Here is a 57671-nt window from a genome sequence, read left to right on the forward strand (position 1 = left end):
CGCCAGCGTTCGTCCTGAGCCAGGATCAAACTCTCAATAAAAGTTATGATAACGTCTTGCGACGTTTAGCTCATTAATTAATTTAAAACTTGCTAGCGAATGTTATTCACTAAATATGGTTTGTTTTTACATTCGTAAAAACGCCCTACACATTTGGTTTGTCTTACTTTGTTCAGTTTTCAAAGATCTAACTTGTTGCCTTAACAACTTTTATATAATAGCATGTATTTCAAAGTGTGTCAACAACATTTTTATTTTTTATTTCTTGTAACGTTTGTTACAGGTTCGTTTCAATCAACTTTTATATAATAACAAATAAAAAATACTAAGTCAATACTGACTCAGCATTTTTTTTAACTTAAATATGGAACTCCGCTAATTTCAAAGTTTTTTAATATTTTTCTTAACGTAGATGGATTTTCCCAAGAAAAATTACTATCGTCTACATTCAAACTGTCTTTACTTTCATCTAAACCAAAAACAAAAAGTGGCATTTTTAAATCACCTAGATAGATACTTGTTAGTTCAACTAATTCCATATCACTTGTATTAAGATGAACTTCATCTCTAAACTCATTCAATATACATGCTAAACTTGTATAATCATTATCTACCTCTGTCATAACAAACTCAACTTGATTGCTCTCTTTTCTAACAAGAAACTTTTTATGTCCGTCTTCTTGATTAAGAATAACTGTTCCAGCAACTTTTACTTGTTCCAACATATTCCACCTCTTAAGTTTTAATGTTTAACTCGTTAATTTTCGACAGATTTAATTATACCATATTTTCTGAAAAAAATCAGTTACTTTACAATGTTTCTTTTAAAGCTTCCTTAACCCAGTCATCTAACTTCTCTTCTATCGTTGAGAAACCAATCTTTTTATTTTTATTTGTAAAGAATTTTTTCTTTCTATTTACTACAACAGGGGATGGTTGAAGCACTCTTAGAGAAAGGCTTATTTTTTGTGTATACTCATCAATATCAATTACTTTGACTGTGACTTTTTGACCTACTTCTAGTTCATCTGCAATATTTTTGATAAAGCCATGTTTAACTTCTGACACATGAATTAACCCTTGCTGATTATTATCTAATGAAACAAAGGCACCATATGGTTGAATACCAGTTATTTTTCCGTTAATGACCATTCCTATTTTATAATCCATATCATCATCTCCTATCAAATCATACATATTTTAACATAAAAAAAGATTAAGGGCAGATATTGCCCTTAATCTTTTCACTAATCGTTTATTTCTACACTATCAATTGTAATATCAAATAATGGACGATCTTGAGCGTCACGTTTTACAGAGCTCATTTCATCTACTACATCCATACCTTCAACAACATGACCGAAAACAGTATGTCTGAAGTCTAACCATGGTGTTCCACCTTTTTTATAAGCTTCAATAATTTCTTCAGGGAATCCAGCACCTTCTAATTGACCTAATATATTAGCTGGTACATTTTGATTTTGAACGATAAAGAATTGGCTGCCGTTAGTATTTGGTCCAGCATTTGCCATTGATAAAGCTCCTCTTAAGTTAAACACTTCTTGAGAGAACTCATCTTCAAATTTTTCACCGTAAATACTTTCGCCACCCATACCTGTTCCAGTTGGGTCTCCACCTTGAACCATAAAATCTGAAATAATACGGTGGAAGATAACTCCGTCATAATAACCTTTTTTACTTAATTCAAGAAAGTTTTTTACTGTTTTAGGTGCTTGTTCTGGGAATAGAGCTACTTTGATATCACCACGGTTTGTTTTGATTGTCGCTGTTACTGTTGCTGCTTCTAAATTTAATTGTGGGAATTGTGTCATGTTTGTTTCCTCCTATTATATATGTATATTTTTAGTCTTCTAAAATACTTCTTACTTTAGTAGTTAATAAATCAATAGCTACCTGATTTTTACCGCCTTCAGGTATAATAATATCTGCATATTTTTTTGTTGGTTCAATAAATTGCGTATGCATTGGCTTAACAACACCTAGATATTGCTCAATGACAGAATCAAGGGAACGACCGCGATCTTCCATGTCTCGCTTAATACGTCTAATGATACGGATATCATCTTCAGTATCTACGTAAACTTTAATATCCATTAAATCTCTAAGTCTTTCATCTTCTAGAATCAAAATACCTTCTAATATAATTACTTCTTTAGGTTCTTGATTAACCACTTCAGTACTACGAGTATGGGCTTCGTAATCATAGACAGGCTTTTCAATACTTTTATAATTCATTAAATCTTTCAAATGGCTTATTAATAAATCTGTGTCAAAAGCAAATGGATGGTCGTAGTTTGTACCTAATCGTTCTTCAAAAGATAAATGACTTTGATCTTTATAGTAAGAATCTTGTTCAAACAATAAGATAGAATGATTTGGTAAAGCATTTAAAATAGCACGACTAACACTAGTCTTACCACTTCCAGAACCACCAGTTACACCGATTACAATAGGACGCTCATTTTTTGTTTGCATGCGTATCCCTCACTTAATTCTTTTTAATCCTTCTTTGATATCCTACTCTATCAAGACCATACTTTCAACTTTTTCGGCATTTTTTCTTCATTTTTTAAAAAAAGATAACTTATTTGAAATTTTCCTCCGAATTTGATTATCATTATCAGTTAAGACTAATTCTAATTAAGAAATAAAAACTTATGGTAGATTGATATTAATAACCAAAGGAGGAGTATTATGAGCAACAACATTTTATCCATAAAACAATTAGGATTTAAGGTAGATGATAACACTATTTTATCTGAGATATCTTTTTCTATGAACAAAGGTGAACTTATGACAATAAGCGGACCTTCTGGTAGCGGAAAAAGTACTCTATTAAAATTAATTGCTAATATGCAAAAAAAAACAACTGGCGATATTTTCTTTAACGAAAAAAAATTAGAAGATTACGTACCGACTGAATACCGTAAAGAAGTCTCTTATCTATTTCAAAACCCTGTTCTCTTTGGAGAAACTGTAAAAGATAACTTAGTTTTTCCATATGAAATCAGACAAAAGGAATTTGATCAAACACGTGCTATTTCATTACTTAAAGATGTTCAACTTTCTGAAGAATTTTTAGATAAAAGAATTGACTCTTTATCAGGCGGAGAAAAACAACGAGTTGCATTTGTTAGAAATTTACTTTTCCCGCCGCAGATTTTATTATTAGATGAAGTAACAAGTGCTTTAGATGAAGAAAATAGTCGTATTATTAGAGAAATGATTTATCGACTAAATAAAGATGAACATTTAACTGTTCTTTGGATTACGCATAACAAAGAGGAGTTCCTCTCTTCTAAACGACGCTTATTTATTGAAGATGGTTTCATAAAGGAGAATACTCATGAATAGTTTAAATATTTCAAATTTATCTTTGTTATTTGCTAGCACTTTAGTTTTTATTGCTTTATTTATTGATTATAAAGAGAAACTTGGTTTAGGAAAAGATATTTTCATCGCTGCTATTAGAACAGTTCTCCAACTATTCATTATTGGATATGTCCTTAGCGCTATTTTTAAAGTTGATAATATTATTGTTACAAGTCTAATGGTCTTATTTATTATTTTTAATGCGGCTTACAACGCAGGTAAGAGAGCCAAACATTTACAAAACGGCTTTAAAATTTCTTTAATGGCTATTAGTATGGGTACTTTTTTATCTCTTGCTGTTCTCTTTTTCTCGGGGACGCTTAAATGGACACCTTCACAAATTGTCCCAATTACAGGGATGATTGCTAGTAATGCCATGACTGCTATTGGTGTTGGTTATCGTACGATGAATTCAAAATTCACAGATCAGAGACAACAAATTCAAGAAAAACTAGCTTTAGGTGCCACAAAAAAACAAGCGACATTACCTATTATTAAAGAAAGCATCAAAACCGCCATGTCACCAAGTATTGATAGTGCTAAAACAGTAGGACTAGTTAGTTTACCTGGTATGATGAGTGGTTTAATGTTTGCTGGAATTGACCCTACCACAGCTATTCGCTACCAAATTGTTGTTATGTTTATGTTAATTTCAACAACTGGATTTGCTACAATGATTGCTTCTTACTTAGCTTACAAACAATACTTTAATGAATTAGATCAATTAAATTAAAAAAGCTATGTCATAAGTTTTTATACTTATGACATAGCTTTTTAATTATCTTTCTTGTACGTATTTATAGGCTGTTCCTAAAGAGATGTTACATTCTTCAGCAATTTGACGTAATGTATAGCGGTTGTTGTTGTATAAGAATCTGATTTGTTCGATTGTTTCTTCAGAAATTTTTGGACGTCCACCAACACGGCCTTTACGGCGAGCTTCTTGTAAACCTTTAGTTGTTCTTTCACGGATAATCATTTTTTCCATTTCGGCAATTTTTAAAATCATTTCCACATAAGGAGCGTCATCAATATCACTATAAGCAGCGCCTTTTTTAACTACTACTAATTGAATTCCTTTTTCTTTTAACTCTGCTAAGAATTCAGCTAATTGAATAATTGATTTACCTAAACAACGTAATTCATAAACTACTAATTCATCTCCAGAATTTAATGTAGCAACAATTTCTTTTAATACGTCGTCGTTTTGAGTGATACCTTCATTCACTTCTTCTTCTACTGTTACAGACTCGATATTTACACTTTTTAATCCTTCGATTTGTTCTTTCACGTAGTTTTCTTCGCTAGATGCGTATACATATCCAATTGTTTTCATAATTTTTTCCCCCTACTTTTTTGTGTTCTTTATATTTTATTCATTTGCAATAATCATTTATCTCTTGCTATGTTCATAGTATATCTCTTTTTTAAAAAACCTGCCTTATCAAACTTTTCTCAAGGTTGTGAAAAATCTGATAAAAAAATAGACCTATTTATGAAACTTTGTTATTTATCCTCGAACATTCCTTTTAAAATATTGGCTTATTATCTACCTTTCTCTTTATTATATTTCAAATAATAAACATTTAATATTAAAAAGCTCACATTTTTATTATTTTTTTGAATCTGACCCCCATCTAGTATATACTATTTAAAAGGAGTGATTCATATGACTTATTCAATATTAGATGAGAAAATTAGAGAAATTCAACCTATTTTTTTTGATGGTTTAAAACGAATCATGCAAATCAATAGTGTAAAAGGAACACCCGAACCTAACGCCCCTTTTGGTAACGGTCCTAAAAAAGCATTATCAGAAACTCTAGAGCTAGCTAAGGAACTAGGTTTCAAAACTGGAATCGTTAGTAATGCTGTTGGTTACGCTCAACTTGGTGAGGATGATGAAAACTATATCGGTGTCATTGGTCATTTAGATGTAGTTCATGAAGGTACTGATTGGGATTATCCACCATTTGATTTAACACTAGATCACGATGTTTTTTACGGTCGTGGTGTTTTGGATAATAAAGGCCCTATCATCGCTAATCTATATGCCCTTTTTATTTTGAAAGAACTTAATTTACCATTAACTAAAACAATTCGTATTTTATTTGGCACCGATGAAGAAAGTGGTTCTGCTGATATTCCTATGTACTTAACTCAAGAACAACCTCCGATGTACGGTTATACGCCAGATTGTAAGTATCCTGCTGTTTACGGAGAGCGTGGTGTATTAGGTGTAAAAATAGTTACAACTATTTCAGATGAGTCCCTTTCTCCATTAACTACTTTTGAAGGTAATTTTGATAGAAGTGCTGTTCCTGATACTTTACATTACACTATTAACAATACTTCTATTTCTTTAACTGGAAAAAGAGCTCCTAGTAACGCCCCTGATATGGGACTAAATGTTATTACATTATTTGGTGAAAAGGAACAAACTAATCACAATCTTTCTGGTGAATTTCAAGATTATCTAAGTTGGCTAGCTAATAGTCTGCATAATCAACATGATGGTTCTGGTTTAGGAATAAACTTTTCTGATGAAGAATCAGGCTATTTAGCTTTAACACCTGTTGACCTAACATTTAATGATAATACTATATCACTTGATATTAGCATCAGATATCCTATTAGTATTCACAAAGAACAAATCATTAAACAACTAGAAAAAGCTATGCCTAACAACTCAATCATTCAAGTTACAAGAGATATGCCTTCTACCTATTTTGATAAAAATCATCCCATGATACATCAAATGAGTAAAGTATATGAATACGCAACAGGTTTAGATGGAACACCAGTTACAACTACTGGTGCAACTTATGCTAGAAGTATGCCCAACATTATTGCCTTTGGACCGTCATTCCCTGGTCAAAAAGGAATTGCACACAATAAAAATGAATATATGGATAAAAAAGATTTAATTAAAAATTTAGAGATTTATACCTATCTTTTATCTGAATTAGGGAAATAACTTGGTAAAATTGTGATCCTAGACTTTTCTATTTTCATGATATAATAACTATAAATGTGAAAGGAGTTCTTATGAAAAAAACAAATATCTTTGAATCAGTTGCTAAACAAATAAAAAATAAAATTGATGATGGTTCTTATAGCTATGAGCAGAAATTGCCCTCAGAATATGATTTAGCTAAAGAATATGATGTTAGTCGATTAACTATTAGAAAAGCAATTGATTTACTCATTTCGCAAAACATTTTAGTTAAACACCGTGGTAAAGGGTCTTATATCATGCGCCAAAATGATAAATTTCAAAGTGGACAAAATGGTTTGTTAAGTTTTACAGAAAGCGCGAAAGCCTTTGGTAAAACCTCTAAGTCAGATATTATTGAATTCCAAAAACTGGATGCTCCTACTAGCCAAATGAAGACAATATTGCAAATAAACGAAGAACCCGTCTATAAAATTAGACGATTACGTTATTTTGACAATGATCCAATGACTTTGGAAGAAATTATTATTCGCTCTTCCATGTTACCTAAAGATTTCACTGAAGTTGATATTCAGGGTTCTATTTTTGATTTAATCGAAAAACAAAGTGATATCTCCTATTCTCATCAAGAAATAGAAGCTACTTTAGTAACTAAGGAAATAAGCGAATACCTAAAAATTCCTGTTAATGAGCCACTACTTTTAGTTCATACGATTACTTTTTCAGCAGCTGGTATCCCTATTCTTTATGATAGTTCTTACTACCGAGCGGATAAATACACATTTAAAAATATTCTTCATCGTCCTATGACGTCATAAAAAATACCGATTATCGATTGTGATAATCAGTATTTTTTCGGTATAGACAAAACAGTATATACTACTGTATACTGAACACAATGATAAGTTTTATGAAAGGTGATGTTTAAAATGAGTTATGGAACAATCGCTACATGGAGAATGGCACATGATGGTATCGTTGCTGCAATGGATCAATTACAAGCTGGACAATCAGCAGGAGATGCACTTGAAACAACCATTAAAATGGTGGAAGATTATCCTTTTTATAAATCTGTTGGTTTTGGAGGTCTTCCTAATGCCAAAGGTATCTTAGAAATGGATGCTGCTTTTATGGATGGTGATACTTTTCAAATCGGAGCTGTAGCAGGAATCGTTGACATTAAAAATCCTATTTCAGTAGCCAGAAAACTTAGTAATGAAAAATTTAATAGTTTTTTAGTTGGTCAAGGTGCTACCGAATACGCTATAGAAGCAGAATTTGAACAAAAAGAAATGCTGACAGACCGTGCTAAAAAAATATGGATGAACCGTTTAGATGATATAAAAAAACATAATTTAAGTCCTTATGATGGCCATGATACAGTAGGTGTCGTAACTTTAGACAGCCAAGGTAGTATGAGCGCTGGTACTTCTAGTTCAGGTCTCTTTATGAAACGACCAGGACGTGTGGGAGACTCTCCTCTTTCTGGTTCTGGTTTTTACGTTGATAGCGAAGTTGGTGGGGCAGCTGCTACTGGATTAGGTGAAGATTTAATGAAGGGGATTTTATCTTACGAAATAGTTCGAAAAATGTCTGAAGGATTAAGCCCTCAAGAAGCATGTGATCAAACTGTTTATACATTCCATGATAAGCTAACAAAACGTTACGGAAAAGCAGGAGCTTTCTCTCTTGTTGCAATGAATAACGAAGGTGCTTGGGGAGTGGCAACTAATGTAGAATTCACTTTTTCTGTAGCAAACGATCACGAAGAAGCTGCTATTTATATTGCTAATATGGGCGAAAATCATACAACTATTATTGAGCCGATTACTCAAGAATGGCTAGATGCTTATGAAAAAAGAATTAAAGCTCCCATAGAATAACAAAAAGGCAGTCTCTATAAAGAGTCTGCCTTTTTGGTTTATTTAATAAGAGACAGTAGATGGGGGAATATCTACTGGTCTTTCTTATCCGAAAGTTTTTGTTGATACACAGCTACCTCGTCTTCACTACAATAAACTGAGTGACCGGGTGCAATTTCACGTAATTGGCGATCTGCACCATCATCTTCTTGAGGTGTAAAAAGAATTCTCTCACGCCCGCGTTCATAATCAGGATCAGGTAATGGAATAGCAGATAGTAAGCTTTCAGTATAAGGATGCAAGCCGTAATTATAAATTTCGGCTGCAGACCCTACCTCTACTAATTTTCCAAAATACATTACTCCAATACGATCACTAATGTATTTAACCATTGATAAATCATGAGCGATAAAGAGATACGTTAACTTTTCTTTTTCCTGTAGTTCTTGTAACAAGTTAACTACTTGGGCTTGAATTGACACGTCTAATGCTGAAATAGGCTCATCACAAATAATAAATTTAGGCTCAACAGCTAAAGCTCGTGCAATTCCAATACGTTGACGTTGACCTCCTGAAAACTCATGAGGATAACGCGTACCATGACTTGGATCTAATCCCACTGTTTTTAACAGCTCATTAACACGATTAGTTCTTTCTTCATCATTTTTAGCTAAACCGTGGACGTCAATACCTTCAGCAATGATGTCTTTAACTTTCATTCTTGGATTTAATGATGCATAAGGATCTTGATAAATCATCTGGACATCTCGTCTAAATTGACTCATATTTTGACGACCTTTTATTTTAGAGACATCCTCACCATCAAATTTAATTTCTCCACTAGTTGGGTTATACAAACGGATAATACTACGTCCAGTTGTTGATTTTCCACAACCAGACTCTCCTACTAACCCAAAAGTTTCCCCTTCATAAATTGAGAAACTAATATCATCAACTGCTTTAACTTCATCTGCTCTTCCAACATTAAAGTGTTGTTTTAAATTATTAACTTCTAATATTAATTTTTTTTCTTGCGTTGCTTCCATATTATCCACCTCTTTCCTATCCATTAAAACGTTCTTTATACTTCTCTCTTCTTCGAACAATTTCAGCTGGTGGAACTACTTCAGGGGCACCTGGAGCAAGTAACCACGTTGCAGCTTTATGAGTTGGTGACACTTCAAAGAAAGGCGGTGCTTCTTCTGTATCAATTTGCATAGCATATTCATTACGAGGATAAAACGCATCTCCTTTAGGTGGATCTAATAAATCAGGAGGCGATCCTGGAATCGCATATAATTTTTCCTCACTAGTTTCAAGAGTTGGCATTGAACTTAATAATCCCCATGTATAAGGATGTTGTGGGTTGTAAAAAATTTCATCGGATGTTCCGATTTCAATAATTCTACCACCATACATAACTGCTACACGATCTGCCACGTTTGCCACTACCCCAAGGTCATGCGTAATAAAGATAATTGATGTCTGAATTTTTTGTTGAATATCTTTCATCAAATCAATAATTTGAGCTTGAATAGTTACATCTAAAGCTGTTGTTGGCTCATCAGCAATTAATACTTCAGGATAACAAATCAAAGCAATCGCAATAACAATACGTTGACGTTGTCCACCTGAGAATTGGTGAGGGTAATTTTTCAAACGCTTTTCAGCATTAGGAATACCTACTAACTTTAATAAATCTAAGGCACGATCAAGAGCATCTTTTTTCGAAATCTTACGGTGTTTTCTAAGTGACTCTGCTACTTGGTTCCCAATATTCATCGTTGGGTCAAGTGAAGTCATTGGATCTTGGAAGATCATCGCAATGTCTTTCCCACGAATTGACTGCATTTGTTTTTCTGTTTTATGAACTAAATCCTCTCCTTTAAAGAGAATTTGTCCTTCATCTATATTCGCATTGTTAGCGAGTAATCTCATAATTGTACGAGTCGTTACTGATTTACCAGAACCAGACTCACCTACGATTGCTAATGTTTCACCTTTATGTAAGTCAAAGTTAACACCACGAATGGCGTGAACTCTACCAGCAAAAGTATCAAACGAGATATTCAAGTCTTTAACTTCTAATACTTTTTCCATTTGTCATCACCATCCTAATCATTCATTTTCGGGTCAAAAGCATCACGTAATCCGTCTGCAAGTAAGTTAAAACAAACCATAATTACAGATAAAGTAATAGCTGGTGCCCACATCAAGTGAGGTAAGAATCTAAACGTCTTATACCCCTCATTTAGTAACGTTCCTAAAGAAGCTGTTGGAGGTGTTAATCCTAATCCAATGAAACTTAAGAATGCTTCAAAGAAAATCGCTGATGGAATACTAAACATCATTTGAACGATGATAACACCTGAAATGTTCGGAAGCACATGTTTTATAGCAATCTTAGGTTTAGAAACTCCTAATGTAGTTGCTGCTAAAACATATTCTTGGTCTTTGATTTTTAAGGTTTGTGCCCTAACAATCCGAGCCATAGTAATCCACCCTGTAATAATCATCGCTAAAATAATCGACATCATACCAGGCTTAAAGACTGTTAACATTAAAATCATAACAACTAAGTTAGGGATTCCCGAAAGGATTTCAAGAATCCGCTGCATGACGTTATCTGTCCGCCCGCCTTTCATTCCTGATATCATTCCGTAAATAACCCCAAAAGTAAGGTCTAAAAAGGCTGCTACAAAAGCAATAATAAGAGACATTCTAGTTCCCATTAATAAACGAGATAGTAAATCACGACCTAATCCGTCTGTTCCTAAATAGAAATGAACATCATCTGGTACATTAGCTTGCTCATACTTGTCAACACGATTGCCACCTACTACAGCTGTTCCGTTAAATCCATCAATTGATACTCCTGGAATTTTCGGTGGTAAATTAATGTATTTAGGATTTTGTTTCGTTGGATCATGGGGTGACACCCAAATCGATCCAAAAGCCAAAATCGTTACAATAATCAGTAAGATTAAAGAGATAACAGCTCCCTTATTTTTTTTCAAACGACGCCAAGAGTCTTGTAAAAAGTTTAAAGAGGGCGCACTAATTTTTTCACGATCTAAATTATCATTAATTGAAATCGGCTCAAATTTTTCTTTTGGTATTTTATTTACATTTAAATTTTCCATTAGTTTTTGCCACCTCCTGATACACGGATTCTTGGATCTACGATACCGTATAATAAGTCAACGATTAAGATAACTACAACTAACATAGTTGAGAACATAATCGTTACTGCCATAATCGTTGGATAATCATTCGTCATAATCGATTTAACAAATTGCTCCCCAATTCCAGGGATAGCAAAAATATTTTCAACTACTAGAGAACCTGTCATTAAAGCTACAGCTAGTGGTCCTAATAAAGTAATCAATGGAATTAAACTATTTCTTAAACCATGACGGAAAACAACTTGTGTACGACTTAATCCTTTTGCTCTAGCTAATTCAATATAGTCACTACTTAGTACTTCTACCATCTCTGTTCTAATGAACCTTGCCGAGTCAGCTAATGGAGACATTGATAAAGCTAATGTTGGAAGGATTGTTGAAATAAACCCTTGATCCCATTTAGCAATTGGCAAGATACCTAATTTAATTGCAAAGACATATTGTAAAAGAACTGCGAATACGAAGTTGGGTATCGACCTACCTAATATAGCAACCAAGGTGGCCAGTGTATCAACCCATGTATTCTGTCTCATCGCAGCTATTGCTCCTAAAATAATACCAACTAAAGTACCAAAAATAATAGCTTGAATCCCTAACTGGACTGATGGTCCTATTCTTTCTTTTAATAATTTTGATACAGGTTGGTTTTTAAATTGGAAACTTGTTCCAAAATCACCCTGTACAATATTTCCCATATAGATTCCATATTGTTGAATAACTGGTTTATCAAGTCCAGCTTGTTCGTTTAATATTTGAATTTGCTCCGGAGATAATTTCTCTTGGTTGGCATAAGGCGAACCAGGAAGCAACTTCATTAAAAAGAATGTAATTGTCGTGATTAGCCATAATGTGATGAGCATAAACATGACACGTTTTAAGAAAAACTTTGCAAAATTTTTCATTTATTTTTCCCCCTTTTGAAATATTTTGACATCTATTAATAAATGAATTAGAGTTAGTTTATCAATCTAATAGAAAAGGAATTACCTTATGACTATCTATAAAAAAATCGGTGTTAGTTTAGGTGGATTAGTTATTTTCATCCCTCTATTTACCTTACTAACCAAAAAAGAATTAACGCTTGTTTCTCTTTCTGATAATTTCTTTATGTTTTCATTAGTATTTATTATTATTGGTGCAGGTATTGCTATATTATCTTCAGGCTTTTTTGATTTCTTTCAAAAAAACATGAAAAACTTAATACAAGCAAGAAAGAAAAACGAACCTAAAGAATACATTCCTCTATCAGAAATTTTCCAAAAGAAACCCATTTACTGGCTATCTATTGGTGGATTATTACTTCTAATAAGTTTTCTTTTAGCTCTCTTTTCTTGATAATAAAAAAAACCTATAACAAGTGTGTTATAGGATTTTTTATTTCCTCTAACCAACAATAAACTTTTCTAAAAATGATTTTCTCTAAATTTTGAAAAATTAAAAAGACTAAATAGCGTGTAAACTTTAATGTGAGAGTTCGTGATTGTTTTAGAAAACAAACAGTTGTTTGAAACCTTAATCATTGATATAACAAGTACCTCTTTTATAAAGAGGTACTTATTAATCAATCACGATATCTTTTCAACTAAGTCTATTCACTGTTAATCTTTTTTCGTCTTATTTAACTTTATATGCCCATTTATAGTCATACATTGCACCAGCCGGATGAGCTACCACACCTTTTACTTTTTCAGAGCGTAAGTGAGCTTCTGCTTCTTGCAATACGTTAATAATTCCAGTATCTTCAACGATGATTTTTTCTGCTGCTTGCATGTTTTCCCAACGTTTTTCTGGGTTATTAACATTTGTTGTACTTGCTTCTTTTACATTCTTATCAAACTCTGGGTTCGAATAGTGACCTCTATTATAAGAGTTACCTGTTTCAAATAAATCTAAGAAACTACTTGGATCTGGATAGTCAGCAATCCAACCACCATACACCATACTGAAATCACCTTTGTTAGAACGATCTAGACGAACACTAAATGGTACTGGACTAAGTTTCACTTTAAGTCCTGGTAATTCCTCTTCCAATGAACCTTGTAGAAACTCTAAAACTTTTTTAGTTGAGTCATTATCAGAAGCTAAAATTTCTACTTCGATTTTATCTTTTCCTAAATCTTTTTTAGCTTTTTCCCAATGCTCTTTAGCTTTTTTACTGTCATAACCAACATCTCCACCAGCTTCTTCAGAGAAGTCTTTTCCTCCGTTTGGAGAGTGTGATAAGTCAGTTGGTACTAACCCCTTAGCTGGTACAGAACCATCTGCTAAAATTTGATTAGCTAATGACTCTCTATCAATTGCATAAGAAATAGCTTTTCTTAAATCTTCATTATGGAATTGTGAGTCTTTTTCACGTTGATTTAGTTCTAAGTAACGAGCTGATGCTTTTAATTCAGTTACTAACTCAGGATCTCCTGCTTTTTGTTGAGCTAATTCTCCTGATAACTGTACATCTTCAACTTGTCCATCATCGTATAAGTTTAAGCTAGTAGAAGATTCTTTTACTACACTAACCTTGATTTCATCTAACTTAACAGTATCTTTGTCCCAATACTCAGGGTTCTTAACATATGACCACTCTGTATCTGTACCAGGTCCATCAAAGTTCGCTAAAGTAAATGGTCCATTATAGACAGCTTTCTCACTTGATGTTGTATATTCTTTACCATACTTTTCAACGATATCTTGACGTTGTGGCATGAATGTTGTGAATGCTAATAAATAATCAAAATATGGTGCTGCTTTTTCTAATGTGATTTCTAATTCATAATCACTAACAGCTTTGATTCCTAATTCATCAACTGGTTTCTCACCAGCTGTAATAGCTGCGCCATTTTTAACAATTTCATGTAGGTAAGCATATTCTGATGCAGTTTTTGGATCAACAGTTCGTTGCCATCCATAAACGTAGTCTTTCGCTTTAACAGGCTCGCCATCTGACCATTTAGCATCCTCACGAAGTTTAACTTTATACGTTAAACCATCTTCACTAACTTCAGCTTTTTCTACTGCTCCAGCTGGTTCCGGTTCTTGAGATTCACCTAAACGATAAATCCCTTCATAAACATTGTTTAGAGCAACTGATCCGATAACATCTGTATTTAATGATAAATCTGCTGATGGCATTTCTTGTAATACGTTTACTGTAAAGATCTGCTCATCTGCTAATTCTTCACTACCGCTTGCTTCTGAACTTGCTGCAGGTTTAGAATCAGTACCTTCTTTGCCGCCACCTTTACCTCCACAAGCTACTAAACCTAATGCCACTGTAGATAAAAGCCCCACATACACCATTTTTTTCATTTTCATTAGAATTCCCCCTTAATATTTACATTAAAATTAGAACTAAATTAAAATATACTCATAATAGTATATGAAAACTCATCATATTGCAACCATTTTTTCCTGCAAAATTAGGAAAAACCGAATGTTAAGATAAATAATCCCCGTATAGTAGCCTTTTAAGATTGTATTTATTAGAAAATTAAAATGAAATGAAAAAAAAGAAAACCATCTTAACCTAAGAATGGTTTTCTTTATTTTTTTTTCGTCATATTTTTTATTGAACGTTTGATTACTTGAGTGAAGCTTAATGATTTAACAATTTTATCAGCACCAATATATGTTCTCATTGTTCTTAAAACTTTTTTAGGGTCTTTAGCTGAAAAGGTGTAAGTACCATCTTTTTTGGTTTTAACAGCAAATCTTGGTATCCACTTTCCTTTAAACATCACAGAAGTAATAACACAATCAATTTCTTCCCATGGTATCTGAATGAAATTAGCTGCTTTTCGATCATCATAAAATTCAAAACCTTTATCTCCTATCATGATTTTACCATAGTCAGTGAAACCTAAAAAAGAGGTCGCTTTCTCAACTAAATCTACTTTTGTATTAATTGATTGAACCATAATATGCCTCCTACTGAGTTAATTAGATATATAAATTATAACATATTATCCTTTATCTCCAAAAAAAGTCTGAGCTAATTTATCACTAGCTCAGACTTAATTGATTTCTATTTATTACATAATTCCTAATAAATGTAAACCAATACCTGCTACGAATAGACCTAAAATAATAACAATTGGAGATACTTTTTTCTTCAATAACCACATACAGAAGAATGTTAATAATAATCCAGCTAATCCTGGGATTAAGCTATCTAAGTTATCTTGTAAAGTTGTTACTTTAGTATCTGTTAGAGATAAACCTTGACCTTGTTGTAATAAGGCTTGTTTAACTCCTTCAGCGCCTTCTGGTAAGCTATTCCAATCAATGAATGCTCCTTCAGATAATTTAACTTCAGATACAGTTGGGGCAAATCCAATAGATACCCATCTATTTACTAAGGCACCTAAGATAAACATACCTAAGATAGAAGCACCTTTTGTAATATCTTGTAAGATACCACCTGATAAGTCATCAGTAATTTTAGAACCAGCTTTATAACCTAATTCTTGTGTGTACCATGTAAATGCCATACGAATCGCATTCCAAGCTACAAAGTAAATGATTGGCCCTAAGATATTTCCAGCCATTGCAAGAGAAGCTGCTAAAGCTCCTAAAATTGGTTTAACTGTAAACCAGAATACAGGATCCCCGATACCAGCTAAAGGTCCCATCATACCAACTTTAACCCCTTGAATTGCTACATCATCAACTGGTGCACCATTAGCACGTTCTTCTTCAAGAGCTAATGTTACCCCGATAATTGGAGATGCCACATATGGATGGGTATTAAAGAATTCTAAATGACGAGTTAATGCTGCTGATTGCTCATCTTTTGTTTTGTATAAACGTTTAATAGCTGGGATCATTGTGTATGCCCAACCACCATTTTGCATACGCTCATAGTTCCAAGAACCTTGTAGGAATGTAGAACGTAACCAAATAGAAATTCTATCTTTTTTCGTTAATTCAATTCTATTTTCTGACATTTTTTTCGCTCCCTTCTTAATAGTTATCGATGATATCGCCTACAGGATCACCTGTATTTGAACCACCGCCGTTGCCTGATCCACCTTGTTTTGATAACGCTAAGTAGATTAACGCTAAGGCAAGACCAATTGCACCAAGACCCATTAATGTGATTTCTGAAACTGTTGCTAATACAAAACCAATAGCAAAGAATGGCCATACTTCTTTTGTAGCCATCATGTTAATAACCATTGCATAACCAACAGCTACTACCATTCCACCACCGATTGCTAATCCGTCTGTTAACCAAGCTGGCATTAAAGCTAAAACGCCACTTACTCGCTCAGCACCAATTGCTAAGATTAAACCAGCTGGAATTGCAATACGTAAACCTTGCATTACGATAGCTAATAAATGCCACATTTCAACTTTTCTAATATTTCCTTCTGCAGCTGCAGCATCCATCAAGTGAACAAATGCTGTTGCTAATGTACGACCAATAATAGTTAATAAAAGACCTGCTACAGCTAAAGGAATAGCTAAAGCAATCGCTGTCTGAACGCCAGCTTCTCCTTCTCCCCCTAAAACTAAAATAAGAGCAGATGCAACAGATGCTAAAGCAGCATCGGGAGCTACGGCAGCACCAATGTTAGCCCATCCAAGAGCGATCATTTGTAGGGTACCACCTAAAATAAGACAAGGGATTAGGTTTCCTGTTACTAAACCGATAAGTGTACATGCGATAACTGGTTGATGGAAATGAAATTGGTCTAAAATACCTTCAACACCAGCTAAAAATGCCACGATAATCACTAAGATTATTTGAATAAAATTTAAATCCATGGTAATAATTCCTCCATTCCTTTTATAATAATAAATTATTGCTTATTAATTTCTTCTTGTGCTTTTTTAAGAATTTCTTCCATGTTTCCTTTTGAGTCATTTGGAACTTTACGAACGTCAAAAGAAACACCAGCTTCTTTTAAAGCTTTAAATGTATCAATATCATCTTGATTAAAAGCTAACACTTTATTTGGTTGTACTTTACCAGTTGAGTGAGCCATTGAACCAACGTTAATTGTCCCTAACTCTACGCCACCTTTAATCGTACGCAAAACATCTTGTGGCGTTTCAAAAAGTAATAATGCTTTTTGGCCACCAAAGTGCTCATCGTCTTGTGCTAATTTAATCATGTGGTCAATCGGCACAACGTGTGCTTTTACTCCTGGAGGAGCAGCTTGTTCGATTAATTTTTTACGTAATTCATCTTTAGCCACAGCATCAGAAACAACAATAATACGTGTTGGTCCAGTTGTTTTTGTCCAAGCAGTTGCTACTTGTCCATGTAAAAGACGAGAATCAATACGTGCTAAAACATAATCCATTTTTCCAGGACGTCCTGCATTAACACTTTCTTCATTAGAAGTAGATACCTCAGCTGGTTCTAACTCTTCTGGCATTACTTTAACGCCTTCTTTAGCTGTTGCTAATACATGTTTAGCAATATCTTGTGCACTTTCCATTGAAAAACGAGATGCATAAGCTTCAATGATCATCGGTAAATTCATACCTGCCACAATTGCCCATTTGTCTTGATGTCCTTCAAGTAAACTACTTGCTTGATTAAAAGGTGTACCACCCCATAAATCAACTAAGAATAATACTTCGTCTTGATTGTCAAAGCTGTTAATTGCTTCTTGCATTTTTCTTTTCACATCTTCAGGACCTTCTGAGGGCATTAATGTAACTGCTGCTACATTTTCTTGCTCGCCAAAAATCATTGATGCTGATTGTAAAACGCCAGTCGCAAATTCACCATGACTTGCTAGGATAATTCCTACCATTCTTTTACCTCCTACCTTTTTTTTATTTCTCTATAAAGACCACTTACTTCTATTATATATAGAAGATAAATGCTTGATAGCTATAAGAAGTTTTGTTTTTTTAAGCTCTCCATTAAATTTACTTTGTGATCTGCAGGCACTTTTCTAATTTCAAGTTCGATTCCCTGTTCATCTAGATAAACAAAAGCTTCAATGTCTCTATCATCCACAGAAACAAAATTAGTTAACATTTTTTTCCCTGAAGAAAAACTCATACCACCTATATTAACCGTTGATAACTTTAATCCATTACGAACGAGAGTTTCGACATCAACTGGGCTTGTAAATAATAAGGCAACTTTTTCTCCATGAAGAATATAACTATTAGATACTTCCATCATTCTAGTTACACTCACCACATTAACATTTATTCCTGAAGGTGCTGCTTGCTTTAGTAAAATTTTTCTAAGTGGATTATTGGCTGCTTCATCACTGATTACCAAAATACGATTAATATCGATTTGCTTAGACCAAGCAGTTGTTACTTGCCCATGAATTAAACGATCATCGATTCTTGCTAACCGAATGTCAATACTCATACTACACACTCCAAATCTTAGAAATTAAATGGAAGACATGACAAAAAACAACTTTTTCTCCCTATACAACTATATAAGCAATTATCGTGCCAAAAAATATTAACAACGTTTTTCTTAATGAATTCCTTATAAATCAATGTTTCAATACACAACACACTAAATAATACACAAATAAATACAGTAACAATACACTAAACTTTAAGCCATTGTGTATTGTTACTGTATTAAATATCGTTATTTATCTTTTTCATTTTCGATTATCTTTACAATAAAGAATTTTTCACTTTCTGAAAAATCAATCTGTAAAATTTGATTCAACAAATCGAATGCTGGTTTAATTCTGATATAAATGTCATTTTGTTGCATTAATTCTAATTCATCAGAATCCGTTGATAAGGTGTCTTTTCTAAGTTCACGTTCAACTGCTCCTGCTGTATGCATACAAAGATTAATATAGAAAGATTCATTAGCGTTCAATGTTTCTAACTCATTAATTTTATCAACAAATAGCCACAAAGGATCCAGTAATTTATCCGGATTAATAAAAGTAAAACTTTCCTTTAAATACTCATAACACATCTCTTTAGCGCTATCTAATGATAATTCAGATTGTTGTTCAATAAAACTATTGCTGATTACATCTTCTATAACTTGAGAACCTTGATTTGAAAAAAGAATATCCATTGAAATAAATGGCGCTTGAATTTTAGGATCTTTAATTCCCGTTGTTGCTAATATATGGTAGCTTTTCTCAATTTCTTTTATTCGTTCATTCATCTCAACAACTGAAATGGGGAAAACAACAATATTTGTTTCTAAATTGTTTAACAAATAGCGCTCGATTAATTCCTTCATTCTCTGGGCTGTGCCTTTTCCAGAAGCACAAATAGCAATAATGGCCTTCTCTTTCAAATGATTATCTTCTATTCTTGCTTCAGCTAACAATTCTTTTTCACCCATTGTATACCCATGAAAATGACTAATTGATTCATAAATATCATTTAGATTCGTATCAAGCAAGCTTGATTTTCTAGCGGCCTCAAGAACAATCGAAGTCGTTACCATATCAATCGTTTTAACTTCAATTCCAGTTTTTACTTTGATGTCTTCTGAAAAAGTACTAAGTGAGCCCATATCAACTAAGAGCATAACACCACTGCCCTCATCTACTTCAATAACTTCTTCAACAATTTTTTCAAAGGCTTCTTTTGGTTTCATCTCTAAGGGCATATCCACTGCTCTTAAGTTATCTACTTTTAATAATTGAGTAACCACTTGTACCATACTAGTTGCGGTACTATTCCCATGCGCTGCAACAACAATACCAATTCTGCCATCTTCTTTGTTTTCTTTTAAGGAGACTAATAAAATCGTTAAATAGTGTACTTCTGAAGTAGGGACATCTACATGATAATCTTCTTCAATCATTTCTTTAAAAACTTTTGCAACTTTCATTTCTTCTGGATAATGAGCTACCATATTTTGAATGTTTTCATTATTACCACGAAGAGTCTCTTCATTGTTTTTCAATCTATTTAAAAAAGAACTAATATGAAATCCCATGGCATATAAAAAGTTAGTTTGAAATTCATACTCTAGGGCTTCCTTGGCGTATTCATAAATACGTCTTGTTGTATTCAATATTCGCTCATCTATAATCTCAGTTAATTTGCTTTCCGTATCAAAAGTAAAACCGTGATTGCGATAAAATGATTTTAAGTGAACATTGATATCTGTTGAAATAAAATGATTAATCGCATCCTGCGTTAAGCCATCTTCTTTCAAAACAGCCGCTTTATCACCGATAATCTCGTACAAATTGTACGGAAGTTCATATGAGTCTTCCTCAAAAATATCCAGTGGTGTATTTGGAGAAATCGATGTTTGTGGTGAAAGTAAAGAAGTTAATTCTGACATTGCTGATCGGTCATGAGCTAACGTCATCAACCCTTCTTTTATCCCTTCATTTAATTCTTCTAGAGTAATATGAATTTCATCTTTTTCCATATGATTTAAAAATGCTTGAGCAGTAACTAATTGAACATTTGATTTTAACTGTCCTACGTTTCCATAAGATACACTACCAATTAATGCCTTAATAACGTCTTCACTTAGAATTATTTTTCTTTGAATCCTCTTAGCTTCCATAGCCATCATCATTTTAACCAAATCAATTTTTTCTTTAGCAGATCGGTCCTTAAAATTAGGTAGCTGAATCGTAATTGGAATCCTGCGGACAAACGTATTTAATAAGGCCGAGTTTGGGTCTTCTGTCGTCGCACAAATAATTCGAACATTTGCTTTACGGTTTTTTTGAGTTTCACCTAATTTGGCGTACGTGCCATTATCCATAAAATAAAAGACCATTTCTTGCCCTTCTGGTGGCAAACGGTGAATCTCATCTAAAAATAAATAACTGTCATTTGCTAAACTAATTAAGCCTTCTTTCTCTTGATCTGCTCCAGTAAAAGCTCCTTTAACATGACCAAATAAATGACTCATTAATAATTCTGGATTACTGGCATAATCGGCACAATTAAAAACAACCATTTCTTTTTTAGAAGAAACCACTTGATTTTGCTTCGCAAATTGAAACATCGTATGAGCAAAAAAAGTTTTACCAGAACCTGTTGGACCAATAATTAAACAATTTAATCCTTTCGGCGGATATAGAATAGCCGCTTTTGCTTGCTCTGTGGAGTTTTTCATACTACCATACGCGCCTACAACCCGTTTAAAAATATCTTCTGTAGAGTATTTAATTTCTTTGGGTTCTTTTTTTACAGGCTCAGATTCTAAATAACTCTCAACATATTTTGAAAGAGGCTTATGACGAAAAACTGATTTACACACATATCGAACTGGCCTACCGTCCAACTTATCAACTAATCCTTCACGGACCAAGCTATTTAAATCCTTACTGGCATTACTTCGCTGAATCTCACAATTTTCAGCAACTTCTTTTGTTGTGACACCTATAATTTTATTAGTATCTGATGGATCTACTTCTTTTGAGATTTCTTTAACATATTGATACACTCGATCGATTCGTTTCATCCTCATCCTCCTAACAAATACACTAACTCAACTGTATTAATAGTGTATCAAAAAAAAAAAGAAATGACACTTTATTTTATTTTCCCTTTTTCTTTCGCGTATTCAATATACTCTTCAATTTTACGAATTTTCTTTTCTTTAATAATATCTTTCATATCTTCAGATAAATCAGTGATGATATTCTCTTTGATTAACTTCTCAAATACCATTTGCAATTGATACATCTCAACTAATATATCTTGCTCGTTTGTCTCATTAGGCCTATCAGGATGGCAATCATCTAATCCAAATCTTAAAGCCTTTGCTGCTCCTTGAGTAATTTCAGCACATTCTTCCATTAAAGAAACTAACAAATATTCTTCTAAATTCATGTAATCCACTCCTTTTACTAAATAATAGCCTTTTTATTACCAAATGAGAATAGAAAAAGAGAATGACTTATTAGGTCATTCTCTTTCAATTCATAAAAAATTATTTAACAAATGCTGCTGATTGTTTACCTGATTCACGACCAAAAACAATAATATCTCCTACTGAGTTACCACCGATTCTGTTTTCACCATGTAAACCACCAGTTACTTCACCTGCTGCAAATAAGCCAGGAATCGCTTTACCATCTTTGTCTAATACTTCTGTCTTAGCGTTAATTTTCACACCACCCATTGTATAATGAATACCTGGTGCAATCTTAATCGCGTAGAATTCTTTACCTTCTAAAGCATTATCCATACCTGTTTCACGCTTAAATTCAGTATCTTTTTTATTAGCTACTGCATCATTCCATGTTTTTACTGTTTCAGCTAATGCTTTTTCATCTATTTTTAGCTCTTTAGCTAATCCTTCAACAGATTCAGCTTTTGTTACGAAACCTTGTTTTTCATAAAAATCAATTGCTTTCACACGTTCTTTAACACCTGAATCAAATACTAAGTAAGATGATTTTTCTTTTAAAGCATTTTCTGCAGCTGATACATTGTCACGTGTATCCATTTCATTGACGAAACGTTTTCCTTCTTGAGAAACTAAAATAGCCCCTTCACCACGAACAGCTTCACCAATTAAAATACCATTGTCTTGTTGAACAGTTGGGTGAATTTGGATTTGGTCCATATCAACTGTTTGTCCACCCATTTTTTCAATCATCTTAATACCGTCACCTGTACTACCTTCAGAGTTAGTTGTTACATAACCTTTTAAGTCAGGATTTCCAGCTTCTAGCATTTCAGGATTAGCTCCGTATCCACCAGTTGTCACAACAACTGCTTGGCTTTTAACTTCTTTTTCAGTTCCTTCAACGTTTACTTTAACACCAGTCACTTTACCATCTTTTTCAGTTATTTCAGCTACATCAGCGTTAACAAATAAAGGTATTTCTTTTTCAAATACATTTTTAGTTAAACCATCTACTAAATAACCACCTACAGCTGAACCATCTTCTGGACGGTGAGTTCTTTTTTCACTCATACCACCAGTAATAGTTAAGTTATTTAATTTGATTCCCATTGAATCTAACCAATCAATGGCATCAGCTGAATTATCTACGTAAAAACGTAATAATTCTTTATCATTAGTTCCATGTCCACCTTTTAAGGTTTCTTCAAAGAACTTATCGTTACTATCTTCAATTCCTTCTTCTTTTTGAAATTTAGTTTCTGAAGCGTTCATTCCACTTGAAGATTTCAGTGTGTTACCACCAGCTACAGGCATTTTTTCAAAAATTACTGGATTTTTTCCTGCATCTTTTGCCTCTATTGCAGCAGCCATCCCTGCTCCACCAGCACCAACAATAATCATGTCATACTCATCCTTCATTTCTTTTGGATCAGTATAACCTTTCTCAGACGCACCAGTTGTCACTTCTGTACTTGTTTCTTCTGTCTTTTTACTACTTTCTTTTGTACTAGCATTTTTGTTACTGCCACATCCAGCTAATAAAAACATAACAGCTAGACTTGTTGTCACAGTTTTTAATACTTTGTTTTTCATTGGTTTCCCTCCAAAGATTGTGATTTACATAACTTATTTACACATAGAGTGTACAATGACTCACAATCTTTTTCAACCCTTTTTAATAATTTTTTCACATTTGAAAATAAAAAAGTGATGAGAAAACCCATCACTTTTCAAGATTTATTTGATTCAAATATAACTTACTTAACTCTTTACACCTTTCGACAGAACTGGTTAACTCACCACCAACACTTATCGCAACAGCCCCTGCTTCTAGCCAGTCATTAGCATTGTTTCCATTTATACCACCACTAGGCATAATATTAACTTGAGGTATTGGTCCTTTGATATCTTTTATGATTCTCGGTGAAAACTGAGATGCTGGAAACAGTTTTATTATATCAATTCCTTCCATCAGTGCATTTTTCATTTCATTAACTGTCATACAACCAGGAATATATGGAATTTGGTAATAATTACATACCTGTGCTATCTCTTTATCAAATACTGGACTCACAATAAACTCTGCTCCTGCCTGAATTGCCAGTAAGGCCATTTCTTTTTCAACAACAGTTCCTGCTCCAATAAATGATTGTACTTGATTCTCATTATTTTCTGTCAATTCTTTTATTAATTCCAAAGCATTTGGTGTCGTTAAGGTTATTTCAATAGTAGTAATCCCAGCTTCAATCAATGTTTCAGTTATTTTTTTCGCTTCTTCTTTACTATCTTTCCGTATAACAGCAACAATTCTTGCCTCTTTTAATTTAAGTAGTCTTTCAACTTTTTTCATATACGTTACTCCACATTCACATGACTATTATAGGCATCTTCATTTGAAGTATTGTCTCGATTAGCTAACATTAAAGTTATCATATCTAATGTGATATGAACCGTTTGATCAAATAAAGAAGACAATAGTTGTTGAGAAGCAATTCCTGATCCTGTTTTAGTCGCTCCAGGTACAATAACAGCACAATCAGCAAGTTTAGCTAAAGGCGAATTTTCCTCGCTTGTCACCGCGATAACTTTTAATCCTTTTTGTTTAGCAATTTCAGTATCAGCAACTATTCCTTTGGTTGTTCCTGATCCTGAAATAGCAACCCAAACATCATCTTTTTGAATTGCCGGTGTAATTGTTTCGCCCATGACAAAAACTTGATAACCAATATGCATCAGTCTCATGGCAAAACCTTTTCCTTGGAATCCACTTCTTCCTGCGCCTGTAATAAAAATACGTTTGTCTTTTGTGATAAATTTAAGAACATTACTTACTTGTTCTTCATCAACTAAATCCATTACTTGATTAATCTCTGATAGTATTACTTCTTTAAAGGTCATTTGTTTTTCTCTCCATAAATTTTTTAGCCTCAGCCACAATGTTTTCTGCTTTAATAATATTAGAGCCCACTACAACTTGTTCTATTTTCGTTTTTTGTTTTAACTCTTCTAAATTGTTTAATGTAATCCCACCAGCAATTGCCGTATGAGTTAAACTTGGAAATTTTTTCTCAAATTCTAAAACACTATCAACTACTTGCCATTTACCAAGCTTATCCACCGAATGATGCAAACAAAAGATAGCTTCTTCAAACTCTAAGAGTTTTTCAATTTTCTCATTCGATACTTCAAGTAAATCAATCATCATTTGTTTACCGAATAATTGACTTGTTTGATAACAAACTCTTATTGTTTCTATAGATGAAGCCCCCATAACAGTCAATATATCAGCCCCTTGAGTGAATCCTTGTTTAAATTCATATTCACCTTCATCTATTGTTTTAATGTCGATTAACAGCTCACTCTTAGTCGCTGCTTTTCTTAACTCCTTCATTCCCACAATTCCGTAATCTTTCACTAAAGAAGTACCCATTTCAATAACATCTACTACACCGTCTAATTGAGTGACCAGTCGAGTAGCTTCTTCTAAGCTGACGCGATCAATTGCTACTTGTAATTTCATCATAATGCTCCTGATTCTCTTTTATAAATTGTTTATATTCTTCTAAAGTTGGATAACCATCACTATCCCCTGGACTCTGTACTGCTAACGCGCCTGTTGCACTTGCTCGAATCACAGCTTCTTTTAATTCTTCTCCATCTAATAAAGCACTAATTAATCCAGCTGCAAACCCATCTCCTGCTCCTACTGTATCGACTACTTTTTCTACTGGAAAACCAGGAACTACAAATGTTTCACCTGATTTTTCTTTTACATAAGCCCCTTCTTCTCCTAGTTTAACAATCACTGTATGAGTGTTAGCCCCATTTGCCAAATAAAAATCGGCAATTTCTTCTGGATTTCGACTGCCCATTAAGATATCAGCTTCATTAATTCCTGGTAAAATAATATTGGCATGAGAAGCTAATTCATTAATCGTTTCAACCATTATTTCTTGGCTCTCCCAAAGTTGTGGTCTAAGATTCGGATCAAAACTGGTTTGAATGTTATTTTCTTCTACTAAATTAACTAAATATCTAAAGCTTTCTAAAGCTGTTTGAGAGATTGCTGGAAAAATACCAGAAAGATGAACAAATTTAACCTTTGAAAAATCGATATTATCTAATACGTTCTTTTCAAAATGTGCTGCGGCTGATCCTTCTCTAAAGTAATGAATACTTGGATCCCCCTGACTTACTCGGTCTTTTAATTGAAAGGCTGTCCAATAATCACTTGTTTCTGAAATATAATCTGTCCCAATATCATTTTTTGAAAGTTCCTCTTTGATAAATTCACCAAAAGGATCTTTGCCAAGAGCTGTAATATATTGTGTGCTATGTCCAAATCTTGAAACACCTACTGCAACGTTTACTTCAGCTCCTGCTAAAAACTTTTGAAAATACTTTGATTCAACTAAACTTTTGTCTACTTCTTCAGACCCAAATAATGTAATTGGTTCTCCAATTGTTAAAAATTCACTCATGTTAATTTCCTCCATCTATTTTTTTATAATAAGTAATAAACTGCTACTAAATTAATAACCGTCGCTAACCAAGCCCATGGTAGACCAGTTACTAAGAATGTTTTAGTTTCTAACTCTGCATATTGAACTGACCATAAATTCCATGATTGAGTGATACAAGATGAGATTCCCATCATGGATGGTACAACTAACAAACCGTATAAGAAATATTGATCAAACATTCCTGTACCAACCAATATTGCTGCTGTTGCAGCTCCTGCTCCATATAACATCAAAGGTCCTCTAAAGTAAGATAAAGGAGCAAGTATGGCGATAATCACAATTAAAACTAATTTGCTACTTGGTAAAATCGTTTGGAAAATTTCTGTAAAACCACTCATGGCATGAATCGCAGCTGATTGAAACATAGTTAAGACAAATAACATAATCAGTAAACCTGCAATATCGCTGATAGCATGCTTTGCACTATCATTCATCATTTTGACAAACTTGCCGTAATTCTTCATGTATCCGGTTGCAAAGAAAGCTAATAAAATCGAAATTAGTAAAGCTGGAACGGCATCCCATTTGGCAAATATACTCAGAAGAACTGGAAGTATTGGTAAAATATAGGTGAATTTAGAAACTTCTTTTGTACTAGATTCTGCCCCCTCAACTAAAATTGGTTTGCCATTTTTTATTTTTTTAGCATTAAAAAGAATAAAAAGGATAACAATGACAACTTGAACTAACATTGCAACAAAACCAAATTTTTGATAACGAGCTCCCCACTCGACTTCAGGGAAAAAAACTTGAAACTGAACAAATAAAACGTTATTAACATACATCGCTGCACCAATTGATAAAGTGAATATTGTTACAGCAATATTTTTAGGAACTCCGATAGAAAACATAATTGGTAAAAGAATAACGCCAACTGCAATGGCTGACCCAACACCATAAGAACTTGTAAAAATAAGAACGATAACTAAGGAAATAAGAATTGTTGCTAGTACTGGACTTTTCTTTCCAACAATCTCCGTTTTGCGACTAATACTCCCAGCAATTCCTGTATCTACTAGAACCCGTCCAAACCAAGAACCAAAAATAATATAAGCTGCTGTTTTACCATAATTTAAAACAGGATCAGTAAATATTTCTTTAATGGCTGTGTTAAATGGAACTTGTCCGATAATCGTCCACAAAACTGCCATGACGAAAAAGCCAACTGTTAGATTGCCACCCTTCATTGCATAAACCACGAAGAAAACAAATGTGATGATTAAAAGTATCCCTGTCACTAAACTTGTCATTACTAACCCTCCTTTTAATATTGATTCAGTTCACTTAATATTCTTTGATAAATAGAGCCATGCTCTTTTGATTCGCTAAAAAATTCATTTTCTAATTTATTAAATTTTTCTGCTATGTAGTAAGCAGTTAAATAGGCTGCTAATGCTTCTTTAGCTAAATCTTCCATCTCATTTTCAACTAAATCTTTATGATTCAATTGATTCATAAATTGATAAGCAAATTTTTCAGGATTGATTGTTAATCTTTCTTCCATTTAGAAACACTCCTCTAATAATTTCTTAGCTTCTATAATCTCTTCACTAGTTTCAGTAGGGTACTCTATTGCTACTGGTACATCATTAGGTAACATTTCCAGTACACTACGCCATTTAATTTCCCCAGAATCTAATTTAACGGCTCTTTTTTGATGATTGACTTCTTCAACATCTTTTACATGAACGTATGTGACAAATGGTGCTAATAACTTGGCTGCTTCTTCTTCATGCTCTCCAACAAAACGCCAATTTCCTAAGTCATAGACATAACCTATTGCTACCTCTTCTTTTTGTACCGCTTTCATAAATTCGTGAATCGCTTTCATTTTGCCTGATACTTGTGTTTGATCATTTTCAATATTTATCTCAATCCCTTTATTGGTTAATTGATTAAGAGTTGATAGATTTCCCTTAAAGTTAGCAAAATCACCAATGTTCCATTTAATGTGTTTAACACCTAATATTTTGGCTTCTTCTAAATAATCAACTAATTTAGGATTGATTTCTCCATTAACAAAAACTTCATCAGGTACACTATAAAATAACTCCAAATGATGATCATCCACTAATTTTTTAATCTCTGCAGCTTCTTTTTGAATATCTTTAAAGTATTCTCTGCGAATTTCTAAAGCCTTGAAGCCTAAATTCATTCCTTTTTCTATTAACTCTTTTTGTAATTTTCCTTCTGTAACATCCTGATTAAAGACTAATAAATTAAGCACTAAATTATCCATTTTTTCCCGTCCTTTCAATTAGTTAACCGGTTTCCTTAATTAGATAGTAAACCGGTTTCCTAATTAAGTCAACACATAAAATATTAAAGAACATCTTCTTATAAAAATAAAAAACCGTTTCCCTTTCAAAAGGAAAACGGTTTCTATTATCTTATGATTTCAAATTAATTATTAAATAACACTTTTACAAAGAGCCTCTATTAGTTATTTTAGATTTTATAATGTCAATTTCTATTTTTACTTCATTATTTTCTAAAAGAGAAAGGATTCTTTTCGCTGACTTCTCTCCGATTATTTTAGTTTGTTGTTCAATACTCGTAATTCCAGGGCCAACTAAAGCAGACATTTGCCAATCATCAAATCCTACAACTCCTATATCTTCTGGGATTTTTATCTCTTCTTCAATAAGAATCGTTAAGCAGTCCATTAACACACGACCATTAGAAGCAAAGATTGCTTCTTTTTGAGGGCTAGCGGCTATTTTTTTTAGCTCATCTCTTAATGACATCTTTTTAGTTAATTCAATTAATTTAACTTCTTTTTCTGCAGCTAAAATGACTTCTCTTACAGATTGATATCTCACTTCTCTTGTAATAATATCTGAGAGTGGCTCACTAATAACAGTAACACAATCATAGTTTTTTTCTAAAATGAGTTGACTCAACTGTTTCGTAGAATCACTGTTGTCTGCTGTAACAAGAGGAAACAATAGTGGCTCTATTTCTCTATCTACTAACAGGACAGGAATTCCTGTTTTTTGAAGAAACTGATACTTAGCACCATTCCAAGAAGATGCTTGTAGAATAATCCCTTCTACTTGTTGATCTAATAATTTATTTAATAAATCTTGTTCCTGTTCAATAGAATTAGCAGCATCCATAATAATCATTTGATAGCCTGCTTCACCTAAAACTTCGCCAATTCCCTTTAATAATAATGATGAATACATATTAGAAATATCGGCTACAATCACACCAATTAAGTAACTTTTCTTTGATTTAAGAGCTTGTGCTTGCTTATTGGGACGATAATCTAATTCCGCAATAACTTCTTCAATTCTTTTTTTAGTTTCCTTTGACATTTTCCCGTAGTTACCATTTAAATAGCGAGAAATTGTTGCTTTAGAAACACCAACTTGTTCAGCAACATCTGAAATAGTGATATTTTTTTTCATGTTCTTCACCTCAAATTAAATCTTCATTTCCTATTATCCTTAATAACTAAAAGGATAGCAACTAGAATATAAAAAACAATTGCCTACGGAGTCTTATAACTCTTTTAAGCAATTGTTTTTTATTTTTTAAACGTTACTTTCTTTTATCACTTCAATAATTGTTTTAGTAGCAGTTTCCATAGCTTCTAAAGTAATAAATTCGTATTGACCATGGAAGTTTTCTCCACCTGTAAAAATATTAGGTGTGGGAAGTCCCATAAATGAAATCTTAGAACCATCCGTTCCACCTCTAAAAGGCGTGATAATAGGTTCAATTCCTAATTTTTTCATGGCACGAACAGCGATATCAACAGAACGCATATCTTTTTCAATGATTTCTTTCATATTATAGTATTGATCTTTAAGCTCTATTGTAATACGTGGTCGATCTAATTCTAAGTTTAACTTCTCAACAAGGGCAACAAGATTAGCTTTTCTACCTTCAAACAATTCTTTATCATGATCACGAATAATATAAACCATCTCAGCTGATTCAATGCTACCATTAAAATCATGTAACAAATAGAAACCTTCTCTGTCTCTTGTTTTTTCTGGTACTTCATCTTGAGGCAAACGTTGATCAATTAAATTTCCTACTTTAATGGCATTAACCATCATGCCGTAAGCTGTTCCAGGATGGACACTTGTTCCGTCAATTTTAATGACAGCTTGGGCTGCGTTAAATGTTTCATATTCAAAATGTCCTACGCGTCCACTATCTATGGTATAAGCAAAATCAGCAGGGAATTTACTCACATCAAAATGATCTGCTCCTTGGCCAATCTCTTCGTCTGGTCCAAAAGCCACCCAAATATCACCGTGTTTTTCATCTGGATTAGCAAGAAAATAGTCAATTGCTCCTAATATTTCTACAATTCCAGCCTTATCATCTGCTCCTAAAAGTGTGGTACCATCTGTTGTAATTAATGTTTCTCCCACATAATCTTTAAGATTAGGAAACTCATCAACTTTCATCACAATATTTTGTTCTTCATTCAAAAGAACATCCTCACCATTATAATTATGATGAACTTTAGGAGTAATATTTTCTGCATTAAAATCAGCTGTATCTAAGTGGGCAATTAAGCCAATACTAGGATAGCCTTCTTCATTTTTAGGTAAAACAGCCGTTAGAAAACCATTTTTAAAGTTGTAATCAATTTTTGATAAACCTATTTTTTCTAATTCATCTTTTAACACAAATGCAAACTCTTCTTGAGATTTAGTAGTGGGGATAGTTGGATTACTTGCATCTGATCTCGTATTTATTTTGACATAAGTTAAAAAGCGTTCTAATAATGTTTCCTTCATTTAATACTCTCCTTTTATTCTGCTACTTCAGCATTTCTTAGGAAGAAATAACCTCCATATAAAGGATATTCAACCTTTTTAATGTTTGGATTTACTAAGTAATTTGAAGCACTTTGGTACACTGGAATGTGAGCTGCATCTTTTTCTAAAAGAATCGTTTCAGCTTTTTTATAGTCTTCAAATTGTTTGTTGCTATCATTGGCGTTTTTAGTTTTAGCATCTACTACTAATTCAGTATACTCTTTATTGTTGTAGTTACCATAATTATAAGATGAGTCGTTCACATACAAGTTAAAATAAGAATCTATTTCGCTACTACCTGCAATCCATCCTGATAAAGAAATTTCATAGTCTTTGTCTCTTCTTGATTGGTTAACATTGTTTGAAGGTTGTAAATTAACAGCTATTTTTAAGCCTTCTAAATTTTCTTCTAGTTGAGACTGAATATACTCAGATACTTTTTTACCTTGATCTGTGTCCGCTGCTAATAAATTAACTTCTACTTTGTTTCCAATTTCTTTTTGAGCTTCTTTCCAAAATGTTTGAGCTGCTTTTAAGTCATAAGTTAAGTAATCTCCTGAAAACTCACGGTAGTCTTGTTTTGTTTCTGGATTAGAGTAAAGTCCAGCTGGAACAAGTCCATTTAATGGTTTTGAACCATCTGCTAAGACACTTTCTGTTAATGCTTCTTTATCGATTGATAAAGCAATTGCTTTTCTTAAATTAAGGTTGGCTAATGGGGAGCCTTCTTTTTTATTGAAATCTAAAAAGCTATTAGCAACATCATTAAATGTCACGTAACCAGGTAAGTTACTATATTGTGCGACATTTTGACCACTGATACGAACTAAATCTAATTCTTCACTTTCAAATAAATTGATTCCTGTATTTTCTTCTTTTAAAGTTTGTACCGCAATTTCTTCTAGTTTAACTTCTTTTGCATCGTAGTATTCTTCATTTTTTTCAAGTTTCCATGTATCACTTGTTCCGTCCCACTCACTTAATACAAATGGACCATTGTAAAGAATTGAGTCACTATTTGTGCCATACGCTGCTCCTGTTTTTTCAACATAGGCTTGTTGTTGTGGGGCTAACCAACCAATAGCGATCACTGATAAGAATGATGGTTGTGGATTTTCTAAAGTCACCTTAAATTCATTATCTGAAACAGCTTTAAAACCAACCTCGTCAATCTTTTTCTCGCCATTTCTCACAGCTAATCCATTTACGACATTATCTAATAAATAAGCATTTGGTCCTTGGGTTTCTGGATTTAATAGACGTTTCCAGCTGTACTCAAAGTCTTGTGCTGTAATGGTATCGCCATTACTCCATTTCGCATCTTCCCTTAGTTTAAACGTGTATTCTTTTCCATCTTCACTAATATCTATTGTCTCAGCAATACCTGGAACAGGTGTTGTTTTTTCATCAAAACGTGTTAACCCTTCAAACAGATGTTGGACCATTGTAAAGGTGTTTTTATCAGTTGTTTGAGTGGTATCCAAAGTTGAAATTGGAGCTGGTGTACTTATTGAAATACTTTGAGCAATTTCTGTTGTTTCTTTTGATTTTGACGATTGATTGGTTTCAGTACTCCCGTTACCACAAGCGCCTAAGATTAGAGAAAGTGTGACAATACTGCCTAACAAAATATTTTTTTTCATTGTAAAATCTCCTTTTTCGGTCAGTAAAGTCTCAAAAAGAGTATAAAAAAAGAATCCTTGCCCTGTTAAAGGACAAAGATTCTCTCTTTGCTACCACCTTTTCATCAAAAAGCGCCTGCTTTTTCCGGTACTATCATACCATTGTGCGTTAACAGGCACCCCCGTATAGGTTTAAATTAGTCAACCTATCTGTTCAAAGGCCATTTTCACCGTTAATTCAGCTATCTCTTTTCACCAACCGAGACTCTCTTGGAACTTCCTTAACAGTTACTTTCCTTTTCAATACATTTACTCAGACCATTATTTTATTTGTTAAGAGATACAATAACAAATATTATTTAGGTCGTCAACTATTAATTTTTTATTCTTTCATCTCTAAGAATTTGTACTCATAGGATGCTCCTGCACTATGACTGATGTAACCTGACATCTTAGGATTTCTTAAATGAGCTTCAACTACTTGGTAAATTGGGATAATTGCTGCGTCGTCTTCTAAAAGAATTTTCTCAGCATCTAAATAATTTTGCCAACGTTCTTTCTCTTTAACAGCATTTGTTGTTCTAGCTGAATCGATTAATTTGTCATAGCTTTCACTTGAATATAATCCTCGGTTGTAAGCATTTCCTGTTACAAATAAATCTAAGAATGAACTCACATCTGTGTAGTCAGCGCCCCATGCTGTTACTACTAAATCGTAGTCACCTTTTTCAATACTAGTACGATCCAAACGAATTGGCTTAGTTACTGCTGTTACAGTTGTTTCAATGCCTAGAATCTCTTTATAAGCACCTTGCAGATATTCAGCTAATTTCTTAGTTGAATCATTATCATCTGTTAAAATATCAAAAGTAAACTTATCTTTACCAGTTTCTTTTTTAGCTTTTTCAAGGTACTCTTTTGCTTTTTTCTCATCAAATGATTTATAAGCACCAGACTCTTCTACGAAGTCTTTTCCTGTTTCAGCATTCACTGATAGGCTGCTTGGCACAATGCCGTTAACTGCTTGTGATCCATCACCTAACACAGTATTAACAATTGTTTCATTGTCCACTGCATAAAAGAGTGCTTTTCTAAAATTTAAGTTATCAAAAGGAACTGTTTTACTCTCTTTGTTCATGTCTAGATAAACAACTCGACCATCTTTATCCCCTACAAAACCAGGATCTTCAGCATATTGCTTAGCTAATTCTCCAGAGATAATAACATCATCCAACTGACCATCTTCATACAAGTTAAGAGCTGTAGAAGCTTCTTTCACAACCGTTGCATGAATTTCATTAATTTTTACGGCATCTTTATCCCAGTATTCTTCATTTTTTAAGTATTTCCATTCAACGTCTGAACCTGGTCCATCAAATTCAGCCAGTGTAAACGGACCATTATAAACAGCCGCTTCACTTGTATTTGAAAAATCTTTTCCAAATTCTTCAACAGCTTTTTGATTTAATGGGAAAAATGTTGGAAAGGCTAATAAGGAATCCATATATGGAATCGCATTGTCTAACGTAATTTTAACTTCATAATCACCAACTGCCTCAATCCCCAACTCTTCAGGTTTTTTATCACCTTTCATAATAGCTGCACCATTTTTAACGTTTTCAATTAAAAAGGCATACTCAGATGCTGTTTCAGGATCAATTACTCGTTGCCAAGCATATACATAATCTTTTGCTAATACAGGATCTCCATTTGTCCATTTTGATTCTTCTCTTAATTTTAATGTGTAGGTTAACCCATCTTCACTTACTTCAGCTAGCTCTTTGGCTCCTGCTGGTTCTGGTTTGTTATCAGCATTCATACGGTAAAATCCTTCATAAATCTGGTTTAAAGCCCCAAAACTTACTTTATCCGTTGCTCGAGCTGAATCTAAGCTGGCAATTTCTTGAGGAATACCAAATTTTGCCACTTGCTCAACTTTCGCATCACCCTTACCTGAACTTGAATTATCTTGTGCCTTCTTATCTCCGCCTCCTGAACAAGCTGCTAATAAAATAGCTGAGCTCATTAAGAAAACACTCCCCAATACTTTTTTATATGTCATACAATCAAACCCCTTTTTTGTTATATAACGACTAGTTTATTATATAAATTAGAATAAAGCAACTTATTTTTAATCTTACTCTAATTATTTATTAATAATACTACTATAAAAAAGAAGAGATCAACAATCTGTTGTCTCTTCTTTTCAAGATAATTAATCTTAGTTAGTCACCTTTTTATTCCGATACTGTTAATGTTTTGTAAGTCATTGTTGAACCAAATAAGTGACGTGTGATTCCTGATAGATTTTCATTCACCATTTGACCACGATATTGTTGGAATAAAGGAACAATCGCTGCATCTTCTTCAACCATTAATTTCTCAGCTTCCATCAATGTTTGCCAACGTTTAACAGGATCATTCCCGTATTTATTAGCTGCATCATCCATTAAAGCGTCGTACTTAGGATTTGTGTAACCACTGTTATTACCTGTAGTTAAGTTACCTAAAAATGAAGTTGGATCTTGGTAATCAGGTGCCCAAGTTCCCATTGCAATTTCATAGTCACCTTTTTTAGTTAATTCAATCGTATTTTGTTGTGGAACTGTTTTAATTTCTAGTTTTAATCCAGGTAGTGATTCTTCTAACTGACCTTGAATATACTCAGCAATTCGTTTGTCGCTGTCTCCATCTTTAGATAAGAATTCAACTGTTACGTCTCCGTCCAATTCTTTTTTAGCCTTATCTAAATACTCTTGAGCTTTTTTCGTATCCGTTTTAGCTACATCTCCAGCTTCCTCACGGTAATCAACACCAGTATCAGGATTAGAAACAAAACCATATGGTACATAACCATACACAGGTTTAGATCCATCAGCAACAATACTTTCTGTTAATGTTTCTTTATCTAAACCATAAGCAATTGCTTTTCTAACATTTTCATTAGCAAAAATAGATGGTTTACCATTTCTAACTTGATTTAGTTTTAAATAATAAATTTTTGACGTTTGAACTGCTTGGAAATTTGGATTTTCTTTATTATTTACTGCTAAATCACCACTAATTGTGGCAATATCTAACTCACCTGACTCAAATAAATTATAAGCTGTATTAGCATCTTTAATTACTTCAAAGTGTAATTTATCATTTTTAACGTCTGACACATCATGATAATCAGGATTTTTTTCTAAATCCCAACTCATTGATGCTTGGTTCCAGTCCTTAATGGTATAGGCACCATTTGAAACAATAGCGTCACTTGACGTTCCATATTCTTTTCCTTTTTCCTCAACATATTTTTGATTTTGAGGGAAAAATGGTGTGAATGTTAGCATCGAAGTAAAATAAGTAACTGGTTTTTCTAATCGAACTTCTAATGTATAATCATCTTTGGCTTCAATTCCTAGTTCTTCTGGTTTTTTATCCCCATTAATAATGGCTGTTCCATTCTCAACAGTTCCGTCTAATAAGAAAAAATAATTGGCTTGATTAGCTGGATCTGCCATTTTTTGCCAAGCAAATACAAAATCATGAGCAGTAACTGGGTCTCCATTCGTCCACTTACTATCTTCTCTTAATTTGATTGTATATGTTTTTCCGTCTTCTGAAATTTCTGGTAAATCTTTTGCAACTGCTGGTAAAATATTATCTTTATCATCCAATTGGTATAGTCCTTCAAACACATTTGCTTGCAGATTTACACTTGCCTCGTCTTGTGTAAAAATAGTATCTAGTGAACCAATTTCAGTTTGTTCCATCAGATTAATTGTTCGACTAGCACTAGATGTCTCTTCTTTTTTAGCTCCCTCTTTTTTAGGAGCTTCCTTACTCCCACAACTAGCTAATAATAAACTCCCCATAATAACAATACCTAACTTCATATATTGTTTTTTCTTCATACTTAACACACCCCTTAATTTCTTAGTCTAATTCCTTCATCTCCACTAATTCTTGATTCACATCTAAGTAAGCATAAGGTAATCCCTGTCCCTCATACTCAAATTCTCCCCGTTGATTATCAATTGGGTCAGCTCGTAACTCTTGTTTTGGTGGGTTAAAATCTTGTTGAATAGCTGAATTAGCAACCATTCTAAAGATGTCTAAATTACCAAAATAATAATTCCAACGATCTAATTTTTTGTTACGATAAGCGCCACCTGCAAATGATAAATCTGCATGTACCCAACCATATGGTGCAACATAAAATTGCGCCCAGTCATGACAACCTGTGTAATGACTTGATACGTATAGACCCGATTGCCATTTTGCAGGAATCTTACTCATACGGCATAAGGTAATGAAAAGAATCGCTTGAACACCACAATCTCCTTTGAGATTAATAGCGGCATATTCTGAAATATTATCAATAGTAAAATATTCTCTCATGAAAGAATAGTTCACTTTTGTCGTCACAAAATCGAATATCTTTCGAGCTTGAATAATAGGATTCGTTTCTCCCTCTAGTATTTCAGTTAACAACGCTTTTAAATAAGGCGTAAAAGCCATATGTGGCAACACTTCTTCTAAATCCGTATCAATATCACAAGCTTCAACTTTACTTGGATCCAACTCTCGGTAAGGCATTGTATGAACATAACTATAAGTTACCTCAAAAGATTGATTTTCTTCTAGAATCGTTTCAAAGTAAACTGTTCGCTGAGTTGAATCAGCTGGTGCTATAAAAGTAGCTTCTGGAGAAGTTTTTAATATTTTAATATCTGAATTTTGGTCACAGGCTTGTGGAATAGGTAAATAAACTTTTACCTTTTCACCAACGCGCTCAAATTCTTTTTTTACTTTTATCGATCCCTTAATCGTAATTTCTACTTGGCGTCCACCTTTTTCTTTCATTAACACAACATTTTCATCTAATTCTTGTTGTCTTAAAACTTCGACTGCGTTATCTTCTGAAGAAATACGACGAGCGCTGTAATTAGCTTGGGTTTTAAATAAATTGTCTAAGAATCGACGTTGGAATTTAACTTCTCCATCTACATAAATCCAATCGACTTTACCTGTATTTCTTAAAGTAGTCAGCTCATCTTTGGAAAAATCTTTGATATCGGCTTTCATCATAGCTATGGCTTCATCAAATGAATAAGGATACTCATTAATGCCCATCATCTTTAAAATATCTTTTTCTATTTCCAACCTTTTCCTTAAAGCAAAAGGCGTTGAGTCTCTCTCTATTAAAAAATCAATTAAAGCATTGGCTCCCTTAAAATCACCATAATGTTTTAATTTTAAAACATCTTCTGGCAAGGGAGTGCTCATATAGGATAAATCATATTTCATTGTTTAACCTCCTATTCCTAAACCAATTGAATGACTCACAGTAATATCTTTGTTTGCTTCTAATGAGACCCCACCTGGTAATACGACTTCTGTTAAACCAAATGTCGCGTCTAAATCACATCTTGTAATATTTTTTAAACCACTAGCTAAATGGGCTGCGGCTGTGACAGCAATATTGGTTTCTTCAGCCATACAACCAATCATACATTCAATTCCAGCTACCTCACAGATTGAACTTATCTTAGCTGCTTCATATAAGCCACCACATTTCATTAACTTGATGTTAACAAAATCAACTGCTTCCATTCTAACTAGTCGTAAAGCATCTTTTGCTGTAAAACAACTTTCATCAGCCATAATAGCTACTTTAGAATGATCTCTAACAAATTTTAATCCTTCTAAATTATGAGCTTTAACTGGCTGTTCTACTAACTCAATGTCATATTCGCTTAAACGGTCAATCATTTGAACTGCTTGTTTCGGATTCCACGCTTGATTAGCATCTAATCGTAATTTAGTGCTTGTTCCAACTGCCTCACGAATTTGTTTAATACGTTCCACATCAAGTTGCTCATCGACACCAACTTTAATTTTTAAGGTATTAAAACCATCTGCTACATGTGATTTTGCTTTAGCTGCCATAACTCCAGCTTCATCAATACTAAGTGTCATATCTGTTTCAATTGATTCACGGTACCCACCAAATAGTTGTGCGATAGATTGGTTAGTCACCTTACCAATAATGTCATGAATCGCAATATCAATAGCCGTTTTAGCAGAGGGCGCATGAGCTGCAACACTATTCATTAAAAAATAAATCTTTTCAAAATCTAAAGGATTGCAACCAATTATCACTTTTCCAATTTCACGAATACATTCTGCTGTTCCTTCTAAGGTTTCTCCTGTAATTAAAATACCTGGAGCCCCTTCACCAATTCCAACAATCCCTTCATCTGTTTCAATCTTAACAACAGCACTCATCGCATACTCAATCTTACCTAATGAGATAATTAACGGTGATTTTAACTTAATCGCTTTTGAAGAAACACTGACTTTTGTGATTTTCATAAAAACACTCCTTGTTAACAAATGGTTAAATTTGCATTATTTTTTAACTAATTGTTAACAATACTAATCTGATTAAGAGAACAAGTCAATAGTTTTATTAAAAATAAATTAAAATAAAGTTAACGTATTTTAATTTGTTGTAATTAAAAAGACTTTACGTCATAATACGATATGAAAAGAAAAATATAAATTCGAAAAGGATGTCTATTATGGACTTTAAACATCTGAAAGAAATCAGGAAATCAAAACACATGACCTTAGCAACTTTAGGTGAAAAAACCGGTTATACAGCAAGTTTTTTATCTCAAATCGAACGTGGACTTAACCGTCCCTCTATTGAAGCTCTTAGAAAAATATGTGATGTCTTAGAAATAGAGGTGGCTTCTCTTTTAGCTAGTCATGATGATGTGAATCATTCAAGTGGCATTGAAACCTACAATGGTTATAAAATTTTTAGAGAACCTAAAGAAACCTTGTATCAACCATGGCAATCTAGTGCGACTTATTACCACACTCTTTTTAATATGCCGATTCACTCTGAAAATATGATTGTTTCTAAAATTATTATTGACGCTCATTCATCCTCAAGTGGCCAACTTATTTCTCATAATTTAAGTGAGATTAACTATGTAATTAGTGGTGAAGCGACGATTGACTTAACAGGGGAACAACAATTATTACACGAGGGAGATGCTATTTATCTAGAGCCTTTCACGAATCATAACGTAAAAAACGACACCGACCTTCCTTTAGTTTTATTTACCCTACAATTCTAAAAAAAAGAGTGTTGTAAGTTTATCAACTTACAACACTCTTTTGGTTATTAATTACTTAAATCTTCCCCATTTGTAGAGATTACTTTTTTATACCAGTTAAATGATTTTTTAGGTGTACGTTTTAATGTTCCGTTCCCTTCATTATCCCGGTCTACGTAAATAAATCCGTAACGTTTTTTCATTTCACCTGTTCCAGCACTTACTAAGTCAATACATCCCCAAGTCGTATAGCCAAGTAAATCAACACCATCTAATTCAACTGCGTCTTTCATAGCTTGAATATGTTCAGCTAAGTAAGAGATACGGTAATCATCTTCCACATAGCCATTCTCATCAGGTGTATCCACTGCTCCTAAACCATTTTCTACAATAAATAATGGTTTTTGGTAGCGGTCATATAAATCATTCATTGTCACTCGTAAACCAAGTGGGTCAATTTGCCAGCCCCATTCACTTGCTTCTAAGTATGGGTTTTTAACTGAAGCAAAAATATTTCCAGCTGTTTGTTCTAATAATTCTGCATCAGTTGTTTGAACACGTGATGAATAATAAGAGAATGAAATAAAATCAACAGTATGAGTTTTTAATAACTCTTTGTCTCCTTCTTCCATTTTAATATTGATTCCGTTACGTTCCATTTCTTTTAAAGCGTACGCTGGATATTCTCCGCGTGATTGAACATCAATAAAGAAGTAGTTTTCACGGTCAGATTTTTTAGCTGCCCATACATCATCTGGTTTTGGTGTATATGGATAGTTAGTTCCTGCTGCAAGCATACATCCTACTTGGTTTTCAGGGTCAACTTCATGAGCTATTTTAGTGGCAATCGCACTAGCTACTAATTCGTGGTGAGCTGCTTGATATTTCACTTGCTCTTTGTTTTCGCCTTCTTCAAAATAAAGTCCAGCTCCCATAAATGGTGCATGTAAAATCATGTTAATTTCGTTAAACGTTAACCAGTATTTAACTAATCCTTTGTAACGATTAAAAATTACGCGACATAGATTTTCATAGAATCCTACTAATTCACGACTTCTCCAAGCACCGTATTTTTCAACTAAGTGCATTGGGCAATCAAAGTGAGTAATCGTTACTAATGGTTCAATCCCATATTTACGACATTCTTTGAATAAATCTTCGTAAAATTTCAGACCTTCTTCATTTGGTTCTGTCTCATCACCCTTAGGGAAAATACGACTCCATGCAATAGATAAACGGTATGTTTTGAATCCCATTTCTCCAAACAATGCAATATCTTCTTTGAAGTGTGTATACATATCAATTGCTTCTTTAGCTGGGTAAAAATGATCCTCATCAAAGTTAAACATTTTCATTTCCCCTGTAATAACTGGGAAGCGATCTTTACCAGTTGGAGCTAAATCCACGTTTGCTAAACCACGGCCACCTTTATCATAGCCACCTTCACATTGATTCGCAGCAGTAGCGCCGCCCCATAAAAAGTCTTTTCTAAAGCCCATTAATATTACCTCCGTCTTTCTTAAAATAAGTCATTGTAAGGTTATTTGGATAAAAAGAAAAACCTAACCTTTCCAAAAAAGAGTACAAAAAGTCCTTCTCTTTAGAAAAATTAGGTTTAGCCAACTTAATGTCACTATCCATTTTGTTAGTCGCTTACAAAAATAATACTAACAAGATATTAACAAAAAGTCAATGATTCTCTAGATTAAGACTTTTGACATAAAAAAACTGATGACCATCTAATCATCAGTTTTTTCGTTTATATCATTTCTAATTGTTTGATAGCATCCATAATAATAGTTGTCGATATGTTCTGAGGAAGTAATAACATACACTCATCTGTCTCAGAAAAATTAGCTACTATTTCCATCTCTTTTTCTGCTACTCCAAAATCTTTGTATTTAGATGGTAAACCTAATTCTTGATAAAATGGCAATAGTTTATTTATTTCTTCCCATTTTTCTTCAATGGCTAATTGAACTAAGATACCATAAGCTACTTTGTTGCCATGTAGGTATTTATCTGTTCCTGGAATTAGCGTTAAGCCATCATGAATACTATGAGCACCAGATGTTCTTCCATAATGGTCACCAAATCCCCCGACCATACCCGCTAATAAAATATTGGTTTCAATAATTTGAGTTAATTCATATGACAAAATCCCCTCTTCTAAGTCTTTTAAACCTTTTCTACTATTAGCTAGTAAATTATCTAAACAAGATTTAGCTGCAAATTGAGCTACTTGAAGTTCAACACTTGGATTTTTAATAGCTGATAATACAGGATCAGACTCATACCATTTAGCTAACGTATCTCCAATTCCTGCTACTAAGTATTCCTTAGGCGAGTTAACAATAACTTCTGGTGCTACTAACGTTAAACTAATTGCTTGTTCCAGAATTTTAAAATCAATCATTTCATGTTGTTCATTATAGACAATACTAACTGGCGTATACGCCGCGCAAGTAGAAGCTAAAGTTGGTAAACAAATGCTTTTTATCTTTAATTCATTGGCAATTAACTTACCTAAATCTAATACTTTACCTCCACCAACAGCAACAATTCCATCTATTTTTTCTTCTATAATAAATGACTTAAATGTTTCTGCTATATCAAAACGGCATTCGTTCTGGTAATGCTTGAAAGTCGTTTTTACTTTCTTTAATTCTGGGAAAAAAGAGTTAGCTACCTCCCAAGATTGTTTCCCGTGCAGAACTAAACAATGGGTTATTCCTCTTTTTATTAGGTGCTCTTCTAATTTATCCCAAGCACCAACTTCACATATATATTCTTCTGGCGCTCCTCTTACTATCAATGTTTCCATATCTCTTATCCAGCTCCTTTATTATTAGCTACTCATACAATAAACGTTTTATGCATATTTTTCAATAAATATACACAAAAATATGCAATTATTCATTTTTTTCTTGTGTATTATTCATGAAAGTTGTATAATTCAATCATCGACAAATTAAAGGAGAACATTATATGCTTAATAAACTAAAAAAACACGTTACATTAGCACTTATTTTTATATTCGCATTTTTAGGGCAAGGCTTATCTCATGCAGAAAGCACGGACCCAACCTTAAAAAAAGTGCAAGACAAAGGAGTCTTAACAGTTGGTCTTTCAGCTGACTATGCTCCTTATGAATTCCATGCAACAGTTGATGGAAAAGATAAAATTGTAGGAATGGACATTGATATCGCTCAAAAAATTGCTGACGATATGGGTGTTAAATTAAAAGTGGAAGAATATGGATTTGACGCTTTAATCGGTGCTTTAAAAACTGGAAAAATAGATATGATTATTTCTGGTATGTCGCCAACCCCTGAAAGATTAAAAGAAGTAGATTTTTCAGACCCTTATATGACAGTCGAACAACGTGTTGTCGTTCGTAAGAGTGATGCTGGTAAATACGATGATATTAACAGCTTACAAGGATTAAAGGTTGGAGCTCAAAAACAAAGTACACAAGAAGAACTTTCAATCAACGAATTACAAGCTGATACTGTTTCATTACAACGTTTACCTGATATTATGATGCAATTACAAAATAATAAAATTGAGGGAGCTGTTATTGAAGGCCCTGTTGCTGAAGCTTATATCTCTCAAAACTCTGCCTTAGCTTTTTCAGATATTAAATTTGAAGATGGAACAAAACAAACAGCCGTTGCGATTCCAAAAGATTCAACTGAATTTGCTGATTCAATTAACCAATCAATTAAAGAAGTCTTAGATGAAGACTTAATGAGTGGTTATAAAGAAGAAGCTTACGCTTTAATGTTCAATGAAGAATCATTCTTAAAAAAATATTTACCTTACTATGTTAAAGGGACTGCTTACACTGTATTCTTAGCTTTTGTTGGTGTATTTTTCGGAGCTATCTTAGGAGCTATCCTTGCTTTAATGAAACTATCAACAAACAAATTACTTAAAGGCATTGCATTTGTTTATATTGAGTATGTTCGTGGAACACCTCTACTCGTTCAAATCTTTTTAGTGTTCTTTGGTTCAAATGTTATCGGTTTAGAATTAAGTGCTTTAACAGCTAGTTGTTTAGCTTTAATCTTAAACAGTGGTGCTTATGTAGCTGAAATTGTTCGTGCCGGTATTAACGCAGTGAACAAAGGACAAACAGAAGCGGCTAGATCTCTTGGTATGAATCAAGCTCAAGCAATGCGTCACATTGTTTTACCACAAGCAATTAAAAATATTTTACCTGCACTAGGTAACGAATTTGTAACAGTAATTAAAGAATCTTCTGTTGTATCAGTTATTGGTGTATCTGAATTAATGTTCCAATCAGGTGTGGTTCAAGGAGCAAGCTTTAAGCCATTCTTACCTATTATGATTACGTCATTAATCTACTTTGTTTTAACATTTACATTATCTAGAATTTTAGGTGTAGCTGAAAGGAGAATGGCTAATGATTAACATTAAAGGCTTAACAAAAACATTTGATAAAAATGAAGTATTAAAAGGAATTGATTTAACGATTAATCAAGGTGAAGTGGTTGTCGTTATTGGCCCTTCTGGAAGTGGTAAAAGTACCTTTTTAAGATGTTTAAATCTTTTGGAGCAACCAACAACAGGAACCATTGATTTTGAAGGAACTGATTTAACAAATGCCAAAACAGACATCAACCAGCTTCGTCAAAAAATGGGTATGGTGTTCCAAGGATTTAACTTGTTTCCTCATAAATCAGTCCTAGAAAACTTAACCATAAGTCCGATTAAAGTTAAGGGTGAATCTCCTGCTGATGCAGAGAAAAAAGCATTAGAGCTTTTAGAACGCGTTGGCTTAAAGGATAAAGCTGAAAGCTATCCTTCTTCTCTTTCAGGTGGACAACAGCAACGTGTGGCCATCGCGCGCGCCTTAGCTATGAATCCTGATGTTATGCTATTTGATGAACCGACTTCGGCTCTTGATCCTGAGATGGTTGGTGAAGTTCTTTCTGTTATGAAGGACTTAGCAAAAGAAGGGATGACAATGGTTGTAGTAACTCATGAAATGGGCTTTGCTCGTGAAGTAGCAGATCGTGTCATTTTTATGGCAGAAGGCATTGTTCAAGAAGATGGGAAACCAGAAGAAATTTTTACTAATCCACAAAATAGCAGAACACAAGACTTTTTAAGTAAAGTACTATAAAATAAAACAAAGGTATTGCTACCTTTGTTTTTTATTGTTAGATAAAAGGAGGAACATTATGGATTCAAGATACTTATCTCATTTTTACCAACATCCAGAAGAAAATATTCTAATGGATTTCACTACTATGGCTAGCCAAATGGATAATTTATTAAATTTATCAATTGGAGATCCTGATTTAAACACTCATTTAACTATTACAGAAGCAGCCTTTGCTGATGTTAAAGCAGGTCATACTCATTATACTGCTTCAGATGGCAGTAAAGATTTTATTGAAAGTGTTCTTAACTTTTATCAATCTCATTACAAGTTAACTTTCAAACCAAATCAAGTTAGAGCAACAGTTGGAGCTCTTCAAGGCATGTATTTAACCTTACAAGTCCTTTTAAATAAAGGAGATGAAGTCATTATTCATGAACCCTTCTTCTCTCCTTATAGAACTCAAGTAATTGAAGCTGGTGGAACACCAGTCATCATTCCTACTTATGAAAAAGATGAATTTCAAATTAATATTGATATCTTAAAAGAAGCGATTACGCCTCAAACAAAAGCCATCATTATTAATTCACCAAATAACCCTACTGGTGCTGTGTTCTCTAAAGAAACTTTTAAAGCCATCGCTGATTTAGCTATTAAACATGACTTTTTCATTCTTTCTGATGAAGTTTATGAGGCATTTAGTTTTAATGATGACTTTACACCAATGGCTACATTTGCTCCAGATCATACCATTACCTATAGTAGTTTTTCTAAAGCTTTCGCCATGACTGGTTGGCGAATTGGCTATATGATTGCACCTGATTATATTAATGCTGCTTGTAAATTATTAAATGAAGACATTACTTTTAGTGCTCCTACTCCTTCTCAGCGAGCTGGAATTTATGCTTTAAACAACTACGATGATCTTGTTCCTTCTGTTGTTGAAGTCTTTAAGGAACGTCTTAAGTATGTAGAAAAACGTGTGGCTGATATTCCTTTCTTAAGTTTACATCCTGTTAAGGGAAGTATGTATGCTTTCATCAATATTTCAGGTTCTGGACTAACATCTATGGATTTTGCGACTAAATTACTACAGGAACAACAAGTACTAGTAATCCCTGGTAAAGCCTTTGGACAATCAGGTGATAATTATATTAGACTGGCAGCTACTCAGGACATAAACATTTTAAAAGAAGCTTTTGACAAAATAGAACAACTAACTTTCTAACAGTTAAAATAACATTTTTTGTTTAATAAACTATTATTTAAACCTCCTTTTTTACTTTTTATCCGTAAAAAAATATGATAAACTATTTCTAAGGAGTGATGAATAATGCCTAGAAAAAAATTATCCGTAGTAGAAACTACCAATCAACTATTAATGTCTGCTCTTTATTTAGAAAAAGGAACTCTTATTGTTGTTTATAACAATACAAAGAGATCCGTCTTCTCAGATATTGATTTTTTTGAGTTAGTTTATCAAGGTGAAGATTTGTACCTTAATTTTTCAATTGTTGGAACAGATTCTTCATATGATAAACGTATTGATTTATCCGCTGTTAACAATATTAATGGTGTATCAATTCATGCTAAAAGCTAAAAGATCGACTTTATTGTCGGTCTTTTTTTGTGTCACCCTAGAGAATTTTTAGGAGAGCTTAATTATATTTTTCCACCTTTTCTAAAAGTACTTTCGTCTGTTATACTTTCATTCAGTTATAAAAAAGGAGTCGACCTAATATGTCAAAAAGAAGTGCAGAATTAAAACAAGCTGAAAAAGGAGCGATTGTCAGTATTATTGCTTACGTTATTTTAGCCGTATTAAAACTAGGAATCGGGAGCTATGCTAACTCAAAAGCCCTTTATGCAGATGGTTTAAATAACTTCACTGACACCATCGCATCAGTTGCCATTTTAATTGGTTTACGTTTATCTAGAAAACCCGCTGATAACGAGCATCGTTATGGCCATTGGAAAGCCGAAAACGTAGCAAGTTTATTAACCTCTCTTGTTATGTTTGTAGTAGGATTTGAAGTGTTAAAAAATGCCGTTGAATCTTTGATTCATAAAAATATTCAGCAACCAGAACCTATTGCAGCGTTTGTAGGAATTTTTTCAGCGATTGTGATGTATGGCGTTTATCTATACAATAAAAAATTAGGTGAAAAATACAACAGTAGCTCTCTTATTGCCGTTTCAAAAGATAATTTTAGTGATATGCTGACAAGTTTAGGTGCAGCCATCGCAGTCTTTACAGCTGCCTTTCAATTAGCTTGGTTAGATACCGTTACTGCCCTTATTATTGCCCTAATCATTTTAAAAACAGCTTTTGATATTTTTAAAGAAAGTACATTTTACCTATCGGATGGTTTTGATAAAGAGAAACTTGTTTTATATAAACAAGAAATATTAAAAAACCCAGACATTCGTGTCGTTCCTGTTCTTAGAGCTAGAACTTTAGGAGCTAATATTTTTCTTGATGTAACCGTGAAAGTTAATCCTAATTTGACCGTTAGAGAAAGTCATGAAATAGTAGACAATATGGAAAAACACCTAAAAGAAACTTTTAATATTTTTGATATCGACGTTCATGTTGAACCATATGAAGATGTTTATCCACCCAAAGAAAACTAGAGAGCCTTGGTGCCTTCTAGTTTTTTTGCTATACTAAAACTACTTAATAAATAAAAGAGGTCTTTATATGACAAAACATATTGGAATTATTGGTGGCGGAATTGTAGGAGCTACCGCTGCCTATTACTTAACAAAAGAAAATCAGCAAGTAACCGTTTTTGATGAAGGAACAGGTCAAGCTACGTCTGCTGCTGCAGGTATCATCTCTCCTTGGTTGTCACAGCGTAGAAATAAAGAATGGTATTTTTTAGCTAAAGAAGGTGCTAAATTTTACCAAACTCTTATATCTGATTTAGCCACTCATGGAGAGACAAGTCATATTTACCAACAAACGGGAACAATTCTTTATAAAAAAACACCTACTCTTCTTGAAAAATTAGAAAAACTAGCAACCACTAGACTTGAAGATGCGCCTGAAATTGGAACGATTCAACGTTTATCGGCAGAAGAAACAAAACAAAAAATCCCTGCTATTGCACTAGAAGATGAGACTCTTTTTATCACAGGTGGAGCAAAAGTTGATGGTTCATCTCTGGTTGAAGCTCTTCTATCAGAAGTAACTAATTCAGGAAATAATGTCCTTTCTGATAAAATAAGTAACATTTCTTATGAGAATAGTAAGTGGCAAGTAACTAGTTCCTCAACTACTTATAGCTTTGATACTTTAATTTTAGCCTGTGGGGCTTGGGTGGGTGATTTACTCAGACCATTAGATTATTTTGTTGATATTAGACCACAAAAGGGACAACTAATCGAAGTAACCACAGACTTAAATACAACAGACTGGCCAGTTATTATGCCTGTTGGAGAAACTGATATTATTCCTTTTTCAGATGGTAAAATCCTTGTTGGTGCTACCCATGAAAATGAAATGGACTTTGACTTAATACCAGACAATTCACTTTTAAATCAACTAAAAAAAGATGCTGAACTGATTATGCCGTCTTTAAAAACAGGGACTGTCACAGGCGTTAGAGTTGGTACAAGAGCCTATACTTCTGATTTCTCACCTTTCTTTGGAGAAATTGAGACACTTCCTCATTTATACCTTGCTAGTGGACTAGGTTCCACTGGTTTGACTATGGGACCAATTATAGGTAAAACATTAGCTGATTGGAGTCTAAATAAAGAAACAGACTTTGAGATTTATCGACATAAACCGAACCAATATATCTATCCAAATTCTAAGCTAAAAAACTAAAGATATGGTAAACTAATAAAAAAATAAGGATGTGTTCACTATGGGAATAACTTATAAGAAAAAAGACCAACTTGAAAAATTATTTGAAGAATTTGCCATTGATCCAGATAAAAAAGAAAATGAAAAAGCTATTAACACAAGTACTCAATTTAAAGTAGACGTTGCTAATACAACTATTTCCTTTAAAGAGGATAAAAAAAATGATTAACCCTTTTGGGCTAATCATTTTTTTGTTTTTTTACTATTTAATGACGCTTCAGCAGCATCTTGTCCACTTAACTTACCTCTAACTCTCACTACGGTTCGGTCACTATTAACACGGATTGGCGTACTAATATTTTCATCTGTTTCTTGAGCCAGAACGTCATAGGTTTCATACTGTTGACCATCAACTTCTACAATTAATTGATCCACGTTTCGGTAATGAATCACTAACTGGTTATCTTTTGTTCTTAAATAAATATGAGAAGCAAATTTACTTTCTTCGTAGTAATACGTAATTTCAGTATCTTCATCTACTTCCATACGAATGGTTTGCCCATCAGATATATCAGTTGTTTTTTCTTTATCACCAATTTTAGTTGAATATTCGACTAACTCATATCCTTCAATTAGTTTCGTATCTGTTTTAAACGTAGCTGTTTCTTTGAAGGGAATTTCGAACTTAGTTAAATTATCTTTCGCTAATTTTTCGCCTGTCGCTTTATCAAGGTATTTTTCAGTCACACCAAATTTTTTGATATCTTTCCCTGTTCCTGATCCACTACCAGTTACATAAGCAACATAATCACTATCTTCTATAGTATCTTTTCCAGAAGCTGTCATGATGACATCATTAAAGAATCTTTCTTCATCAAGAACTTCATACCCTTCTTCTATAGTTGAAGAATACGAAATATGATAGATATATTCATCTATATCACCAAAATTTATCGTAAAACCATTTTTTCGATACTCAATATCTAAATCCTCTAGGTCTATACCTTCGCTATTAGATATATTTCCATTAGAAAGCTTTTGTTTCCCTCTTCTTACACGCAAAGAATCCTGATCTAGTACTTGATTTTCTCCTAAAGTATCTACTACAACGACATCAAACAATTCTTCTGCCTTTTCATTAACAAATACATTCCAATGCATTTGGCCTAACTCTTGTCCCTGACTCCCATATTTATGCAAATAACGGTCAATTTCAACAATTTCTGGACCACCACTATTTCCATCTTCACTCTCTCCAGGGACTTCAATTTCTATCACTTCGACTCCATCTTTAGTTTCAAATTCAATTGGTACCTTGATAGGTTTTTCATTTTTCTCGACCTGTAACTTAACATAAAATTCAAGTAAACCATTTACATCACTTTTTCCATCAGGATAATCTGTGAAAACCATCGTAATGACATTCGTTTTATGATCTAAATAAGCAGTTCCCATTTTTTCTTTATCTGGGTCTCCATCTTTATGAACAGGAAACATAACAGAATTATAAATATTAGCTTCAGGTGGTAGGGGAATGGTCATGTAATCCCCTTCTTTTAACTCAACGTCATCTGGAATAGACCAACTATATATAACTTTAAACCTTTGTCCACGTTCAATTACAATTGGTTCTTTAAAAGGATTTCCATCTTCGTCCGTTATTTTCACACTATCTAAAAATTCTGTCCCAAAATCTTTGCCAGTTGCTATTTCTTGGGCCATCTTCGTTGCTGATAGTCTAGGTACTTCTGCTGGTAACTGATGAATGTTAGACTTACTTTCCTTATCTTTACTCGTGATAAAATCTCCTAAAGTTTTTAGAGAAGGCATACTTAGAAAAAGAGCTACTACTACAACTAATGCCATACCAATTTTAACAATTTTTTTCATCTGTCTCTCCTTTTATTTATATTCTAAATCTGTTATATAACTAAAATAACGCGTTACAAATTCATAAGTCTCTTTATTTTCTTTTGTTTTATAGTTATAGATGGTGACAATCCCGTTATCACAATTACTAAAATTCCCATCGACATGGTTTTTGATTTCAAAAGGAATCCCTCGACTAGCTAGCATGCCACTTAAAGCGACACTATCTTTTTCTTCAAAGGTTTCTAAAATAACCTTTCCTTCAATCTCATCATTGTTAAATCCTTTTTCTAAAAAATATGGATTGAATAATGCAACTTCTGGCAAAACTTTCATTGAAAAAACAGTGTCTTTTTCACTTTCAAATCTGAAAGCTTCCACTCCTGTATAACCTAATCGCATTTGACTTTTATCTTCTAACTTAATCTTATTAAAGCCTTGATTATTCACATAAATTTGAGTTTCTGGTTTATAATCGCCTTTTAATTGCCTTTGATACCTTTTAGGCGAATCAATAAAACTATAATTGCTTACTTCAAGAAGCGTATTAGCACCAGATAAAGTTAGTTCTGAAGGTTGCCTAATGATTTCTTGATTTTCATCTTCAAAATAAGAAAAGCTATCTTCTTGTAAATCACCACTCATACCAGCATTACTTAACATGAAGTTGTTATCCACTTTGATATGGGTTGAGCCACTTCTTTTTTGATTAGAAGAAATATTTACTTTTGAATGACTAATCACCATATTGCCTCTTTGATATTGATCCCAGTTATTTTTCTGTAAATTAAGAGTGTTAGAGTTTCCTTTATATTGTCTGAAATCAGTTACCTCATTTGAGGTGTTTTTAATAGCTATTTCACCGTTATCAATGTAAGTTGCTACTTTGTCATTGTCTCGACTAATCGTATTATTTATCACTAAATTAGTCGTTTCAATACTTGCTTGGCTACTGTTATCAATTCTTATCTCTTGCTTACTATCATTGCTAGGTTCAAGCCCTAAGTACATACCTGCTCTTGCATCAATTGACAAGTCTTCGATTCGACTTTTTTGAATCGTATTACTTTTCTCACCTAGATTACTTAAAGCTAATAAATTTTTAGTAACTAATTGAGACTGTCTTCCTGCTCCTTTTAAATCAAAACCATTAGTTAATAACAACGAGCCTTCAAATCCTAATTGACCCACATCATTATTAAATGTTCTATTACCGTCTGTTACATCAGACACATAGGGTTGTTTAACTCCGTGAGTGCCATCTAATGTTTTCTTAGATAGCTCGCTTGCTGGAAATTCTTCTAAATAAGTAGGTGTTTCATCTTGGAAATGATAGATTTTGGCCATTTTTCTAGTCACAGAATCGGCTGACAATGGAATCAAGCCGCCTGGTCGATTGATCTGATAATAAATATTTCCCCAGATATCTGTTTCTGTTAAAAGTTCTCCATCTTGTTTTGATTCCCATTGAATCTCATAGACATAGTTACTATTAACAGTTCTCTCACCCTTTTCATCTCTAATTAGACTTTCAATAGGCATCGTCACTCTAAAGGCTTTATACTGAATGCCTTCACCAACACCTGGTTGATCAACCCAACCTTGTTCCTCTCCATCTCCAGGAGAAACGATATCTATCGGTTCAATATCAGCACCGAGTAATCTATTTTCATAAGTTACTTTTTTACTTTTACCTATTTGTCCTTCATTAATTAATTGATGGTCTGATACAAATTGCCTCATCAAACTACGTAAAGTGGATTCAGTTTCTCCCAAAGGATTGTCTTGAAGATTCTCTTCAGAAAATACCTCTTCAAGTTCTCTATCTAAAGTTAGCTTAGCTTCTTGGGACACATAAACTTTTTGATTTTTCACTTGATTGATGGTTTGAGTTGCTGTAATTTGCTCTGACACTTTAAAAGCTAACATGATTAATCCCATACCTAAGAGAGTGACTAAAATGAAGGTTGATAAAGTCTGAACCAATGTAAAACCATTTTCATTTTTTAGATAACGTTTTACCACCAGCCATCACCTCCAACTTCCCCTTTAGCTTTACTTTCATCTCGATAATCTAGCTCAATCTCTTGACGATAAACCTCTTTACCTCGTTTTTCAAATCGAAGAGTGACCGTATCTTGGATGGTAAACGTATCTCTTGCATTATATAAATGTTGATTTGTTTTACGCTCATCATTTTTATTTTTCTTTTGGTCTACGTGTATAGTGATATCTGGACTAGCGACCTTATACGTTTTTTTGCGTTTAAAACTTGGATCTAAAGCGTCCGTTAGTTCAATTGTTTCTTCACCATTATGGTTAACTAAAATGATATGATCCTTACTCCAATCAATCGTTCCTAAATCTTCATACCCAGCTTTTGTATATAGTCCTTTTCTCTGTGAGATATCAATCATTTGTGCTGTCATTAAATTAGCGGTACTTTGTATTTCTGCTTGTTCTCTTTGAATTTTCACTGACTTGGCTGATACGGAAAGAACGGAGCCTAAAGGAATTAAGATTAAACTTAATAAAGCAAGTCCAGCTAATAATTCTACTAAGGTGACGCCTTCTTCATTTTCTATGATTTCCTTCACTTAAAGTTACGCCTCCTTAATCAAAATTTAACCACCCATTTATAAACAGTCGAGTAGAGTTTACTACCTGTGTTTTTATCCCATGTACTTATTTCTAAGTCCACGCCTTCTTCTAATCTTTTTTCAGCATCTAGGACATCCACTCGTACCAAATAATTCGTGTCTTCATACTCTTTTTTACCGACATCCCATTTAATATATTGCCCCATGTAAAGCTGATTTTCTAAAGTATTGATACTTTCAGGTAGTTCAAAAGAAGAGTCATACTTAACTTTTCGCGTAAAGTGGTTTCTTTTATCGTCCTCTTCATCAATTAATGTTTCACCGTATAGTGGTTGTTTTGAATTATCATAAGCAACACCACTATTATCTAATATCAAATGTTTTTTTCGTAATTCAAACAAATCATCATTTTTAGGAATATCAAATAAATCTACTAATACAATACGATTTAAGTCTGCCCAATCTTGAGTTTGCGAGCGGTATTCAAAGGTTTGTTTTATGTCTTCAACCACTTGTATCGCTTCACTTCGACTTTGGTTATTCTTAATAATCTGTTGGGAAAAAACAAAAAGATAAGCAGCACTTGGTAGTAAAATACCTAAAAGGACAATTGCTGCTACGACTTCAACTAAACTTGTTCCTTCTTCATTTTGAGTTATTCTACGAAAAATAATGAATCACTCCTTTTGTTATTAACCAACTTGTTTTTTAGTGCTTTTTTTTACGTTTAACATTATTTAAAGAAAATGCTTTTACTTTTTCTAGCTCAGCTTCAACTTCACTTAAACGTTGTTCCATTTTTTGAGTCGTTACTTGAGTTAACTTGATATGTTTAGCTAAAACTTCTGCCTCTAGGTTTCTTGATTCTTCCTTTACTTCAGGAATAGACGTTTCTGTTACAGTTTCAGTAACAATTTGGTTAGTTGATTCTTTGGCACTTGCTAATTGAGTTGCTAATTCTTCATTTTGAGTTTCACTTTGTATTAATTGCTCTTTTAACTGAGCTGCCATTTCTTTTAAGCTATCATTGCTATCTCTTAATTGAGTTAAGGCTTCATCACTTTTTTGTTTAATCAACATTAGCTTTTTGATGTATTCATTTTGTTCAGCAATTTCTTGTTTTAATGTTTCATTTTCTTCTTTTAAGTTGGTTGTATTTTTTTCTAAGACAGTTTCTTCTTTTTTATAAATGGTTTTTTCAACTTCTGGAATACTTGGCTCTTCTTTAGCAAATGTTTGGCTTGGAATAATGTCATACTCATATTCGTAATCATAGTCATACTCGTAATCTTCGTCATAGTTATACTCGTATTTGTATTTTTCTCCTACTTTTTTGTTAAAGAAATTTAATTTGCTTAAATCCATCTCTTCTTCACCCTTTCTTATCATGTGAGTTTCAATTGCTTCTAGATTTTCTTTTAATTCTTGTTGCGATTTAATATGAATAATTAACTTATTCGTTTGTTCTAATTTAGTAACTAAATCTGTTTTTTTTGCATCAAATTGTCTGTTCCATTTCATTAAATGAATCAGTTGTTTTAAGCTACATTTTCTTCTAGTCTCTAGTCGGTTACTCTTAATACCTAGATATCGTTTAATAAGTAATCTTCTTCTTTGAGATAACTCGTAGTCTAAAAATATAATGACATCTGCTGAATCAATCGTTCGACTAAACACACCTTCATCTTGAACGCCCTCAATTATCCAACTTGTTTGCGTGATAAATGATTCCATAAAGACTTCACTGGCTTCGATATGCATGCCTTTTATTTTTTTAGCATAATGATCTAATGATATTAATTGAAAACCTATCAGGTCTGACAATTTTTTCCCTAATGTGGTTTTGCCACTTCCAGCACCACCTATGATACGTATCCGTCTAATAGGACTATCCTTGAATAGCATCATACATTGAAAACATTGGAATCATAATAGCTGCTACGATAAAACCAATTAATATAGCGATAATGATAATAATCATTGGCTCTAAAATGGTTTTTAATCGCTCGGCTACCATGTCCACTTCTTCTTCATAAATTTCACTTAATTTCTCTAACATACTATCTAAATTCCCTGTTGTTTCTCCAACTTTCATCATTTGGCTCGTGTGAATGGGCACATAAGGACTGGCCTCAAAACTATCACTTAGCGCTCCCCCTTGTTCAATGGATAGTTTGGCATCAATTAAAACACCTTTCATCACATTGTTAGACACAATCTCTGTAGCTAAATCTAAAGTCGTTGAAAACTTAACAGAACTTGATAATAAATTGGCCATAGTACTAAAAATAGAAGACAAACTATCAATCGTAATTAGCGGACCAAATAAAGGTATTTTCAAGTTAAACTCATCTTGCTTTAATCTTAAACTAGGAACTTTCATAGCTGTTTTATGAAGGAAAACAACAGCTAGAATAATAACTGTAATTAACCACCATTTATTAGTAATTGCATCACTTATAGCCATAGTTATTTTGGTAATAACTGGTAATTCAGTATCAAAACCATCAAATAATTCTACAAATAGCGGCACAATACTTACCATTAAGAAAATAGAAACAGCAACTGATAATATCAATAGAATGGCTGGATAAATTAAAGCTGATATAATTTTTTTACGAGATTTATTTCGCTTTTCATAATAAACAGCAAGTTTTTTTAAATTGACGTCTAACGTTCCTGACATCTCAGCAGCTTTAACTAAACTAACCATTAATTGAGGGAATAAATCATCTTGAGATTCCAAAGCTAGAGAGAAAGCTTGACCTTCTTCTAGTTTTTCAATAATAGATTCCATTGCTTTTTTTAATGGTTTGTCAGTTGTTCCGACTAGTAACATACGGTGAGCTTCTAAAAGACCAATTCCTGAATTGATTAACATGGATAATTGCTGTAAATACTTAACCAAGGCATCAGGTTTAATTTTTTCCTTTAGAATTTTAATTTCCTTATTAGCCAATGTCTCTGGTGCTTCTACGACACTTAGCACCCGTAGTTTTTTCGCTTTTAATTTAGCTGTTACTTCATCTGCATGTGAAGCAGACATTTTCCCTTTTCGGATATTGCCATGAATATCCTTACTTTCGTAGTGAAATAAAGGCACGTTCTAATCTCCTTTCAACAATAACTCAGCGGCAGAATAATCAATAATATGATTTTCCAATGCTTTTTGAATCGAGTATTCCATGGAATGCATTCCTTTATCACGACCTGTTTGCAACACGTTAGGAATTTGGTGGGTTTTTCCTGTTCTAATTAAGTTAGCAACTGACTTATCATTCACTAAAATTTCTGTAACTGCATGTCTTCCTTTATTACCTCTTTTTGGTAATAAGCGTTGTGAAATAACTGAAACCAAGGCACTGGCAAGTTGAGTTCTCACTTGATCTTGTTGAATCGAAGGGAACACATCAATAATTCGTTCCACAGAACTTGCAGCACTTGAGGTATGAAGCGTTCCTAAAACTAAATGTCCCGTTTCAGCTGCTGTTAAGGCAATCGAAATAGTTTCAAAGTCTCGTAACTCCCCTACTAAAATCACATCTGGATCTTGTCGAAGTGAGGCTCTAAAAGCATTTTGAAAGTTATGTGTATCTTGTCCAATCTCACGTTGATTGATAACACTACCCGTTGTTTCATAAACGTACTCAATGGGGTCTTCTAAAGTTATAATATGTTTTTTTCGATGTTGGCATAAATATTGAATCATTGATGCCATCGTTGTTGATTTACCTGAACCGGTTGGACCTGTAACTAAGATCAACCCTTGATGATTATCTATAATATCTTTCAACACATTAGGTAAATTTAAACTTGATAACTCAGGTATTTTTTGTGGAATAATACGAATAACAATTGAAATACCTTGGCGTTGTTTAAATATATTCACCCTAAAACGGCTTAAGTGTTGAATCTCATAAGATAAGTCAATCTCACCTACTGATTCAAAGGTTTGCCACTGCTCTTTAGAGCAAAGCTCTTGCCCGTAACTCTTACACATATCTTCTGTTAAAGAAGGGAGT

55 protein-coding genes and 1 other annotated feature (1 of these 56 running past the window's edge) are annotated in these 57671 nt (G+C 33.4%); of the genes, 14 read left to right on the forward strand and 41 right to left on the reverse strand.

What is annotated here, in order from left to right:
- Positions 1-353: 353 nt before the first annotated feature.
- From ACODH8_RS07695 to udk, 4 genes are all read right to left on the reverse strand, one after another.
- Entirely contained in the window at positions 354-722 is a 369-nt protein-coding gene (locus ACODH8_RS07695; RefSeq protein ID WP_332466237.1) for a hypothetical protein, read from the reverse strand.
- A gap of 88 nt (positions 723-810) precedes the next feature.
- Positions 811-1170: a S1 domain-containing post-transcriptional regulator GSP13 gene (gene yugI, locus ACODH8_RS07700; protein WP_332466238.1), complete on the reverse strand. Its 360-nt coding sequence runs from the start codon at positions 1168-1170 to the stop codon at positions 811-813.
- A 77-nt stretch (positions 1171-1247) separates the two neighbouring features.
- Positions 1248-1832, reverse strand: coding sequence for a peptidylprolyl isomerase (locus ACODH8_RS07705; RefSeq protein WP_420517658.1), 585 nt, complete (start codon positions 1830-1832; stop codon positions 1248-1250).
- A gap of 31 nt (positions 1833-1863) precedes the next feature.
- The gene (gene udk / locus ACODH8_RS07710) at positions 1864-2496 is read right to left on the reverse strand and encodes a uridine kinase (protein WP_332466240.1); all 633 of its coding nucleotides are present in this window, start codon (positions 2494-2496) and stop codon (positions 1864-1866) included.
- Positions 2497-2715: 219 nt separating this feature from the next.
- On the opposite strand from udk, the gene ACODH8_RS07715 reads away from it, so the two are divergent.
- Entirely contained in the window at positions 2716-3375 is a 660-nt protein-coding gene (locus ACODH8_RS07715) for an ABC transporter ATP-binding protein (RefSeq protein WP_332466241.1), read from the forward strand.
- The gene (locus tag ACODH8_RS07720; RefSeq protein WP_332466242.1) at positions 3368-4126 is read left to right on the forward strand and encodes an ABC transporter permease; all 759 of its coding nucleotides are present in this window, start codon (positions 3368-3370) and stop codon (positions 4124-4126) included. Before ACODH8_RS07715 ends, ACODH8_RS07720 begins: the two co-directional genes overlap by 8 nt.
- A gap of 45 nt (positions 4127-4171) precedes the next feature.
- Here ACODH8_RS07720 and ACODH8_RS07725 read toward each other — a convergent pair whose 3' ends face one another.
- Positions 4172-4729: a recombinase family protein gene (locus ACODH8_RS07725; protein ID WP_332466243.1), complete on the reverse strand. Its 558-nt coding sequence runs from the start codon at positions 4727-4729 to the stop codon at positions 4172-4174.
- A gap of 333 nt (positions 4730-5062) precedes the next feature.
- Between ACODH8_RS07725 and ACODH8_RS07730 the strand changes: the two genes are divergently transcribed.
- From ACODH8_RS07730 to ACODH8_RS07740, 3 genes are all read left to right on the forward strand, one after another.
- Positions 5063-6370 (forward strand): Sapep family Mn(2+)-dependent dipeptidase, encoded by a 1308-nt coding sequence (locus tag ACODH8_RS07730; protein WP_332466244.1) that lies wholly within the window; start codon positions 5063-5065, stop codon positions 6368-6370.
- A 71-nt stretch (positions 6371-6441) separates the two neighbouring features.
- A complete protein-coding gene (locus tag ACODH8_RS07735) occupies positions 6442-7167 on the forward strand; it encodes a GntR family transcriptional regulator, LSA1692 subfamily (protein ID WP_332466245.1) in 726 nt (241 codons plus the stop codon).
- Between the two features lie 111 nt (positions 7168-7278).
- Positions 7279-8232: a N(4)-(beta-N-acetylglucosaminyl)-L-asparaginase gene (locus ACODH8_RS07740; protein WP_332466246.1), complete on the forward strand. Its 954-nt coding sequence runs from the start codon at positions 7279-7281 to the stop codon at positions 8230-8232.
- A 71-nt stretch (positions 8233-8303) separates the two neighbouring features.
- Here the strand turns inward: ACODH8_RS07740 and ACODH8_RS07745 are convergent, their stop codons facing one another.
- Genes ACODH8_RS07745 through opp3b form a run of 4 tightly spaced genes read right to left on the reverse strand, consistent with a single transcriptional unit; the run spans position 8304 to position 12298 of the window.
- Positions 8304-9257 carry an ABC transporter ATP-binding protein gene (locus tag ACODH8_RS07745; RefSeq protein WP_332466247.1) on the reverse strand — a complete coding sequence of 318 codons (954 nt, stop codon included), beginning with the start codon at positions 9255-9257 and terminating at the stop codon, positions 8304-8306.
- A 16-nt stretch (positions 9258-9273) separates the two neighbouring features.
- Positions 9274-10311, reverse strand: coding sequence for an ABC transporter ATP-binding protein (locus ACODH8_RS07750; RefSeq protein WP_332466248.1), 1038 nt, complete (start codon positions 10309-10311; stop codon positions 9274-9276).
- A gap of 14 nt (positions 10312-10325) precedes the next feature.
- A complete protein-coding gene (gene opp3C / locus ACODH8_RS07755; protein ID WP_332466249.1) occupies positions 10326-11354 on the reverse strand; it encodes an oligopeptide ABC transporter permease in 1029 nt (342 codons plus the stop codon).
- The gene (opp3b, locus tag ACODH8_RS07760; protein ID WP_332466250.1) at positions 11354-12298 is read right to left on the reverse strand and encodes an oligopeptide ABC transporter permease; all 945 of its coding nucleotides are present in this window, start codon (positions 12296-12298) and stop codon (positions 11354-11356) included. The genes opp3C and opp3b overlap by 1 nt, the downstream gene beginning before the upstream one ends.
- Positions 12299-12386: 88 nt before the next feature.
- Between opp3b and ACODH8_RS07765 the strand changes: the two genes are divergently transcribed.
- Positions 12387-12731, forward strand: a complete 345-nt coding sequence (locus ACODH8_RS07765) for a DUF3899 domain-containing protein (protein WP_332466251.1) — start codon at positions 12387-12389, stop codon at positions 12729-12731.
- A gap of 279 nt (positions 12732-13010) precedes the next feature.
- On the opposite strand, the gene ACODH8_RS07770 is transcribed toward ACODH8_RS07765, so the two are convergent.
- The 23 genes from ACODH8_RS07770 to ACODH8_RS07880 all read right to left on the reverse strand — a co-directional run bounded on the left by ACODH8_RS07770 (position 13011) and on the right by ACODH8_RS07880 (position 39480).
- Positions 13011-14705, reverse strand: coding sequence for a peptide ABC transporter substrate-binding protein (locus ACODH8_RS07770; protein ID WP_332466252.1), 1695 nt, complete (start codon positions 14703-14705; stop codon positions 13011-13013).
- Positions 14706-14932: 227 nt separating this feature from the next.
- The gene (locus ACODH8_RS07775; RefSeq protein ID WP_332466253.1) at positions 14933-15307 is read right to left on the reverse strand and encodes a DUF956 family protein; all 375 of its coding nucleotides are present in this window, start codon (positions 15305-15307) and stop codon (positions 14933-14935) included.
- Positions 15308-15421: 114 nt separating this feature from the next.
- On the reverse strand, positions 15422-16336 hold the full coding sequence (locus tag ACODH8_RS07780; RefSeq protein WP_332466254.1) for a PTS system mannose/fructose/sorbose family transporter subunit IID: 915 nt from the start codon (positions 16334-16336) through the stop codon (positions 15422-15424).
- Positions 16337-16352: 16 nt separating this feature from the next.
- Entirely contained in the window at positions 16353-17159 is an 807-nt protein-coding gene (locus ACODH8_RS07785) for a PTS mannose/fructose/sorbose transporter subunit IIC (protein ID WP_332466255.1), read from the reverse strand.
- 35 nt (positions 17160-17194) lie between these two features.
- Positions 17195-18160: a mannose/fructose/sorbose PTS transporter subunit IIA gene (locus tag ACODH8_RS07790; RefSeq protein ID WP_332466256.1), complete on the reverse strand. Its 966-nt coding sequence runs from the start codon at positions 18158-18160 to the stop codon at positions 17195-17197.
- Between the two features lie 80 nt (positions 18161-18240).
- Positions 18241-18738 (reverse strand): mannose/fructose/sorbose PTS transporter subunit IIB, encoded by a 498-nt coding sequence (locus tag ACODH8_RS07795; protein WP_332466257.1) that lies wholly within the window; start codon positions 18736-18738, stop codon positions 18241-18243.
- 234 nt (positions 18739-18972) lie between these two features.
- On the reverse strand, positions 18973-21795 hold the full coding sequence (locus ACODH8_RS07800) for a sigma 54-interacting transcriptional regulator (protein WP_332466258.1): 2823 nt from the start codon (positions 21793-21795) through the stop codon (positions 18973-18975).
- 71 nt (positions 21796-21866) lie between these two features.
- On the reverse strand, positions 21867-22166 hold the full coding sequence (locus tag ACODH8_RS07805; protein WP_332466259.1) for a hypothetical protein: 300 nt from the start codon (positions 22164-22166) through the stop codon (positions 21867-21869).
- Between the two features lie 100 nt (positions 22167-22266).
- Complete coding sequence (locus tag ACODH8_RS07810; protein WP_332466260.1) at positions 22267-23781, reverse strand: flavocytochrome c; 1515 nt, start codon at positions 23779-23781, stop codon at positions 22267-22269.
- A 130-nt stretch (positions 23782-23911) separates the two neighbouring features.
- Positions 23912-24538, reverse strand: a complete 627-nt coding sequence (locus tag ACODH8_RS07815) for a bifunctional 2-keto-4-hydroxyglutarate aldolase/2-keto-3-deoxy-6-phosphogluconate aldolase (RefSeq protein ID WP_332466261.1) — start codon at positions 24536-24538, stop codon at positions 23912-23914.
- Between the two features lie 5 nt (positions 24539-24543).
- Positions 24544-25086, reverse strand: a complete 543-nt coding sequence (hxlB, locus tag ACODH8_RS07820) for a 6-phospho-3-hexuloisomerase (protein ID WP_332466262.1) — start codon at positions 25084-25086, stop codon at positions 24544-24546.
- Entirely contained in the window at positions 25076-25708 is a 633-nt protein-coding gene (locus ACODH8_RS07825; RefSeq protein WP_332466263.1) for an orotidine 5'-phosphate decarboxylase / HUMPS family protein, read from the reverse strand. Before ACODH8_RS07825 ends, hxlB begins: the two co-directional genes overlap by 11 nt.
- Positions 25686-26669, reverse strand: a complete 984-nt coding sequence (locus ACODH8_RS07830; RefSeq protein ID WP_332466264.1) for a sugar kinase — start codon at positions 26667-26669, stop codon at positions 25686-25688. Before ACODH8_RS07830 ends, ACODH8_RS07825 begins: the two co-directional genes overlap by 23 nt.
- Before the next feature lie 23 nt (positions 26670-26692).
- Positions 26693-27961: a gluconate:proton symporter gene (locus ACODH8_RS07835; protein WP_332466265.1), complete on the reverse strand. Its 1269-nt coding sequence runs from the start codon at positions 27959-27961 to the stop codon at positions 26693-26695.
- Between the two features lie 14 nt (positions 27962-27975).
- A complete protein-coding gene (locus ACODH8_RS07840; protein ID WP_332466266.1) occupies positions 27976-28215 on the reverse strand; it encodes a hypothetical protein in 240 nt (79 codons plus the stop codon).
- Positions 28216-28950 (reverse strand): sugar phosphate isomerase/epimerase family protein, encoded by a 735-nt coding sequence (locus ACODH8_RS07845; protein ID WP_332466267.1) that lies wholly within the window; start codon positions 28948-28950, stop codon positions 28216-28218.
- 184 nt (positions 28951-29134) lie between these two features.
- Positions 29135-30124: a LacI family DNA-binding transcriptional regulator gene (locus tag ACODH8_RS07850; RefSeq protein WP_332466268.1), complete on the reverse strand. Its 990-nt coding sequence runs from the start codon at positions 30122-30124 to the stop codon at positions 29135-29137.
- A gap of 126 nt (positions 30125-30250) precedes the next feature.
- Positions 30251-31474, reverse strand: a complete 1224-nt coding sequence (gene pepT / locus ACODH8_RS07855; protein ID WP_332466269.1) for a peptidase T — start codon at positions 31472-31474, stop codon at positions 30251-30253.
- Between the two features lie 14 nt (positions 31475-31488).
- Complete coding sequence (locus ACODH8_RS07860) at positions 31489-33138, reverse strand: peptide ABC transporter substrate-binding protein (protein WP_332466270.1); 1650 nt, start codon at positions 33136-33138, stop codon at positions 31489-31491.
- Positions 33139-33203: 65 nt separating this feature from the next.
- Positions 33204-33430 (reverse strand) — a binding site (T-box leader).
- 69 nt (positions 33431-33499) lie between these two features.
- Positions 33500-35179, reverse strand: coding sequence for a peptide ABC transporter substrate-binding protein (locus ACODH8_RS07865; RefSeq protein ID WP_332466271.1), 1680 nt, complete (start codon positions 35177-35179; stop codon positions 33500-33502).
- 175 nt (positions 35180-35354) lie between these two features.
- Positions 35355-37016 carry a peptide ABC transporter substrate-binding protein gene (locus tag ACODH8_RS07870; RefSeq protein ID WP_332466272.1) on the reverse strand — a complete coding sequence of 554 codons (1662 nt, stop codon included), beginning with the start codon at positions 37014-37016 and terminating at the stop codon, positions 35355-35357.
- 22 nt (positions 37017-37038) lie between these two features.
- On the reverse strand, positions 37039-38412 hold the full coding sequence (locus tag ACODH8_RS07875; protein ID WP_332466273.1) for a transglutaminase-like domain-containing protein: 1374 nt from the start codon (positions 38410-38412) through the stop codon (positions 37039-37041).
- Positions 38413-38415: 3 nt separating this feature from the next.
- Positions 38416-39480: a dipeptide epimerase gene (locus tag ACODH8_RS07880; RefSeq protein WP_332466274.1), complete on the reverse strand. Its 1065-nt coding sequence runs from the start codon at positions 39478-39480 to the stop codon at positions 38416-38418.
- A 209-nt stretch (positions 39481-39689) separates the two neighbouring features.
- Between ACODH8_RS07880 and ACODH8_RS07885 the strand changes: the two genes are divergently transcribed.
- Entirely contained in the window at positions 39690-40256 is a 567-nt protein-coding gene (locus ACODH8_RS07885; protein WP_332466275.1) for a helix-turn-helix domain-containing protein, read from the forward strand.
- A gap of 47 nt (positions 40257-40303) precedes the next feature.
- Here ACODH8_RS07885 and ACODH8_RS07890 read toward each other — a convergent pair whose 3' ends face one another.
- Positions 40304-41734, reverse strand: a complete 1431-nt coding sequence (locus tag ACODH8_RS07890) for a 6-phospho-beta-glucosidase (protein WP_332466276.1) — start codon at positions 41732-41734, stop codon at positions 40304-40306.
- A gap of 260 nt (positions 41735-41994) precedes the next feature.
- Positions 41995-43059, reverse strand: a complete 1065-nt coding sequence (locus ACODH8_RS07895; RefSeq protein ID WP_332466277.1) for an iron-containing alcohol dehydrogenase family protein — start codon at positions 43057-43059, stop codon at positions 41995-41997.
- Between the two features lie 164 nt (positions 43060-43223).
- On the opposite strand from ACODH8_RS07895, the gene ACODH8_RS07900 reads away from it, so the two are divergent.
- The 7 genes from ACODH8_RS07900 to ACODH8_RS07930 all read left to right on the forward strand — a co-directional run bounded on the left by ACODH8_RS07900 (position 43224) and on the right by ACODH8_RS07930 (position 49409).
- The gene (locus ACODH8_RS07900; RefSeq protein ID WP_332466278.1) at positions 43224-44672 is read left to right on the forward strand and encodes an ABC transporter substrate-binding protein/permease; all 1449 of its coding nucleotides are present in this window, start codon (positions 43224-43226) and stop codon (positions 44670-44672) included.
- Positions 44665-45387, forward strand: coding sequence for an amino acid ABC transporter ATP-binding protein (locus ACODH8_RS07905; protein WP_332466279.1), 723 nt, complete (start codon positions 44665-44667; stop codon positions 45385-45387). Before ACODH8_RS07900 ends, ACODH8_RS07905 begins: the two co-directional genes overlap by 8 nt.
- Positions 45388-45445: 58 nt before the next feature.
- Complete coding sequence (locus ACODH8_RS07910) at positions 45446-46594, forward strand: pyridoxal phosphate-dependent aminotransferase (RefSeq protein WP_332466280.1); 1149 nt, start codon at positions 45446-45448, stop codon at positions 46592-46594.
- 105 nt (positions 46595-46699) lie between these two features.
- Positions 46700-46966, forward strand: a complete 267-nt coding sequence (locus ACODH8_RS07915) for a hypothetical protein (RefSeq protein ID WP_332466281.1) — start codon at positions 46700-46702, stop codon at positions 46964-46966.
- A 140-nt stretch (positions 46967-47106) separates the two neighbouring features.
- Positions 47107-48000: a cation diffusion facilitator family transporter gene (locus tag ACODH8_RS07920; protein WP_332466282.1), complete on the forward strand. Its 894-nt coding sequence runs from the start codon at positions 47107-47109 to the stop codon at positions 47998-48000.
- Positions 48001-48067: 67 nt separating this feature from the next.
- Complete coding sequence (locus ACODH8_RS07925; protein ID WP_332466283.1) at positions 48068-49201, forward strand: FAD-dependent oxidoreductase; 1134 nt, start codon at positions 48068-48070, stop codon at positions 49199-49201.
- Between the two features lie 40 nt (positions 49202-49241).
- Entirely contained in the window at positions 49242-49409 is a 168-nt protein-coding gene (locus tag ACODH8_RS07930; protein WP_420517659.1) for an SPJ_0845 family protein, read from the forward strand.
- A 14-nt stretch (positions 49410-49423) separates the two neighbouring features.
- Here the strand turns inward: ACODH8_RS07930 and ACODH8_RS07935 are convergent, their stop codons facing one another.
- The 7 genes from ACODH8_RS07935 to ACODH8_RS07965 all read right to left on the reverse strand — a co-directional run.
- Positions 49424-51070 carry an Ig-like domain-containing protein gene (locus tag ACODH8_RS07935; RefSeq protein WP_332466285.1) on the reverse strand — a complete coding sequence of 549 codons (1647 nt, stop codon included), beginning with the start codon at positions 51068-51070 and terminating at the stop codon, positions 49424-49426.
- 12 nt (positions 51071-51082) lie between these two features.
- The gene (locus tag ACODH8_RS07940) at positions 51083-53074 is read right to left on the reverse strand and encodes a hypothetical protein (protein WP_332466286.1); all 1992 of its coding nucleotides are present in this window, start codon (positions 53072-53074) and stop codon (positions 51083-51085) included.
- Positions 53068-53646: a hypothetical protein gene (locus ACODH8_RS07945; protein ID WP_332466287.1), complete on the reverse strand. Its 579-nt coding sequence runs from the start codon at positions 53644-53646 to the stop codon at positions 53068-53070. Before ACODH8_RS07945 ends, ACODH8_RS07940 begins: the two co-directional genes overlap by 7 nt.
- Before the next feature lie 20 nt (positions 53647-53666).
- A complete protein-coding gene (locus tag ACODH8_RS07950; RefSeq protein WP_332466288.1) occupies positions 53667-54161 on the reverse strand; it encodes a hypothetical protein in 495 nt (164 codons plus the stop codon).
- A gap of 196 nt (positions 54162-54357) precedes the next feature.
- Positions 54358-55557 (reverse strand): hypothetical protein, encoded by a 1200-nt coding sequence (locus tag ACODH8_RS07955; protein WP_332466289.1) that lies wholly within the window; start codon positions 55555-55557, stop codon positions 54358-54360.
- Positions 55538-56752: a type II secretion system F family protein gene (locus ACODH8_RS07960; RefSeq protein WP_420517660.1), complete on the reverse strand. Its 1215-nt coding sequence runs from the start codon at positions 56750-56752 to the stop codon at positions 55538-55540. The genes ACODH8_RS07955 and ACODH8_RS07960 overlap by 20 nt, the downstream gene beginning before the upstream one ends.
- Positions 56753-56755: 3 nt before the next feature.
- Positions 56756-57671, reverse strand: the 3' portion of a protein-coding gene (locus ACODH8_RS07965) for a type IV pilus twitching motility protein PilT (protein ID WP_332466291.1). 263 nt of this gene lie beyond the right edge of the window; the window shows 916 of its 1179 coding nt (coding positions 264-1179); its start codon lies beyond the right edge, outside the window; the stop codon is at positions 56756-56758.

It is taken from the genome of Vagococcus fluvialis, from assembly GCF_048815235.1.
Taxonomy (GTDB): Bacteria; Bacillota; Bacilli; order Lactobacillales; family Vagococcaceae; genus Vagococcus.

What these genes read in the sequence shown, in the direction of transcription:
- ACODH8_RS07805 (WP_332466259.1), bottom strand. Translation starts at nt 22,166, where the DNA reads ATGAATTTAGAAGAATATTTGTTAGTTTCTTTAATGGAAGAATGTGCT.
- ACODH8_RS07765 (WP_332466251.1), top strand. Translation starts at nt 12,387, where the DNA reads ATGACTATCTATAAAAAAATCGGTGTTAGTTTAGGTGGATTAGTTATT.
- ACODH8_RS07835 (WP_332466265.1), bottom strand. Translation starts at nt 27,961, where the DNA reads ATGACAAGTTTAGTGACAGGGATACTTTTAATCATCACATTTGTTTTC.
- ACODH8_RS07935 (WP_332466285.1), bottom strand. Translation starts at nt 51,070, where the DNA reads ATGAAAAAAATTGTTAAAATTGGTATGGCATTAGTTGTAGTAGTAGCT.
- ACODH8_RS07815 (WP_332466261.1), bottom strand. Translation starts at nt 24,538, where the DNA reads ATGAAAAAAGTTGAAAGACTACTTAAATTAAAAGAGGCAAGAATTGTT.
- opp3b (WP_332466250.1), bottom strand. Translation starts at nt 12,298, where the DNA reads ATGAAAAATTTTGCAAAGTTTTTCTTAAAACGTGTCATGTTTATGCTC.
- ACODH8_RS07825 (WP_332466263.1), bottom strand. Translation starts at nt 25,708, where the DNA reads ATGAAATTACAAGTAGCAATTGATCGCGTCAGCTTAGAAGAAGCTACT.
- hxlB (WP_332466262.1), bottom strand. Translation starts at nt 25,086, where the DNA reads ATGACCTTTAAAGAAGTAATACTATCAGAGATTAATCAAGTAATGGAT.
- ACODH8_RS07865 (WP_332466271.1), bottom strand. Translation starts at nt 35,179, where the DNA reads ATGACATATAAAAAAGTATTGGGGAGTGTTTTCTTAATGAGCTCAGCT.
- ACODH8_RS07750 (WP_332466248.1), bottom strand. Translation starts at nt 10,311, where the DNA reads ATGGAAAAAGTATTAGAAGTTAAAGACTTGAATATCTCGTTTGATACT.
- ACODH8_RS07740 (WP_332466246.1), top strand. Translation starts at nt 7,279, where the DNA reads ATGAGTTATGGAACAATCGCTACATGGAGAATGGCACATGATGGTATC.
- ACODH8_RS07930 (WP_420517659.1), top strand. Translation starts at nt 49,242, where the DNA reads ATGGGAATAACTTATAAGAAAAAAGACCAACTTGAAAAATTATTTGAA.
- ACODH8_RS07795 (WP_332466257.1), bottom strand. Translation starts at nt 18,738, where the DNA reads ATGAGTATTGACATTCGGTTAGCAAGAATCGATGATCGTTTAATTCAT.
- ACODH8_RS07830 (WP_332466264.1), bottom strand. Translation starts at nt 26,669, where the DNA reads ATGAGTGAATTTTTAACAATTGGAGAACCAATTACATTATTTGGGTCT.
- ACODH8_RS07845 (WP_332466267.1), bottom strand. Translation starts at nt 28,950, where the DNA reads ATGGATAATTTAGTGCTTAATTTATTAGTCTTTAATCAGGATGTTACA.
- ACODH8_RS07770 (WP_332466252.1), bottom strand. Translation starts at nt 14,705, where the DNA reads ATGAAAATGAAAAAAATGGTGTATGTGGGGCTTTTATCTACAGTGGCA.
- ACODH8_RS07850 (WP_332466268.1), bottom strand. Translation starts at nt 30,124, where the DNA reads ATGAAAAAAAATATCACTATTTCAGATGTTGCTGAACAAGTTGGTGTT.
- ACODH8_RS07840 (WP_332466266.1), bottom strand. Translation starts at nt 28,215, where the DNA reads ATGGAAGAAAGATTAACAATCAATCCTGAAAAATTTGCTTATCAATTT.
- ACODH8_RS07785 (WP_332466255.1), bottom strand. Translation starts at nt 17,159, where the DNA reads ATGGATTTAAATTTTATTCAAATAATCTTAGTGATTATCGTGGCATTT.
- ACODH8_RS07880 (WP_332466274.1), bottom strand. Translation starts at nt 39,480, where the DNA reads ATGAAAATCACAAAAGTCAGTGTTTCTTCAAAAGCGATTAAGTTAAAA.
- ACODH8_RS07900 (WP_332466278.1), top strand. Translation starts at nt 43,224, where the DNA reads ATGCTTAATAAACTAAAAAAACACGTTACATTAGCACTTATTTTTATA.
- ACODH8_RS07860 (WP_332466270.1), bottom strand. Translation starts at nt 33,138, where the DNA reads ATGAAAAAAAATATTTTGTTAGGCAGTATTGTCACACTTTCTCTAATC.
- ACODH8_RS07735 (WP_332466245.1), top strand. Translation starts at nt 6,442, where the DNA reads ATGAAAAAAACAAATATCTTTGAATCAGTTGCTAAACAAATAAAAAAT.
- ACODH8_RS07705 (WP_420517658.1), bottom strand. Translation starts at nt 1,832, where the DNA reads ATGACACAATTCCCACAATTAAATTTAGAAGCAGCAACAGTAACAGCG.
- ACODH8_RS07715 (WP_332466241.1), top strand. Translation starts at nt 2,716, where the DNA reads ATGAGCAACAACATTTTATCCATAAAACAATTAGGATTTAAGGTAGAT.
- ACODH8_RS07885 (WP_332466275.1), top strand. Translation starts at nt 39,690, where the DNA reads ATGGACTTTAAACATCTGAAAGAAATCAGGAAATCAAAACACATGACC.
- ACODH8_RS07810 (WP_332466260.1), bottom strand. Translation starts at nt 23,781, where the DNA reads ATGAAAAACAAAGTATTAAAAACTGTGACAACAAGTCTAGCTGTTATG.
- ACODH8_RS07870 (WP_332466272.1), bottom strand. Translation starts at nt 37,016, where the DNA reads ATGAAGAAAAAACAATATATGAAGTTAGGTATTGTTATTATGGGGAGT.
- ACODH8_RS07890 (WP_332466276.1), bottom strand. Translation starts at nt 41,734, where the DNA reads ATGGGCTTTAGAAAAGACTTTTTATGGGGCGGCGCTACTGCTGCGAAT.
- ACODH8_RS07775 (WP_332466253.1), bottom strand. Translation starts at nt 15,307, where the DNA reads ATGGTTCAATCAATTAATACAAAAGTAGATTTAGTTGAGAAAGCGACC.
- ACODH8_RS07905 (WP_332466279.1), top strand. Translation starts at nt 44,665, where the DNA reads ATGATTAACATTAAAGGCTTAACAAAAACATTTGATAAAAATGAAGTA.
- ACODH8_RS07895 (WP_332466277.1), bottom strand. Translation starts at nt 43,059, where the DNA reads ATGGAAACATTGATAGTAAGAGGAGCGCCAGAAGAATATATATGTGAA.
- ACODH8_RS07730 (WP_332466244.1), top strand. Translation starts at nt 5,063, where the DNA reads ATGACTTATTCAATATTAGATGAGAAAATTAGAGAAATTCAACCTATT.
- ACODH8_RS07780 (WP_332466254.1), bottom strand. Translation starts at nt 16,336, where the DNA reads ATGTCAGAAAATAGAATTGAATTAACGAAAAAAGATAGAATTTCTATT.
- ACODH8_RS07925 (WP_332466283.1), top strand. Translation starts at nt 48,068, where the DNA reads ATGACAAAACATATTGGAATTATTGGTGGCGGAATTGTAGGAGCTACC.
- ACODH8_RS07920 (WP_332466282.1), top strand. Translation starts at nt 47,107, where the DNA reads ATGTCAAAAAGAAGTGCAGAATTAAAACAAGCTGAAAAAGGAGCGATT.
- ACODH8_RS07875 (WP_332466273.1), bottom strand. Translation starts at nt 38,412, where the DNA reads ATGAAATATGATTTATCCTATATGAGCACTCCCTTGCCAGAAGATGTT.
- ACODH8_RS07720 (WP_332466242.1), top strand. Translation starts at nt 3,368, where the DNA reads ATGAATAGTTTAAATATTTCAAATTTATCTTTGTTATTTGCTAGCACT.
- ACODH8_RS07745 (WP_332466247.1), bottom strand. Translation starts at nt 9,257, where the DNA reads ATGGAAGCAACGCAAGAAAAAAAATTAATATTAGAAGTTAATAATTTA.
- ACODH8_RS07800 (WP_332466258.1), bottom strand. Translation starts at nt 21,795, where the DNA reads ATGAAACGAATCGATCGAGTGTATCAATATGTTAAAGAAATCTCAAAA.
- ACODH8_RS07915 (WP_332466281.1), top strand. Translation starts at nt 46,700, where the DNA reads ATGCCTAGAAAAAAATTATCCGTAGTAGAAACTACCAATCAACTATTA.
- opp3C (WP_332466249.1), bottom strand. Translation starts at nt 11,354, where the DNA reads ATGGAAAATTTAAATGTAAATAAAATACCAAAAGAAAAATTTGAGCCG.
- ACODH8_RS07955 (WP_332466289.1), bottom strand. Translation starts at nt 55,557, where the DNA reads ATGATGCTATTCAAGGATAGTCCTATTAGACGGATACGTATCATAGGT.
- pepT (WP_332466269.1), bottom strand. Translation starts at nt 31,474, where the DNA reads ATGAAGGAAACATTATTAGAACGCTTTTTAACTTATGTCAAAATAAAT.
- udk (WP_332466240.1), bottom strand. Translation starts at nt 2,496, where the DNA reads ATGCAAACAAAAAATGAGCGTCCTATTGTAATCGGTGTAACTGGTGGT.
- ACODH8_RS07910 (WP_332466280.1), top strand. Translation starts at nt 45,446, where the DNA reads ATGGATTCAAGATACTTATCTCATTTTTACCAACATCCAGAAGAAAAT.
- ACODH8_RS07725 (WP_332466243.1), bottom strand. Translation starts at nt 4,729, where the DNA reads ATGAAAACAATTGGATATGTATACGCATCTAGCGAAGAAAACTACGTG.
- ACODH8_RS07790 (WP_332466256.1), bottom strand. Translation starts at nt 18,160, where the DNA reads ATGGTAGGAATTATCCTAGCAAGTCATGGTGAATTTGCGACTGGCGTT.
- yugI (WP_332466238.1), bottom strand. Translation starts at nt 1,170, where the DNA reads ATGGATTATAAAATAGGAATGGTCATTAACGGAAAAATAACTGGTATT.